Below are 54,784 nucleotides of genomic sequence, written 5' to 3' on the forward strand. Positions count from 1 at the left end.
CCCTGCACAGGTTCAGCGTCGGCGCGGTGGCGACCGAGTTCGGCGGACTGGCCGGGCCGGGCCTGCGACTCGACTCGGGTGTGCTGGCCGGCTCGGTGGTCGGGGTGCACTACGACTCGATGCTCGCGAAGGTGATCGCCTGGGGTCGTACCCGCGCGGAGGCGACCCGGCTGCTGGCCGGCGCGCTGGCCCGGGCCGAGCTGCACGGGGTGACCACCAACCGGGACCTGCTGGTCCGGGTGCTGCGCAGTCCCGCGTTCGCCGCCGTGGAGATCGACACGGGTTTCCTGGACCGGCACACGGAGGTCTTCGCCCCGCTGCTCCCCGCCGACCGGCTGCCGATCACCGCCCTCGCCGCGGCGCTGGCCGCTGCCGCCCAGCGCCGGGCGACAGCGCCGGTGCTCGCCGGGCTCCCCTCCGGCTGGCGCAACGTGCCCGCCGTTTCCCAGACCACACGCTTCGTCGGGCCGGACGGCGAGGAGATCGAGATCCGCTACCGGCTGGACCGGACCGGCCGGCTCGCCGACTGGTCCAGCACGCCGACGAAGGAAGCCGCTGAATCAGCGGGAGCCTCCGACGTGGCGCTGGTGGAGGCCACCCCGGATCGGGTGGTGCTCGACGTCGACGGGGTTCGCCGCCCGTACCGCGTACACCGGGCGGGGTCGGCTGTCTTCGTGGACGGCCCGGACGGGGCGGCGAGCCTGGTCGAGCTGCCACGTCTTCCGCTGCCCACCGCGGCGGTGGCAGCCGGGTCGCTGCTCGCGCCGTTGCCCGGCGTGGTGACCCGGGTGCACGTCGAGGTCGGCCAGCGGGTCGCGGCCGGCGATCCGCTGCTCACGCTGGAAGCGATGAAGCTGGAACATCCCGTGCTCGCCCCGATCGACGGCGTGGTCGCCGAGCTGCCGGTGCCGACCGGCGGTCAGGTGCAGACGGGCGCCGTGTTGGCCGTTGTCGACGAAAAGGACCCCCGATGACCTTCGACCTCACCCCCGAGCAGGACCAGCTGCGCGACGCCGTGCGGGCGTTGGGCCGCCGGTACGGCCACTCCTACTTCGTCGAGAAGGCGAGGGCCGGCGAACACACCACCGAACTGTGGGCGGAGGCCGGACGGCTCGGCTACCTGGGGGTCAACATCCCCACCGAGTACGGCGGCGGGGGCGGCGGCATCACCGAGCTGGCCATCGTCTGCGAGGAGTTGGCGGCGGCGGGTTGCCCGCTGCTGCTGCTGGTGGTCTCCCCCGCCATCGCGGCGACAGTGCTCAGTCGGCACGGCACCGAGGAGCAGCGCAAGCGGCACCTGCCGGGCCTCGCCGACGGCTCCCAGAAGATCGTTTTTGCGATCACCGAGCCGGAGGCCGGTTCCAACTTCCACCGGCTCGGCACCGTGGCTCGCCGCGACGGGAACGGCTGGCTGCTGAACGGCCGCAAGTGCTACATCTCCGGCGTCGACGAGGCCGGTCACGTGCTGGTGGTGGCCCGTGTCGCCGTCGATGACGGCCCAGCCGGTTCAGCGGATGCGTCTGCGCAGAAGCTCAAGCCGGCGCTGTTCCTGGTGCCGACCGACGCGGCCGGGCTGACCAGGTCCAAGCTGGACATGGAGATCGTGTCCCCGGAGAACCAGTTCCTGCTCTACCTGGACGACGTGCGGGTGCCCGCCGACGCGCTGCTCGGCGAGTCGCTGGACGCCGGGCTGCCGGCCCTCTTCGCCGGGCTCAACCCCGAGCGGATCACGGTGGCCGCCATGGGCGCCGGCACCGGCCGCTACGCCATCGAACGGGCCAGTGAGTACACCGCCACCCGCAAGGTCTGGGGTGGTCGGAGCATCGGCTCGCACCAGGGGGTGTCGCACCCGCTGGCACACGCGGCGGTGCAGGTGGAGCTGGCCCGCCTCATGATCCAGAAGGCGGCCACCCTGTACGACGCCGGCCGTGACCTGGAGGCCGGGGTCGCCGGCAACATGGCCAAGTACGCGGCCGGGGAGGCCGCCGCGCTCGCCGTGGACACCGCCGTGCAGGTGCTCGGCGGCGCCGGCATGACCACCGAGTACGGGGTGGCGACCCTGCTCGGCGCGGTCCGGGCCGGCCGGATCGCCCCGGTCAGCCGCGAGATGATCCTCAACTTCGTGGCCCAACACGTCCTCGGTCAGGACAAGTCGTACTAAGCCTGCAGACGGGCGGGCCGAGCCGGCCCGCCCGGCCGTTGATCGACTCGGCTTCCTGGGTTCCGGGGTGTCCGAGAGCCAGTGACACCCCGATTTCCAGGGAGCCGAGTCGATCAGCCGCTCGGCCGCGTGACGCGCGGCCTCCTCACGCGCCTTGTGTGCCCGAGCGCTCCCGCTGGTGCAGGATCGCCACTGCCACCGCGAAGAACAGCGTGGGCGCCAGCACCAACACCAGCCACTGCGCCGGGGTGAGCGCAGCGAGCACACCGTCGTGGGTGGGACGCTTCAGGATCGTCCCCGTGCTGCTGAACCCCACCCGGGTGAGCAGCAGCGTGACGCCCACCGGAACCACAAGCGCGAGCAGGCGTCGCCGCAACACCGCCGGCGTCGACAGGATGACAAGGGCGAAGAGCAGGTATCCCGCAGTCAGCAGGATCGCCTCGATCCGGCCGACGCCGACGGTGAAGATCCACGTGCCGTAAACGGGAGTCGTCGAGTCATCAGCACCAGTCACCTGGGCGATGCTCGGAGCACCCACGCTGACCAGCGTCGCCGCCGCCAGCGTGCCGAGCCGCCAGCGCGCGAGCGAAGCCGTGGCGGAACGGGGAGCATGGACGGCGAGCACCAGCGGGACCATCGCGGCGAGCACGGCGGGCCAGAGATTGCGCACCGTGGAATATTGCCCGTAATCCTCGGCGACCCGCACCACCTCGAACGCCGCGCAACAGACGGCGATCGCGGCTGCTGCCCGGCCCCACCCGAACACGGCCGACACCGCCACGGTGAGCCACAGCAGCGCCACGAAACCGACCGGCCAGAGGACGAACGGTTCTCCCAACCCCTCGGGATAGCCGTCCGCGAACATGGCGAGGTGCAGCACCGGAACGCGCGCATCCCGCACGAACAACATCAACGCGGCGATCAGGCCGAGCGCCTGTGCCGCCTCCCGCCACGCATTGCCCGAGAATCGCGCACCAGCCTGGCGGACATGCGCGTGCAACGCCCCGCCGAGCAGGGCGAGCACGTCCCGCGCCGCCGGCCTGCGCTGGCCCGGTGACGCGTCGTCCAGCAGCACCCCGATCAGCTCGTCCTCGTACTGCCGACGGTAGGCGCGGGGATAACAGGCCATCAGCCACCGGTAACCGTGTTCCAACGTCATGCCGCACCCCCGTCGACGATGAGACCGGCGCGGCGCAGTCGCACGCTCGCCGCGTCGGCGTTGCTCCGCAGACGCGCCGACTCTTCGGCCAGGCGTTGCGCCCCCGACGCCGTGAGTCGGTAGTAGCGGCGCAACCTGGACTGCACCTGCTCCTCGCGTTCGATGTCGATGAGGCCCTCGGTCCGCAGCCGGTCGAGGGCCGCGTAGAGGGTGCCGGCGCGCAGGTCGACCCGCCCATCGGAGATCTGGCGGACCTCCTCGAGGACGGCGTAACCGTGCCGTGGAGCCTCGACGAGTGCGGTGAGGATCAGATAGGTGGACTCATGCATGGAAGCCTTCGCCATCGTCGCAGCATATACCGTCCGACTGCATATACGGCCACGCCTCTCACCGCGATTCGTATCGTGTTTACCGGCCCGCCCAGCCGGACAAGGGAGGCGGCATGGATCTGCTGCGAACCCGTCGCCCGCCGGCACTGTTCGCCGGGCTCGGCCTCGTCGTCGTCATCGGCTTCGCCATCGCCGCCTGGACGGTGTGGAGCAACGACAAGGCGCTTCAGGATCGGGGGGTGGAGGCCACCGCCCAGGTCGTCAAGGTCAACAAGGGCCGCATCCACGTCGAGTTCGAGACCCCGGACGGGCGGCGGGCGCAGACGCTCGTCGGTCAGGGCGACGAGCCACCGGGTGCCGCTCCGGCGGTGGGCGACGAGATCCCGATCGTCTACGACCCGCAGGACCCGGAGGCGGAGGTGGCCGACCGCCGCGCTCCGCAGAACCACCGCATCGCCTACCTGCTCGCCGGGGTCGCGGCCTTCGCGGCGGTCAGCGTGCCGCTGGCCACCGTCGCGCTCGTGCGGGCCAACCGTCGGGCACGGTAGCCGCTGCTCTCCTCGGACAGGCGTCAGGCAGGGGTACGGCAGGCGGCGTCGATGCGGTGGACCGGGCGCACCCGACGCCCCATGCCCTCCAGCAGCGAATCCTCGACGTGGAAGTCGTGAATGCGCAGTTGGTGGCGGGGCAACTCCTCCTCGCTCGGGCAGAGCACCTGGGCGCGGACCAGACCGACCGGAACGTACCGGACGCCGCCCTGCTCCTGAAGGATCACCATGTTGACGTCGTCGGTGGTGACCACGTGCCCGCGTACGTCCTCAGTGGGACCACTCTCCGGGCCCACTGTGGTGACTGTCAGCGGCAACACCGGTGTGGTGATCACCGGCACCGCAGCCCAGATCAGGGTGGCCAGCACCGCCACCTCGGTCACCGACGCCAGCGGTCGGATCACCATGCCCGGCAGCGGCCCCGCGATGAACAGGGCCAGCAGCGGAGGCACCACGATGAGCACCAGCACCAGCCACTCGTCGCCCTGCCGCATCGCATCGCGCAACGTGGGCAGCATCAGCCAGCCGTACCCGGCCAGCAGCGCGCCGATCAGCAGCAGCCGAGGCACCACCCGGTCGTGCAGCCGCCCCGGGCGCAGTTGGAACGCGGCCACGAACGCCGTCAACAGCAGCGGAAGGTAGAGCAACGGCCAGGTGATCAGGGCTAGCAGGAAGCTCGCCAGCACCACCCAGGCCGGGGTGATGTCGGCCCAGCGGGCGAAGAGCGGGCGGCGACGGGTGCCCGGCGGAAGTCGATCCGCGCTGACCGCCAGCACCGCGCCGAGCGCGAAGACCGCGACCAGCCCGGTGGAGAGCAGCCGGGCCGCCGTGGTCAGGAACCCGGCGAGCAGATTGACCGGCCCGACGTTGGCCACCAGCAGCAGCGTGGTCTGGAGCTCCCCGCCGGCCTCCACACCGAGGCGGAGCACCGAGAAGATCGCCGGCACGCCCACCACTGCCGTCCAGAACGACTGACTGGCGCGGGCGCGCCGCTCGGCCGGATCCCAACGGACCCGCCCGGGCTCGACCTCGGCGACGACCGGCTCGGCCGGTTCGGCGACCGGCACGGCGGCCGGCCAGGCACCATCACCTTCAGCGCCGGCCGCTGGACGATCGACGGCCGTCGACGCTGCGGCCGTACCGTCGATTGTCGACGCGGCGCCGCCGGGCACTGACGTGCGGGGCGGCGGGACCGGCCCGTCGCCGCCGGTGGCGGTCGGCGCCGCGCTCACTTCGCGGGCGCCTTGTCGTCGAAGTCGACGAGCTTCGGCACCTCCAGCGGCTGCGGCTGGCGCTTCTCGGCCTTCAGCCAGGGGCCCAGGGTCCGGTTGTACGCGGTCTGCCAGGGGGTCGCCTGATCGTCGCGCCCCTGCTGGTAGCTCTTCTGCAGGAAGAACGCGACCAGGTCGCGCAGTGCGGGATCACCGATCGGCACGCCGATGCCCAGCAACTCGCTGGTGCCGAAGGGCATGTCGACGATCTCGAACTCCTTCGGGTGCCGTGCCAGGAAACCGGCGAGGATCGTCTCGTCGGAGCTGACCGCGTCGTAGCGGCCCGTCCGGATGCCGGCGACGCAGTCCCCAACGGTCTTCACGACCAGCGCCTTGACCTGGTGGCTCCCCAGCTCGGCCTCGGAGGTGGAGCCGCCGCTCGTGCAGATCTTGTAGTCCGGGTTACGGAGGTCCTCAATCGTGCTGATCTTGCCTTTCAGCCGGGCCGGCACCATCACCTCCTGGGTGGTGACGAAGTACGGCCCGGCGAAGCTCACCACCTTCTTGCGCTCCTCGGTGATGGAGAAGCTGGACACCACGAGGTCGACAGTCCCGCCCTGTAGTGCGGGGATCCGTTCCTCGGTGGCCACCGGTACGAACTCCAACCGCTGATCCCCCTCGTAGCCAAGGGAGGCAGCGATGTACCGGGCGATCTCGACGTCGAAGCCGACCGGCTTGCCATTGCGCAGCTCGCTCATCAACGGCTCGTTGGTGGCGACACCGACCCGCAGTTTCGACTGACCGTAGATGTGCGTCTCGCGCATCTTCTCCTGCACGGAAGGCAGGTCCGGTTCCTTCCGGCTGTCGCACCCGGCCGCGGCGGCGAGCACGAGAGTGAGAGCGACCGCCAGCGTCGACGCGATCGACCGGAGCCGGGACTGCGAACTGCCTGAGTTCATGGGCGACCTCGCTGCCGGAAGAGCCTGCGGAACACCGAGAGTAGCCGTTCTTGTCGAATCCGTGTGGGTGCGGTGATCCATGTCGAGGGGCCGCTCGGATCGACGTCCATCGGCGCGGCGGTCGGCTCTGCGGTTGACAGCCGGCCTCGTCACGACATGCTGGACGGGTGAGCCGATTGTCCAGACCCGATGCGCGCACTGTCGCTGTGCTCGCGGCGCTGGGAGCCCTCGCGCCGCTGGTCATGCTGATCGTGTGGCGCCGACAGGACCTCCTCGGCGTGGTTCTCGCGCTACTCTGCGTGCTCATGACCATGATTGCCGGGGTGGCGGTCTCCGCCGCGCGTCAGGTCGACGATCCCGAGCCGGCGGACCGGTCGGCAGCCGTCGGGCCGCCCGAGCTGATGCCGTACGGGATCGACGCGGACACCCTCGACGCCCTGGACCCCCGGGACGCGTTGCGTGCGGTGCGTGACCGCCGACGCGGGTCGAACGGGCTCAGCGGCCGGTGAGCGTGGGTGCGGAGAGCGCGTCCACACCGCGCCCTGCCAGACACCGGTAGGCCCGGTCGATGCTCCCGTCGACCGGCGGCAGCACCTCCAGGTGCCAGCCGGTCGCCTCGGCGATCCCGGTGGTCAATGTGAACGTCGTGGCGCTGCACACCTGACGCACCGGCTCAGCGGCGGCCACCTCGTCGTAGTCGGCGCCGACCAGCGACACCGGCAGGATGCCCTCGGCGTACGTCTCCCAGGTGTGTCGGCCAGCGCAGGACAGCCGAGCCGCCTCGGCGCGGCTGCCGCGGATCCGCATCGGGCCGAAGCACTCCAGCTCGGGCAGGCACCGGGCACCCTCGGGCAGGGCGGTGGGCGCACCGGTGCCGGTCGCGCAGCCGGGCAACGGCCCGGTCGCCGGTGCGGCGATCTGGGTGGCCGACGGGTACGGGGCGGGTGGTGGCGCCCGGTCGGCGACCCAGGCCCCGGCGGTCGCGGAGGCGGCGAGCGCGAGCACCCCGGCGCCGCCAAAGAGCCAGCGCCGCCAACGCCGACCGGCGGGGACCGCTCGCTGAGTGTCCTCGATGGGCGATCGGGGCACCGGCTGGCTGGCCGCGTACGGGCCGGAGAGCGTCGCGGCACCGCCGATCGGAGCGCCGCTGACCGGTGTCGCCGGCGAGCCGAGGGGCAGGCTGGTGAGCATGTCGTGCAACTCCAGGGCGGAGGGGCGCTCGCCCGGATCGTTGGCCATGCCCACGCGCAGCACGTCGATCAGCTCATCGGGCACCCCGGGCAGGGCGGGAAGCGGCTGGTTGAACATCTCCAGCACGGTGACCAGGCTGGGATTGCGCTCGGACTGCCAGCGCGGCGGCCGGCCGTGCATCACCGCGTAGAGGGTGGCGCAGAGCGCGTACACGTCGACGGCCGGCGACGGCGGGCTGTGGCTGAACATCTCCGGCGGCGCGTACGCCGGGGTGAGCACCTCAAGGGTGACCGAGGCGTCCCGGTGCTCGGCGAGGACGGCGAGCCCGAAGTCGGCGAGCACCGCCGAGTTGAAGGGCGAGTAGAGGATGTTTGCCGGTTTCACGTCCCGGTGCAGCACCCCGGCCGCGTGCGAGTGGGCCAGCGCGTCCGCGATCTTGATGCCGAGGTCGCGGGCCTCCACCGGGCCGAGCGGCGAGGTGCGCATCCGTTCGGCGTACGAGCCGTCGCAGAGCTCCATGATCAGGTAGGGGTGCTGATCGACTGTGACCCCCACGTCGAAGAGGTCCACCACGTGCGGGTGGGACGACATCCGGCCGGCCGCGCGCGCCTCGCGCAGGAACCGCGCCTGATCCCGCTCGCTGTCCAGCGTCCGGTTCTCCACCTTGACGGCGACCTCACGACCCACGGAGATCTGGGTGGCCTGGTAGACGGTCGCGTACCCGCCCCGGGCAAAGACCCGCAAATCAGTCAGGCCGGGCACGATCGGCACTGGCAGGCCGCCGGTCGGGGTGTCGGTCACCGCTCGAAAATACCCAACCCGACCGATGGCTCAGCGCGCCGCGTCCGCCGGAGCCGCACCGGTGGGACCGGTACCCTCCTCGGCGACCGCAGTCGTCCCGGCACCCTCGGACGATCCGACCCCGCCGGCCGGGATGCCCCGGCGGGCGTCCAGACGCAGACCGATGGCGGTGGCCACGGCGCCCAGCCCTTCCCACGCCGCCACCCCGAAGAACCGGTCGGGAGCGATGTCGGCCAGCACCGCGATGGTGAACACTGTGAACGTGACCAGTCGGAAGACCACTGTGAACCGGTAGAACGCCCGCCACTCGGTCACAGTGGCGAGCAGGTAGTAGACGCCCATGTTGAAGGCCGCCATCGAGGACGCCAGCAGGAACGTCCCGGTGTGGTCACCGACGGCTCGCGTCGCCGGCACCTCGAACCCGAGCATGCGGAGCTGCGCCTCCGGCCAGAGCAGCCCAACCGCGCCCATCACCAGCGCCAACACGCCGAAGACCGCGATGGTCCAGCCCGCGATGGATCGCGGCAGCTTCATGAAGGGCCTCCCCAGGCACGGCGACGGTCACCACTGTGGACCCGTACGCGGTGGTGACACGCTAGCCGCTCACCCCGACCACCACATCCCCAGAACCGGCAAACTGCCCGCCCTGCTTCACGTTGATCAAGAGATTTCGGTCATCGACATCCCGATTCCTGACGCAAACCTCTTGATCAACAGCGGAGGGTGAGGGGTGGGGCAGGGGTGGGGGGTTAGACCAGGGCGGTCAGGCGGGTGTGGAGGGCGTCGGCCGCGGCGCGTTCGCTGCGCTGCTCGGTGGCGTACGCCAGGCGGACCGCCTCCTGCGCACAGGACAGCGCCTCCGCCGGGCGACCGCAGGCGGCCAACGCCTCGGCCAGCACACTCGCCGCGATCACCTGGCTGCGCACGTCCTCGGCCGGTGCGGTGACCGCCCGGCGGGCCCAGTCCAACGCCTGCTCCCGCTGACCGTGCGCGAGCAGCGCCGCAGCGTACTGGGCCATCGTCTGGCGGCGGGAGAAGAGCAGCGAGGGTGCGTTCGCGGCGGCCGTGGCCACCGGGGCGAGCAGCCCGACCGCCGTCGCCGAGTCGCCAGCGGCGAGACGGGCCGTCGCCAGCAACACCCGCGGTGCCACCTGCGCCGGGGCCTGCGGGTTGTGCGGCTCCACTGCGGTCAACACCGAGCGGGCCACCCGCTCCGCCGTCTCGCAGTCGCCCATGTCCAACGCGACGAAGCCGCGCAGTGTGCCCGCCATCCCGGTGAGCAGCGGATGCGAGGTGCGCTCCGCGTACGCCAGAGCGTCGGTGAGCAGGTCGGCCGCGTGCTCCGGCTCGCCCAACCCGCGCGCCACCACAGCCCTGACCACCAGGGCGAACCCACGCCCCCAGTCGTCGGAAGCGGCGGCGAACTCCCGGTACGCCCGCCGGGCCTCCCGGTCCGCCTCGGCCAGGTCACCCAGCTCGGCCGTGGCGAACGCCGCGACCGCGCGCAACGTGCCCACCGCCCACGCCTCACCGACCCGCTCGCCGAACGGCAGGAACACCTGCGCCATCCGACACGCCTCGCGCAGCCGGCCGGCGAGCAGCCGGGCGAACGCCGTGGTGCCGCGCAGCCAGGCCCGCCCGTACGGGTCCTTCAACTCGGCGAAGAGCCGGGCGGCCCGGCCGAGCACCGCGTCGGTGCCGGCGAAGTCACCCCGGGTGGTGGTCACCCAGGCCAGATTCTGTAGGGACCACGCCTGCCCGCGTCGGTCCTGTGCGCCGAGGCTGACCTGGTACGCGGCCGCCAACCGGCTGCTCGCCTGACTCAGCCGCCCCGCCACGAAGTCGGCCATGCCGAGCCGGCGCATCGCCGTGGCGCGCTGCGTGGGCAGCCGGCCCTCGGTGGCCACCTGCAACGCCTCCTGCCAGGCGGTCACCGCCCGGCCCTGGTCGCCGAGGGTCTCCTGGGCCTGCCCCGCCAACAGCAGGGCGCTGACCCGGGTGACCTCGTCCCCCGCGTTCGCGGCGATCTTCTCGGCGTACGCCAACGCGTCGGAGACCCGGCCGACCTGGAGCAACGCCCGCGCGTGCACCACCCGATCGGCCGCCGGCACCCCGTCGCGGGCCAGTTCGGTGGCGCGCTCGGCGTACTCGACGGCCATTGCCGGCTCACCGGCGGAGAGCGACCGGCGGGCGGCCCGACCGAGCGCGGCGACGCCGAGCGGAACCACCGCCCGGGCCGGAGCGTCCGGGCGCAGCTTCACCGCGTCGGCGAGCGTGGCGGCCCGCTCGACGTGCGTCGCCACGAAGTCGTCCCGGGCCTCGTCGGTGAACCCGCCCACAGTGCTGGGCGTGGTCTCGTCCGCCGGCGCCGCCCAGCGGGCCAGCGCGGCGTGCCGCTCGGCCAACTCGGCCTTGCTCACCCCGGCGTACGCGGCCTCGCGCATGAGCGGTGTGGCGAACGAGTAGCCGGCACGCGAGCGGTGCAGCATGCGGCGTTGCAGCAACTCCTCGACCGCCCGGTCGAGCTCGACAGCGACCACTGCCGACGGCCGGCCGTCGCGACCGCCGCGCTGCTCCCGCATCGCCTCCAACGCGCCGGTCGGCACCGTGTCACCGGTGACCGCGGCGTCGCGCAGCACCGACCGGGCGTCCGGCGGCAACGCGTCGATCCGGGCCGCCAGCACGGCGGCGAGGTCCCGGGAGAGCAGGCGGCTGCCCAGCGAACCGGGCACCAACCGCCAGCCGGTCGACCCGCTCTGCTCCCGTTCGCCGGGGCCAGGCCGCTCCGCGGCGGCACCCCGCGCCGAGGCCGGGCCGCGCACCGATTCGGTGGTGAGCGCGCCCCGCTCGATCAGCAGGGTGACCAGCTCGGCCAGGTAGAACGGATTGCCCTGCGCGGTGGCGAGCAACCGGTCGGTGTCGGCCTGCGGCAGCTTGCCGCCGCCGAGGTACGTCGTGAGCAGCCGGGCCGCGTCGGCACCGCGCAGCGGCGGCAACGAGTGCACCTCGGCGTCCGCGACCCGGGTCAGCGCGCCAGCGGTACGCACCAGCTCGGGGCGGCCGAGCAGCAGCACCAGCACCGGGCCGGTGAGCCTGGACAGGGCCAACCCGAGGGCTTTGATCGTCTCGGCGGTGGCGTCGTGCAGGTCGTCCACCACGATCACCAGCGGCGCCTCCGAGGCGAGACCGCTGAGCAGGTCGGCGACCGCGTTCGGCACCACCTCGGCGTCCGCGGCCGGGATGCCCGATCCGCCCCACTCGCCGCTGTCGGTGCCGCCGTGCGCCGGGAGTTCGGCGTAGCCGAGCAGGGCGAGCAGCTGCTCCGTGGCGATCGGCGGTGTATCCGCACCGGAGCGGGCCAGCCGCTGCCCGAGCCGGCGCAGCCGCTCCTCGACCGCCGGGCGGGTCAGCGCTGTGGACGCGTCGCTGGGCAGACCGACGGCGGCGCGCACCAGGTCGGCCAGGGGTGCCAGCCGTCGCCGCTCCCCGAAGGCGGCACAGCGCACCGAGAGCACGCGGGCCCCGGTGTGCGCCGCGTACCGGCCGGCACCGACGTCGTACCCGGCGGCGAGGCGCTCCACCTCGGCGGCGAACCGGGACTTGCCGATCCCCGCCTCGGCGGTCATCAGCAGCACCCGTGGGTCGCCCTGGTCGATCACCTCGGCGAGCCGACCGGCGACCCGACCGATCTCCGTCTCCCGGCCGACGTACGGCGCTTCGTCGCCGAGCCCCGAGCGGGTGCCCGGCGCGTCCAGGAGACCCAGCAGCTCGTACGCCTCGACCGGCTCACGCTTGCCCTTGAGCCGCAGCGGACGCAGCGCCCGCCAGGAGGCGACGTGTCTGGTGGCCGCGGCGGTGCGTCCACCGGCGTAGACGGCTCCCACAGCGGCGGCGTCGGCGAGCCGGGCCGCGGTGTTCACAGTGTCGCCGATCACCGTGTACTCGATGGCGGCCTGGATGCCCGCGATCACGTCGCCGGTGTTCAGCCCAACCCGCAGCCCGAGCGGCGCGCCGCCGCCCCGCTCGTCGTCGAGCACCCGGCGGACGGCCCGTTGCATGGACAGGGCGGCCCGGACGGCGCGTTCGGCGTCGTCCTCGTGCGCCACCGGGGCGCCGAAGACCGCCATGATGCCGTCGCCGGTCAGCTTGTCGACGTGCCCGCCGAACGTCTTCACCGCACCGGCGAGGGCGGCGAGCACCCGGTCGGTGACAGCGCCGACCCGTTCCGGGTCGAGGTCCTCCGACCAGGAGGTGAACTCGGAGAGGTCACCGAAGAGCACTGTGACCACCCGGCGCTCGGCCGCCGGCAACGTGGCGGCGGCCGGCAGGGCGGCGCCACAGTTGTGGCAGAACCGCGCACCGGGAACGGCAACGGTTCCACACACGGGGCAGGTCACATGTGCTCCAACCCACTGACCCCCGGCGCGGATTCCCCGGTGTCGACGCCCAGATACTCCAACTGGGCCCGGACCGACCATTCGGCCGCCCACCAGAGCGAGCGGTCCACGTCCGCGTAGACCGCCGCCACCACGTCGGCGGGGGTGTGGGCACCGGCGGCGACCGCCGCCCGGACCTGGTCGAGCCGGGCCCGACGGTGGGCGAGGTAGAAGTCGGCAGCGGCGGCGCAGTCGGCCAGCGCCGGGCCGTGTCCGGGCAGCGCCGGGATCCCCCGGTACGCGGACAGCAACTCCAGGCTGCTCAGGTAGTCACCGAGGTGCCCGTCGGGGTGGGCGACCACTGTGGTGCCCCGGCCGAGGATGGTGTCACCGGTGAGCACCACCCGCTGGTCGTCGTGTTCGACCAGGAAGCAGACCGAGTCGGCGGTGTGCCCCGGGGTCTCCAGCAGACGCACCGTCAGGCCGAAGCCGCCGAAATGCTCGCCCGGCGCGGTCAGCGGCTCGCCGCCGATGGTGTGCGCCGGGTCGACGGCGAGCACGTGCACGCCGCCGAGCAGCTCACTCAGCCGGGCCGCGCCCTCGGTGTGGTCGGCGTGGCCGTGGGTGATCAGGATCAGCCCGACCGGGCCGTGCTCGGCGATGCGGGTCAGGTGCCCCTCGTCGGCCGGCCCCGGGTCGACCACGATGCCGGACTCGGCCGCCGGGGCGCGCAGCACCCAGGTGTTGGTGCCGTCGAGGGTCATTGGCCCCGGGTTCGGCGCACGCAGCAGTGAAACCCAGCGGGGCAGCTCGTCGGCAAGCGCCGCCACCGCCCCCGTCACGTGCCCGCTCATGGCTGCGATCGTACGACCCCGCCCGCCACACCCCACGATCTTGCACTTGCGGCCCCTGATTCATCCCCGTTCAGGGCTTTCGTCCGAGCAGAAAGTGCAAGATCGCGGAGCGGAGGGGACGCGTCAGGCGACCTCGACGATCAGCTCGATCTCCACCGGGGCATCCAGGGGCAGCTCGGCCACGCCTACCGCGCTGCGTGCGTGGCGGCCGGCCTCCCCGAAGACGGTGCCGAAGAGGTCGGAGGCACCGTTGATCACGGCGGGCTGACCGGTGAAGCCGGGCGCGGAGGCCACGAACCCGGTCACCTTGACCACCTTGACCACGTTCTCCAGGCCGACCAGCGAGTCGACAGCGGCCAGCGCGTTCAGCGCGCACCGCTGGGCCAGATCCTTCGCCTGCTCGGCGGAGATCCCGGCGCCGACCTTGCCGGTCGCCAGCAACTTGCCCTCGGCCATCGGCAACTGGCCGGAAACGTACACGTGCTGCCCGGACTGCACGGCCGGGACGTAGCTGGCCACCGGTGGCACGACCTCGGGCAGTTCGAGGCCCAGCTCGGCGAGCTTCGCGTGCGGACCGTTGCTCACGCCTTGGGCCGCTTCAGGTAGGCGACCAGCTGGTCCGGATTCGGGCCGGGGACCACGGCGACGAGCTCCCACCCGTCCTCGCCCCAGTTGTCGAGGATCTGCTTGGTCGCGTGGACCAGCAGCGGGACCGTGGAGTATTCCCACTTCTGCATCGCTGAAGGGCTCCCTCTTGGTGCGGAATTGTTCGAGGGACAGCCTACGGTCCGCTGGCCGGACGAGGTACGGGACGCTGCTCCGGCGCGGCCGGCAGCTCCCCGCAGCGCCCTTCGTGCTCGTACCCCTGAGGGCAGCGGGACCGGTCGGGCAGCAGCAGGTCACAGAAGACCCGGTGCCGGTTGTTCTGGTCGTCGGCGTTGGAGACGGTGGTCTCGCCGGCGTCCAACTCGGGCAGGAAGCCCAGGGACACCGCGACCCGACCGGCCAGAACTGTCGCCGCCGCCAGATTCGGCACCCGGATCGGCAGGTGGATGACGAAGCCCGGCTCGTCGTCCTCGCGGGTCCGCTCGGCGGGCTGGCTCGGCACCCGGGACGTCTCCGCCTGCTCCGGCATCCGGCGGTACGACCGTTCGTTGATCGGCTGGTTGGTGACCTGCCCGCCGGCCTCGACCACGGACCCGACCCGGCGGGGCCGGTCGTTCGTCGGGAACTGGGTGCGAGGGATGTTGTCCGCGTCGCGCATGTACTGCCTCCGGTCGTACCTCTCGGACCATGCTTCCGGCCCGGACCCATTCGTCCGTTCCGGCCCCCGCACCGGGACGAAGGTAGGTCTGTGGCTGCGGTCCCGCCAACAGGACGCGCACAAGAGGCCACCAACAGTCACATATGCGACACACCGCAGGTCGGGGGCCTGACACCGAAACCGGCGCGGGTACCGCTCACCGGATCGCCGGGTCGCCCGACAGGCAGGGGCGACACCGATACGGTCATCGACCGCTACCCTTCCGGTCGGACGGTCGCGCTGCGCCCGGCCGCCCGCTCGATCACGCTCGGCGCCAGGGGTGGCGGCGGGCGCCGCACCCCTGGGGGAACGACATGACCCACCCGCCCAGCGGCGACCAGGCCGGCACACCCGCTCACCCGCCGGCCCACCCGGATCCCGCCGGTCAACGCGGCGCGCCGGCCATCCCCAGCCAGCCAACCCCCGCTCCACCGCCCGGGCAGCTCGCCCTCCCCGCCTCTCCCGCCCCGCCGGCGCTCGCCGCCGCCCCCACCTCACCGGCCTTCCCCGGGCAGCAGACCGGTCCCGGCCAGCCGACCTTCCCCGGTCAGCCCGCCGGCGCCGGGCAGCCGGAAGGGCCCGGCGGCCCCACCTCGGCCGCCGCACCGACCCAGCCGGGCGCCCCGAACCCCTCGTCGATCCCCCCGGCCCCGCCGGCCTACCCGCCGTATCAGGGCACGGCCGAGCCGAAGAAGAAGCGCGGTCTGCTGATCGCGGCGATCGCCCTGGTCGTGATCATGGTGCTCTGCGTGGGCGGCGGGGTGGTGGCCTTCCTGACCCTGCGCGACACCGAGACCGGCGAGGGTGCCAAGGAGCCGGCGGTCGCCGTCGACGAGTTCCTCACGGCGGTCTACAAGGATCGCGACGCGACCAAGGCGGCCAGTCGCGTCTGTGCCGCCTCCCGCGACGACGACAAGATCGCCGCGAAGGTGGCCGAGGTGGAGAAGTACGCCTCCACCTACCAGAACCCGCGCTTCCGGTGGACCACCCCGAAGGTGGACAACCAGACCGGGGAACGAGCCACCGTCTCCACCCGGCTCACCATGACCACCGCCGACGAGAAGGTCGCCGACCAGGAGTTGCGCTTCACTGTGGTGCAGAAGACGGGTTGGTGGGTCTGCGAGGTCGCCTGACCGCCCAGCCTGGATAGGCTCGACGGGTGTGTGCAGCTGAGCGTCCGATCGACCCGGCCGGTACCGGATGGCCCGCCCGCCTCCACGTGGTGACCGGCAAGGGCGGCACCGGTAAGACCAGCGTGGCCGCGGCGCTGGCCCTTGCGCTCGCCGCTGGTGGCCGGCGCACCCTGCTGGTCGAGGTCGAGGGGCGACAGGGCATCGCCCAGCTGTTCGGCATCGAACCGCTGCCCTACGAGGAGCGGCACCTCGCCGACGCGCCGGACGGTGGTGAGGTGCGCGCCCTCGCTGTGGACGCCGAGGAGGCGCTGCTCGAGTACCTGGACATGTTCTACAAACTGGGCGCGGCGGGCCGGGCACTACGCAAGCTCGGCGCCATCGACTTCGCCACCACCATCGCCCCCGGCCTGCGGGACGTCCTCCTCACCGGCAAGGTGAAGGAGGCCACCACCCGCACCACCGGGCAGCGGCGCGCGTACGACGCGGTGGTGCTGGACGCCCCGCCGACCGGGCGGATCGGCCGGTTCCTCAACGTGACGGCGGAGACCGCCCGGCTGGCCAAGGTGGGCCCGATCAAGACCCAGAGCGAGGGGGTCGCCGCGTTGTTGCGGTCCCCGATGACGGCGGTACACGTGGTCACGCTGCTGGAGGAGATGCCGATCCAGGAGACGGTCGACGCGATCGCCGACCTGACCTCCCTCGGCTTCGGCGTCGGGAAGGTGCTCGTCAACGGAGTCCGACCCCCGCTGCCGGCAGGACCCGCTGTCACCGCCGCGGAGTTGAAGCGCGGGCTGGTCGCCGCCGGGCTGCCAGCCGATCGGAACATCGTGTCCGGACTGCACGATGAGGCGCGTGACCAGCTCATCCGGCGCGAACTGGAGGATTCGCTCCGCGCCGACCTGGTGGAGTTGGGGCTGCCGATGATCGAGCTGCCGTTGCTGCCCGACGGGGTGGATCGGGCGGGGCTCGCGACGCTGGCCCAGGCCCTCGTCCGCGCCGAATGACTCACACCTGAGCGCAGCACGGGCGCGCGGACCCACCGGCCCGATACGCTCGATTGGTGCCTTCCGAAGACGCGGCGCCGCAGCTGGACGTCGACCAGATCCTCGCCGACCCCGGCGTGCGGATCGTCGTGTGCTGCGGTGCCGGCGGAGTGGGAAAGACGACCACGGCCGCGGCGCTGGCGCTGCGGGCTGCCGAGCACCACGGCCGGCGGACTGTGGTGCTCACCATCGACCCGGCCCGCCGGCTGGCCCAGTCGCTGGGCCTGACCGAGCTGGACAACACCCCTCGTCAGGTCAAGGGGATCGACGTCGAGAGCAGCGGCGGCGAGTTGCACGCCATGATGCTGGACATGAAGCGCACCTTCGACGACGTGGTGTTGCAGCACACCGACCCGACGAAGGCCGCGGAGATCTTCGCGAACCCGTTCTACCAGGCGATGAGCTCGACCTTCGCCGGCACGCAGGAATACATGGCGATGGAGAAGCTGGGTCAGCTGCACGCCCGGGGCGAGTGGGACCTGATCGTGGTGGACACTCCACCGTCCCGCTCGGCACTGGACTTCCTGGACGCGCCGGCTCGGCTCTCCCGTTTCCTCGACGGCCGGATGCTGCGACTGTTGCTGGCCCCGGCGCGCAGCGGCGGCCGGAGCATGTTCAGCCTGGTCACGGCCTCGTTCGGAATGTTCTCGAAGGTGGTGCAGAAGGTGCTCGGCGCGCAGCTGCTCACCGACCTGTCCGGCTTCGTGGCCGCACTGGACTCGATGTTCGGTGGTTTCCGGCAGCGCGCCGAGCAGACGTACCGCATCCTTCAGGCTCGGGAGACGGCCTTCCTGCTGGTCGCGACGCCGGAGCCGGACGCGGTCCGGGAGGCCGCCTACTTCGCGGGCCGGCTGCGGGACGAGCAGATGCCACTGGCCGGTCTGGTGCTCAACCGGGTGCACCGCCCGGCGGTCCCGGAGTTGGACGCCGAGCAGAGCCGGGTCGCCGCGGAGCGGCTGACCGAGCTGGGTGAGCATGAGGCCACCGCCGACGTGCTGCGGGCGCACGCGACGCTGGCTCGTCAGGCGGTACGCGAGCAGCAGGTCGCCGCGCGCTTCACCGAGGCGTTCCCGGCCGTGCCGGCGGTTTCGGTCACGGCGCAGCCCGCCGACGTACACGACGTCGACGGGCTACGGACGATCGGCGCGGCGATCAGCCGGCCGTGACCGGCGTCAGTTGGCCGCGCTGACGAGAATCTTGTCCTTGCCGGCCTTGTCCTTGCTGTTCTTCTTCATCGCGGCCTCGAACATCTTGCGCCAGCTCGTCACCTGCGGGTGACGACGCAGGAGCGCCCGCCGTTCGCGTTCGGTCATGCCGCCCCACACACCGAACTCGATCCGGTTGTCCAGCGCGTCGGCCAGGCACTCGTACCGAACTGGGCAGCTCCGGCAGATCCGCTTCGCCACGTTCTGTTCGGCGCCCTGTACGAACAACGCGTCCGGGTCCCCGTTCTGACATGCCGCCAGTGACGGCCAGTCAGTGATCATGCCCATGTGTACACGTCCCCCCTTGCAGTACCTACCGACCTCGTCGATGCACGTCAGCCGGCAATTCCCCCCGATCGTCCGGCCTGCCTTCCCCAAGGCGGCGCGAACGACATGTGGCGCTGTCGCCGCCCCCATCATGCTCTGTAGTCGACTGATTACGCAACGTTGTCGACGAAATCCATCATTCCGGACACTCCCGGCTTCCCGGGCCTTCGACCGCCGGTTACCCCGCCGAGGTCGGCGATAACGCTGCGCCGCCTCTCCGAATCGGAGGAGACTCACGCCGGGTCACACGCAACCAAGTACCGGGGGTCGTGCGTTTAGCACAACGAGGGCAGCGCGCGCAGGAAATGGGGAAAGAACGCCCCAGCGCCCCTCGTCCCCTACTCGCGTACCATGCCGAGGTGACCTGGATGCGGAAACGTGACCACAATGTGCTGACCAACGCCGCATCGCTACTCGTGTGCGGCCTGCTGGCCGGCGTGGTGGTCGCTGCGGCGGCCTTCCCCGCGGTAGCGATGTCCGGCCTGGCCGCGAAGGCCGGTGCCGAGACATTCGGTGCCCTGCCCACGGAGCTGACGGTGGCCCGCGCGCCACAGATCAGCTACCTGTTGGCCTCGGACGGCAAGACACCGCTCGCGACGATGTACGACGAGAACCGGCGGGACGTGAAACTCGCCGACATCTCACCGTTCATGCAGAAGGCCATCATCGCGGCCGAGGACCATGACTTCTACAAGCACAACGGCGTCGACATCAACGGTGTCGCCCGCGCGTTCGTCAACAACCAGAGCGAGGGCTCCGGCCGGCAGGGCGCCTCGACGCTGACGATGCAGTACGTCCGGCTGGCCATCGCCTACTCGGCCACCCACCCGGCGGACGTCGTCGCGGCGACCGAGGACACCAGCGCCCGCAAGCTGCGCGAGATGCGGCTGGCCCTCCAGGTCGACAAGGAATTCTCCAAGGACGAGATTCTCACCCGCTACCTCAACCTCGCCTCGTTCGGCAACGGCGCGTACGGCGTCTACGCCGCCAGCCAGGTCTACTTCGGTAAGCCGCCGAGCAAGCTGAAGATCGAGGAAGCGGCGTTGCTGGCCGGCATGGTCAAGGCGCCGACGACGAACGACCCGACCACCGAGGCCGGTTACCCGCTCGCCAAGGACCGTCGCGACTACGTCATCCAGAACATGGTCGACATCAAGGCCATCACCCAGCAGGAGGCCGACGCCGCCAAGGCTGTCGAGCTGAAGGTGAAGGACAAGCGCACCCCGAACGGCTGCGTCGCCGCCAACGTCAACGAGTGGGGCTTCTTCTGCGACTACTTCTACCGCTGGTGGATGGATCAGGAGACGTTCGGCTCGACCAGGTACGACCGGGAACGCCGATTGAAGAGCGGCGGCTACAACGTCGTGACCTCGATCGACATCCAGGCGCAGCGCGCCGCGGACAAGGCGGTCCGTAAGGCCAAGAGCGTGAACAGCAAGGAAGCGGCAATGGTCGCGGTGATCGAGCCGGGCACCGGCCGGGTGCGGGCGCTCGCGGTCAACCGGCAGTTCAAGCTCGACGACCCGAAGAACCCGAAGAACAAGATCTCCAGCGATCCCGCGAAGAGCAAGAAGAAGATCCGGGGCAACTACCCGGCGACGGTCAACCCGCTGCTCACCGGCGGTGACGGCATCACCGGCTACCAGGCCGGGTCGACGTTCAAGATGTTCACCATCGTCGCGGCCCTGGAGAAGGGCATCCCGCTCGGCCACACGATCAACGCGCAGAAGCAGTTCCGGTCGGAATACATCATCCGGCCCGGCCCGGCGGCCTGCCCGGGGACCAACCTGTACTGCCCCACCAACTCGACCGAGAGCATGGCCGGCGTACACAACATGTGGAGCGCGTTCGGCCGGTCGGTGAACACCTACTTCGTGCCGCTCCAGCAGCAGGTCGGCGCCGAGAACGTGGTCAAGGCCGCCAAGCGGCTGGGCATCAACTTCCGGTCCGAGGAAGATCTGACCCTGGAAAAGGGCGCGCACCAGTGGGGCGCGTTCACCCTGGGCGTCTCGCAGACCACCCCGCTGGACCTGGCCAACGCCTACGCCACACTGGCCGCGGACGGCAAGTACTGCGAACCGATCCCGGTGCAGGAGATCCGCGACCCGGAGGGCAACAAGCTGGACATCGCCAACCCGCGCTGCGAGAAGCGGTTCAGCACCGAGGTGGCCCGCGCCGCCGTGGACGCGGCCCGCTGCCCGGTCGGCGACAGGTCGTCGTCCACCCGGTGCACGGGGGCGACCGCCGGAAACGTGCGCGGCGACGTCGGTTACCCGGTGGCCGGCAAGTCCGGCACCACCGACTCGGAGAAGACCGCCGCGCTGGTCGCGATGACCAAGCAGTACGCGGTCGCGGGCATCATGGCCGACCCGGACTGGCCGCAGACCAACGTGAAGATGAAGCACGCGGAGAAGGACGGCATCAACCCGCCGGTCTGGGAGACGCTGCGGGACGCCATGAAGGGCAAGCCGAAGATCCAGTTCGAGCCGCCGGGCCAGAAGATCTCCGAGGGTGATCAGCGCAGCATCCCCGACGTGAAGTGCATCTCGGTGGAGCAGGCGAAGACGCGGCTCAAGGGCGCCGGCTTCGAGCCGACCGTCTCCAGCGCGAAGGTGCCGTCCTCCTGCAAGGCCGGCGAGGCGGCCGGCACCAGCCCGGACGGACGCACGATCAAGAATGGCGTGGTCACCATCGAGGTCAGCAGTGGTGGCGGCACGCCGGGCAACACCAACGGCACTCCGGGCGGCCAACCCGCCAGACCCGGCGGGCGTCCGAACGGCTGAGCCGACGAGTAGGACACAACGGGCGGGCACCCTCCTCGGGTGCCCGCCCGTTGTGTCTGTCCGGATCAGTGAGCGGCGGCAAGACGTCCTGCCGCGCCGCTGACCCGCCGGGTCAGAGACCGAGCTGTCGGCGTACCTCGGCGGCCACCCGGCCACCCTCGGCCTGGCCCGCCACCGCAGCCTGGGCCGCCTTCATCGCCGGGCCCATCTGGGCCTTGCCGGTGAAGCCGCCCGCGGCGAGCGCCCCCGACACCAGTTGGGTCAGCTCGGCGTCCGAGAGTTGCGTGGGCAGGTAGCGGTCCAGCACCTCACCCTCGGCGCTCTCCTTCGCGGCCTGCTCGGCGCGGCCGGCGTCGGCGAAGGCGGTGGCCGCCTCCCGACGCTTCTTGGCTTCCTTGGTCAGCACCGCGAGCACCTCGTCATCGGTGAGCTCGCGCTTGGCCTTGCCGGCGACCTCGGCGGTGCCGACGGCGGCCAGGGCCATCCGCAGCGTGGAGGTGGTCAGCTCGTCGCGCGCCTTGAGCGCGGAACGCATGTCGGCAGTGAGGCGGTCCTTCAGCGTGCTCATGGACGGTCAAACTACCCTGAACGCCATGCGAAAGCGCACACTATTCCGGCTCGCCGCCGGAACCGCCACGATCGGCGCGGCCACCCTCGCGTACGCGTCGCTCGTCGAGCGCAACATGTTCACCCTGCGGCGGTACGACGTGCCGGTGCTCCCGGCCGACGCGGAACCGCTGCGTGTGCTGCACCTGTCGGACCTGCACATGATGCCCGACCAGGCGCGCAAACAGCGCTGGGTGGCATCGCTGGCCGCCCTCGACCCCGATCTGGTGGTCGTGACCGGCGACAACATGGCGCACCCGGGCGCGGTGCCCGGGGTGCTGCGGGCCCTGCAACCACTGCTGGACTACCCGGGCGCGTTCGTGTTCGGCTCCAACGACTACACCGGGCCGGTGTTGAAGAACCCGTTCACCTACTTCCTGCCCGACCGGGAGTACACCGAAGGCGTCGAACTGCCCTACGAGGAGCTGCGTCAGGTCTTCACCGGCGCCGGTTGGGCCGACCTCAACAACGCCCGGACGATGCTGAAGGCTGGCGGCCGACAGCTCGACCTGGTCGGCGTCGACGACCCGCACATCGACCTTGACGACTACCCCTCGGTGGCCGGCGCGGTGTCGTCCTCGGCGGACCTCTCCATCGCGCTGACGCACTCACCCGAGCCACGGGTGCTCGACCAGATGGCGGCGGACGGCTTCGGGCTGCTGCTGGCCGGGCACACCCACGGTGGTCAGGTCTGCGTACCGGGCTACGGGGCGCTGGTGACCAACTGCGGTCTGCCCCGCTCGATGGCGCGCGGTCTGCACCGGTGGCCGGGCTCGGACTCCTGGCTGCACGTCTCCGCCGGCCTCGGCACCCACCCGACCGCCCCGATCCGCTTCGCCTGCCCCCCGGAGGCCAGCATCCTCACCCTCATCCCACGCTGACCGTCCCGCCGCCCGCTGGGCTGGGCGGCGGGGTACCGAGTTTGACCATCGGGGCGGGTGGGCTACTATTTGTCGGCACGCCTCGGGGTGTGGCGCAGCTTGGTAGCGCGCTTCGTTCGGGACGAAGAGGTCGTCGGTTCGAATCCGGCCACCCCGACCAGAGGTAAGAGGGCACATCCGATTCCTGGATGTGCCCTCCGGCATATCTGCGGTCCGCAGCGGCTCCAGGCCCCAGCGGCGACCGCATCCCGTTGGGCGACCTGGCAGCGCCTCGATGATGCCCCTCGGCCCAGTTTCACAGTCTGCTGCCGGCCTTCAACCTTTTGACCCTCGACGGAGTCGTGAGAGGTAACCAATCGAGGCGGGGGCGTATGGCAGTTGACGACGAGCATTTTCGAGAGTTCGTCGAGACGCGCTACATCGATCTCCTGCGCGTGGCGTACCACCTCACCGGCTCGACCCAGGATGCCGAGGATCTGGTGCAGGCCGCGCTGGTGAAGGTGATGCGTCGGTGGCGGCGGGTCGACGACCCGATGGCCTACCTGCGGCGAGTCATGATCAACCAGCACATCAGCGTCTGGCGTCGCCACCGGATGCACGAGGTGGTGACCGCGTTCTTCCCCGAGCGGCCCACCCGGGACATGACCGAGACGGTTACCGAACGGCGTGCTCTCTACGACGCGATGCGGGCGCTGACACCTCGTACCCGTGCCGTGATCGTGCTTCGGTACGTGGTCGATCTGCCGGAGGCGGAGGTCGCGGCCGCTCTCGGCTGCTCCGTCGGGTCGGTCAAGAGTCGCGCATCACGAGGATTGGCCCGCCTGCGCCTGGCGCTGGCGCCTGACGCAGCACCGACCGGGACGACGAAGATGACGGGGGTAACACCATGACGGTCGACGATGAGCTGAGCCAGGCCCTCGCCGAGTTGAGCAGGACACTGACCCCGCAGCCAGACCCGTACGGCCGAGCGAGGGCGCGATACCGACGGAGCCGGCAGCGACGCTTCGGGGGGCTGGTTCTGGCCCTCGTGGTCTCCGTGGGAAGCACGGCCTTCGCCATCGCCAGCCCGGGCCGGACCACGCAGCCACTACCGGCCGACCCGTCGAAGTCCATCGCACCCGTGCTGGTGTGGTCGGACCGACTCCTCCAGTCGCCGCCGCGCGGTGCCGTCGCTCGGGACAGCAGTTACGTTCGTCAGCTCTCCGAGCAGTTGATGGCCGCCCAACGCCGGGGAGAACTCTCCCGCTTGACGGTGCCGGTGAGCGGGGTCAAGGTCCTCTTCGCCGACGACGTGGACGGCCACCGGGTCGCCCTGGCCGCCTTCGTCCGTAACCAGCCCGATCCGGTCACCGGCTGGCCGAGCGCCGCGGCGTGGCTGGTCGCCGACGAGGGTGCCAGCGCCCAGGAACTGGCCAGCACCGCCTCCGTCCGGGGGGTCAGCGACGCTCTGGAACCCTACGAGAGCCTGGCCGTGGACGGCCCGGACGATGCACACGTGGCGATCGCTCCGGCCGGCTGCGTCTTCCTCAGCTCACCGTTGCCCGACGGAGACACCTTCCGGTGGGCCCCGGAGCCGACCGGGTCCTATCTGGTCCGTACGGCGCGGACCCAGCGGCCCGAGTGGTGGCGGGTCGACTGCGGCGAGGTGACTCGCCAGATAACACCCGGGCCGGGTTCGCTGGCCTCCAAGCCGATCACCGACGCTCAGCTCGCGACGGCGATGTCCCGCGTACGCGGCAGTGTCGAGCAGCAACGTGCCCGGGAGTTGGTGTACCAGTGGGCCCAGTCGGAGGGTTACCGCCTGACCGCCCTTCCGAGTGTCGTTTGGGGCGGGCACCTCGCTGGTCTCCCTACCGGCCTGGCCGACACGTCGCCGGCCGCTGGAGAGCCGTCGGTGGAGGACGGCCAGGTGACGGTCCTGGCCGCTCCCACTGTGGGCGGCGACTGGATCGGTGAGGTGTCGATCGCCCCCGACGAGCCACGGTCCGACGGCCTGCTCAGCACCGGTACCTCCTTCACCACGACGGCAGACCCGACCGATCCCGCCGGCGTGCTGGCCGTGTCCATCGACGACGACACCGGCGGCAGCGAGGGCCAGCAGTCCCTGCTCGTGGTGACGCCGGCAGCCGCCACCACTGTGCGCGTCCTGCGCGATGGGCAGGAGGTGGCGAGGAGCGCCGTCAGCGGCTCCGGGACGGCCATGCAGGTGCCCCGCCCCACCGCGGGCCTTGTCGTGGAGGCGCTCGACGCGTCCGGCGGGACAATTGCCAGCGGTCAGGTGTCCACGCAGGGCTCCCGGCGGACGATCGAGACCAACACCTGGAACCAGGAGTGAGACGGCCGCCGGCACTGTGACGCCTATCGGACACCGCACCGGCAGCCTTCAGCTGCCGGTATAGGTGTTTCTACCGATCCCCCGAGAGGCTGCCGCCCCTAGCGTCAGTGACACACCACACTGTCCGAGGGAGACCACCGATGACCATCGCACCCGATCTCATCGCCGTGAAGGCACGCCAGCAGGTGACATGGGCCAGCGGTGACTACGGCGCGGTCGCCGCTCTCATCCATCCGATCTCCGAGCTTCTGGTGACCGCCGCCGACCTGTCGGCCGGCGCCCGCGTACTCGACGTGGCGACCGGGTCCGGCAACGCCGCCATCGCCGCCGCCCGCTGCGGCTGCGTCGTGACCGGCGTCGACTACGTACCGGAACTGTTGGAACGCGGCCAGGCCCGCGCCGCTGCGGAACGACTTCCGGTCACGTTCGTGACCGGCGACGCGGAGCGTCTGGCGTACGCCGACGGATCCTTCGACGCGGTCCTCTCCGTCGTCGGGGTGATGTTCGCGCCGGACCAGGAGCGGGCGGCGGCCGAGTTGGTCCGGGTCTGTCGACCCGGCGGCACTGTGGCGCTGGCGTCGTGGACGCCGCAGGGCTTCATCGGCGACCTGTTCCGTACTGTGGGGCGGCACGTGCCTCCACCGGCGGGGCTGCGCCCGCCGGTGGAGTGGGGCGACGAGGGCCGGGTCCGCGAACTGCTCGGCGCGGCAGTGGGTGAACTGCGGGCGGTACGCCGGGAGTTCGTCTTCCGCTTCGGCACACCGGAGGAGTTCGCCGACTTCTTCCGGGTCAACTACGGGCCGACGTTGAAGGCGTTCGAGGCACTGCCCGAGGAGCGACGCCCGGACCTGCACGCCGATCTGGTGGAACTGGCCCGCACCCACAACCGCGCCACCGACGCCACGGTCCGCATCCCGGCGGAGTACCTGGAGGTCGTGGCGCAGCTGATCCCCGACCCGGCCTGACCCCCGTCCGCGCCACCGCGTTCGAGGTGGCGCGGGTGGTCAGTCCTGCCGTCAGGTGCGGTCAGTCCTGCCGTTCGGTGCGCTCGATCTCCGCGAACGCCGCGGCCAGGTAGTCGTCCAACGGCACCTTGGTCGCCGCCAACAGGTCGGCCACCAGCAGCGGGGCGTGTCGGGCCAGCGCCGACGCATCCGGCGGTGACTCGTCGCCGTCGGGGTCGTACACCCCCAACGCACCGGCCAGCAGGACGAGCACCACGTGCGGGTCGACCTCCGTTCGCCACCGCGTCGACTCCTGCACGCAGTGGGTCAACACCTGGCGGATGTCGTCGCCGGTCAACCCGTCCGGATGGGTCTCCTCCAGCAGCAACCGGACCACCGCGCCGAGCACCAGGCCGGAACGCTCGTCCGCGGCGAGACCGCCGACCGCCTCGTCGTACGCCTGGCCGTCGCGTGCCTGGGCGGCGGCGACGGCCGTCGTTGCGGACAACGCGATGGCGCGGGCGGTAGCGGGCAGATGTCGCCAGGTGCCGGTCATCGAGCCAGCATCGCAGACCCGGCGGACACCGACCGGCCGCGATCACGGCCAGTGGATCAACGTGGGATTGGTCACCCGCCGGTCCCGGCGACCGCGAGGCGCGGCCAAAACGGTTCGCGCGGCGTCAGACCCACCGAAGAGAATGCCGGCATGCTGCGTCGCGCCCTGCCCCGCCGTTCGGAAGCTCGCCGGATCCTCCTCGGCACTCTGCTGTCGGCGATCGGGCGGGGTCTGACCCTGCCGTTCCTGTTCATCTACCTGACCGACGTACGCGGGCTCACCGACACCCGTGCCGGGCTCGTCATCGGCTGGTACGGCGTGGTCACCCTGGCCCTGTCCCCGCTGGGCGGGACGCTGATCGACCGGATCGGCGCCCGCCGCGTGGTGGTGCCCTGCCTGCTGATCGAGGCCATCGGCACCGGCTCGCTGGCGCTGGTCCACTCGACCGGCTCGGCCCTGCTGGTGATGACGGTGATCGCCATCGGCAGCTCGGCGATCTGGTCCGGACAGAACACCATCCTCGCGTCGTTGACCGACGACGATGAGCGGCAACGCGTCTTCGGGTTGAACTTCGCCCTGCTCAACCTCGGCATCGGCATCGGTGGCATGACCTCCGGCGCGATCGTGGACACCGCCCGGCCCGGCACCTTCCAGGCGATCTACCTGCTGGACGCGGTGACCTACCTGATGCCGGCGCTGATCCTGCTCACCCTGCCCGGCGTGGGCCACCGACTCGGCAAACGTCGAGGCGTCGACGAACCGTCGCCCGGCGGCTACCTGACGGTGCTCCGTGACCGCCCGTTCCGGCGGCTGGTGATTTTCGGTCTGATCCTCACCACCTGCGGCTACGCGCAGGTGGAGGTGGGCTTCGCCGCGTACGCGGTGCGGGTGGCCGAGGTGAACCCTCGGGTAGTGGCCTGGGCGCTCGCGGCCAACACCGTCATGATCGTGCTCGCGCAGCTGCTGGTGATCCGCCGGATCGAGGGACGCAGCCGTACCCGGGCGTTGGCAGTGGTCGGCGCGGTGTTCGCCGCCGCCTGGCTGGTCCTCGGTGCGGCCGGCCTGGTCAGTGGTGAGAACGCCGTACTGGCCGCCCTGTGCGTGGTGCTCTGCTCGGCGATCTTCGGCTTCGGCGAGACGATGCTGTCCCCGGTGATGCCCGCACTGACCAACGCGCTGGCCACCGACGAGCTGCGCGGCCGGTACAACGCGATGAGTTCGATGATCTTCGGGATCAGCGGCGTGATCGGCCCCGTGACCGCCGGCCCGCTCCTCGGCGCCGCCAACGGCATGGTCTGGGTGGCAACTGTGGTCGGCGGCTGCCTGGTCGCCTCGCTGGTCGCGCTCTCCCTGCGCCGGCTGCTCACCACCGAGCAGGACGGCCTGGCGACGACCACCCCGTCATCCCCCACCCCCACGCCCGCCCCCGCCTGACCTCGATCGCCGACCTCCGCGCGCCCGCGCGACGTACTCCCCTGCCCCGCGCCTCACCGAGCACGCCGCGCCGCCCCACCGTGCGTCAAGCACCCCGCACCCCGCACCCCGCACCCCGCACCCCGCACCCCGCACCCCGCACCCCGCACCCCGCACCCCGCACCAAGATCTGAGCAACTTCCCGGAAGTTGGTGCCTCGGGCGCGCCGGAGACAGCAACATCCGGGAAGTTGCGCGGATCTCCTCATTGGCCTCGCCAAATGATCTTGTCGGAGATCAAGATCGTGCTCAATCCTGGATGTAGTGGCATCCCCGCGCGCCGACGCCACTACATCCATGTTCGAGCGCGATCTTGCCCGGGGCGTGCGAGGGCGTGCGGGGGCGGGCAGGCGCGGGCAGGCACGGGCACGGGCAGGCGCGGGCAGGCACGGGCACGGGCAGACGCGGGCAGGGACGGACGCGGGCAGGGACGGGCACGCGCGGGCAGGCGGGCGCGGGCAGGAACGGGCAGGCGCGGGCAGGCGGGCGCGGGCAGGGACGGGCAGGCGCGGGCAGGCGGGCGCGGGCAGGGACGGGTCGGGCCCCGGAGCTGGTGCTCCGGGGCCCGATGTTCGCGGGGTCGGCCGTCAGGCGGCGGGGACCTCGGCGGTGGTGCGGATCCGGTCCAGCGTCGGCGCGGAGACCGGCGACTGAGCGGTCAGGTAGTCGACGAAGGCGTCCAGGTCGATCTGGCCGGTGACCAGGTTCGTGCCGCCGGTGAGGGCGCTGAACCCGTCGCCGCCGCCGGCCAGGAAGTTGTTCACCGTCACCCGGTAGGTGGCGGCGGTGTCGACGGCGGTGCCGCCGAGGGTGAGGCTGCCCCGGACCACGCGGGTGCCGGCGCACGGGTCGGCGACCGTACCGGTGGTGCCGTTCGGGTCGACCACGTAGCCCACGGTGGCCGACGGGTACAGGGTGCGACCGGTGACGAACTGCTGCTCCAGGACGCAGTAGAGCTGCGCGCCGGTGAGGTCCAGTGTCACCAGGTTGTTGGCGAACGGCTGCACAGTGAACGCCTCCTCGTAGGTGACCGGGCCGGCGTCGAGGTCGGCCCGGACCCCGCCCGGGTTCATGAAGGCGGCGACGGCGTTCTGTTCGTCGTCGGTGGCGGCGAGCTGCGCGTCGGCGATCAGGTTGCCCAGTGGCGATTCGCCCAGGCTCGTACCGAAGAGGGTTTCCTGGCTCCGGGTGATCGCCTCGTTGGTCACGCCGACCTGGCGTCCGGCGACCGGGCCGAGCACTGTCTTGTACCGGTTGATCAGCGCGGTCTGCCGCGGGTCCTTGGCGACGTCGCGGGTGACCACGACGTTGTTCGCGGCGGCGGAGACGACATCGCCGGACCGACGGTCGATCTTGAGGTCGATGTCGGTGACCAGGCGACCGAACGAGCTGGCGGAGGTGACCAGCTTGCCGTTGATGTCGCAGTTGTACGCCTGGTGGGTGTGCCCGCTGACCACCACGTCGATCGACGGGTCCATCCGGTTGGTGATGTCCACGATGGGGCCGGTCATGCCGACGCAGTCGTTGATCCCGCCGGTGGCGGCCTGGGTGCCACCCTCGTGCAGCAGGACGACGATCGCCTGTACGCCCTTGCGGCGCAGCTCGCGAGCGTACCGGTTGGCGGTGTCCGCCTCGTCGGCGAAGCTGAGGCCGGCGACGCCCTGCTGGCTGACGATCTGCGGGGTGCCTTCCAGGGTCATGCCGATGAAGCCGACCTTGACGCCCTGCACCTTGTGGATCGCGTACGGCGCCATCAGCGGCTTGCCGGTCGCGGTCTTGAAGGCGTTCGCGGACAGGTACTGGAAGCCGGCCCCCCGGTACGGGGTGCCGTCGATGCAGCCGTCCACCGGGTGGCAGCCGCCGTTCTGGATGCGCAGCAGCTCGGCGGCGCCTTCGTCGAACTCGTGGTTGCCGACGCTGGCGTAGTCCAGCCCGGCCATGCTCAGCGCCTCGATGGTCGGCTCGTCGTGGAACGCGGCCGAGAGCAGCGGGGACGCGCCGATCAGGTCACCGGCGGCGACGGTGATCGTGTTCTTCTTCTTGGCCGCGGCGCGCAGCTCGGCAAGGTGGGTGGCCAGGAACTCGACGCCACCCGCGGTCTGCCCGGCGATGGTGCCGCTGGACCCGCTCGGCGGTTCGAGGTTGCCGTGGAAGTCGTTGAGGGCGAGCAGTGTGACGTCGACCGGCTTCGGCCGCGCGTCGGCTTGCTCGGGGCTGGTGGCGACCGCGCCGAAAGCGGCCACCGCGAGCGCGGTCAGGCCGACAGCGGCCCGACGCATCCCGGGTATGAACATGGATCTCCTTGTGAGAATCGGCGCGTACGGTGCCCGGCCTCTGGGTCGACCGGGGCCGCCGACGGACGCCGTCGAAAGGGTCGCGGATGACTGTGGTTGAGCGTGGCCCCCGCCCCGACAGCCTCTCATCCGGACGCCCACCGGTCGACCCGGGCAGCGCATCGGAGCAGCACGTACGCCAAGGCCGCTATCGATCACCGTTTAGCGCGGTCTGCCGGACATCGTCGGACCCAGGGTCTAGAAAGGACGAGACGACAAACGAGGACTGGGGGCGGCATCGTGAGCGGAACGACACCCGTGGCGGAGCAGGTGCGATCGGTCGACGGCACACCCATCGCGTTCGAGCGGTCCGGTGCCGGGCCGGCTGTCATCCTGGTCGGCGGCGCCTTCAGCGATCGCAACGCGACCCGCGACCTGGGTGCGGCTCTGGCACCGGATTTCACCGCCTTCAGCTATGACCGTCGGGGTCGGGGCTTCAGCGGTGACACCGCGCCGTACGAGGTCGGTCGCGAGATCGACGACCTGGCCGCCCTGATCGCGGCGGCGGGCGGTTCCGCCGCCGTCTACGGCATCTCCTCCGGGGCCGTCCTGGCCGCTCTCGCCACCGCGCAGGGCCTGCCGGTGAGCAAACTGGTCATGTTCGAGCCACCGTTCCAGGTCGGCCCGCACGTGGGCGTCCGCAAGGACATCACCCCGCAGCTCATCGAGCTGATCGCCGCCGACGACCGGGACGGCGCGGTGGAGACCTTCCTCAGCGCCTCGGTCGGGTTGCCGGCCGAGCAGATCACCGGGATGCGGTCGCAACCGATGTGGGGTGGGCTGACGGCTGTCGCGCACACCCTGGTGTACGACGCGATCGTCACCGCCGGAGGCCGCCTCCCCGTCGAGCGGCTGGCGACCATCACCGCGCCCACCCTCGCCGTGGACAGCACCGGCAGTCCACAGTGGTTACGGGACGCGAGCCGCGCGGCGGCCGAGGCAGTGCCGGGCGGCCGTTCCGTGAGCCTCGACGGCGGTTACCACGATGTGCCGCCGACGACGCTGGCCCCCGCGCTGCGCGAGTTCCTGCTCGGTTGACCGCACCAGCGGCCGACGAGGCCCGAGCCGGTGGGTCAGCCGTCGGCCAGCGCCTCGTCGACCAGGGCCGCTACAGCCTCCGGTGGCCAGGCGTCTGCCACGCCGGGCCGGGCCGCCAGGTAGGTGGCGATCCGTTCGGCGGGCCAGCCATGCGACTCGCGCAGCCCTCGGGCGATCATGGCGAGGTAGATCGGCGCGGGAGGTCGGCACGGCACGGCTGATGCCCCCTCTGGTGCGGTGAAGGTGAGCATCGGGACACCGTCGCGGCTGCCCGGGCAGATCAGCGTCTCGTATCGTCCCGGGCCGAGCGTGGCCCGCCCGTTGGCGACGGCGGCGTCGATGGCCGCGCCGGTCGCCGGGATCAGCTCGGTCGTGTCGCCCGGCGGGCGGTACATCTCCTGGGCCGCGATGTCGGTGAACTGTTCCAGGGTGACCAGGTAGGCGCGGGCCGCCGCTTCGCCCGGCAGGTGCGGGTCGTAGAAGGCCATGCCGCCGGTCCAGGCACCGGACTCGCCGGCGAAGTAGATGCCGCCGGGCAGCGACACGGGCGTCGACCGGCTGGGTGGGCGCCGGTCGCGGCAGCCCGGGTACGTCCGCTTTCCGCCGGGTGGGCAGCCGCCACCGATGTACCAGCCCAGCCGGGCGGCGTGCATGTTCGAGCCGTACGAGACGTACCAGGCCAGCATGACGACCCCTCAGAAGCCGCAGGTCTGCCCGGCGGAGTGGCTGACCTGCACGGTGTGGGTCACGCAGCCGCCGGGCTCGACCGAGTGCAGCAGGAAGGCGGTGGGCTCGTTGACCCAGCCGATCTGCTCGTCGGTGCTCATGGTGAGCGTGCTCTGCTTCCACGTGCTGGGTGCCACGGTGAGGACCGTGCCCGCGTACGCCGTGGTGACCGGGCGGTGCAGGTGACCGGCGCCGACCCGTACGACGTGCCGGTGCCGGCCGATCACCTCGGCGAGCGCGTCACCGTCGGCGAGCCGGATGGCGTCCGCCGCGGGGATGCCGACAGCGACCGGCGGGTGGTGCAGGAAGATCGCGGCGGGCACCTCGGGCCGCCCGGCCAGCACCCCGTCGAGCCAACCGAGTTGTTCTTCGCCGAGTTGGCCGCCGTCGCTGCCGGGGACGAGCGAGTCGAGCACCACGACTGACGCCGCCTCGTGGTCGACGTGGTAGTAGGCGGAGAAGCCGCCGCCCAGCCACGGCGTGCCGCCGAACGCGTCGAGCAGGGACTCCCGGTCGTCATGGTTGCCGGTGGTCAGGTGCACCGGCAGCGGGAACCGGCCGATCACCTCGCGCAGCGCCGCGTACTCCTCGGGCTGGCCGTGGTCGGCCAGATCGCCGCTGATCACCACGCAGTCCGGTCGGGGCCGCAACGCCAGCACCCGACCGAGCGCTCGGTGCAACCCGGCGGCCGGTTCGGCTGCGAGCAGGCCGGTGGTCAGGTGTGGGTCACTGAGCTGGGCGATGAGCATGGGCTCGCCTCCTCGGCGCCGGGGTGCTCCACGCTATCGCCGGTCGCGGCACCCCGGGGGGCCGCGCGTCCACAGGCTGCGTCCACAGCCTGTGGATAGCACGTGTGTACGAAGCCCGGCCGGTCCCAGCCACCGTGAGTACGCTTGATCGAGCGGTTCGGCGTCGGCCGGGCCCCTCCCCTACCTGGAACGACGTGCGAGTGGATCATCAGCGAGTCATCCGTGACGTCATCGTCCGCCTGCCGATGGCGTCGAGCACGCCGGAGGCCTGTCGATGGACGGTCACCGCGCTGTCCCGCCACACCCCGGCGACCATCTCCGTGCTGCTCGCGGTCCACGACCGCCTGCGCTGCGTCGCGGCGACCGGAGCCTGGCAGGTCTTCGCCACGGTGCCGGCGCGGACCGGAATCGTCGGCCGGGTGTACGCGACCGGCGCTCCCGCCGTCGTCCCGGACGTCGCCGTCGACCCGGACTACCTACCGGTACGCCCGGATGTGACCGCTGAGCTGTGCGTACCGGTGCTGGACCCGACCGGCCGGGCGATCGGCGTACTCGACCTCCAGTGGAGTGAGCCGACCGACCTGGAGCCGTGGCGGGAGACCGCGCAGCGGCTGGCCGACGGGCTAGGTGCGCGGATCGCTGCCCTCGGTGGCCCACCGGCGGAGAGCCGCAGCGAGAAGCTGCTCCGGCACGCCGCCGCGCTCTCCTCCGCTCCGACCGAGGGGGAGGTGATGGGGGCGGCGGCCCGCGCCGCCCGGGAGGTTTCCACGCTCTCCACCGCACTGCTGCTGATCGGCGGCCAGCTCGGCCCGTCCCCGGCGACGCCGAGCGACCTGGAGACCCGGATCCGCGCCGAGCTGGCCGGGGCGGGTCCAGCCGCCCTGGACCGGATGGTCGAGCGGGCACACCGGTACGGCGCCGGGTACACGCTGGGCGAGGCCGGGCATCCCCCGACCGAGGACTACCGTCCGCTGACCGAGGCGGGGGTACGCACGCTGGTCGCCGTGCCGGTCGGGCCGACCGACGCCGGTGGGGTGCTGCTGGTCGCCGACGAACGCGCGCTGCGTCCGGACCCGACCACTGTCAGCCTGATGGAGTTGCTCGCCGGGCAGGCCTGGACGAGCGTGGACCGGCTGCGCACACTGGCCCGGCTGCGGGAGCAGGCCAGCTCCGATCCGCTGACCGGGTTGCGGCACACCGGCCCGTTCGGGCAGCGGATCGCGGCGGCCACCCCCGGCCGTACGGCCCTGCTGGCGATCGACGTGGACGGCTTCAAGACCGTGAACGACACGTACGGCCACCAGGCCGGCGACCGGGTGCTGGTCGGGCTGGCCCGGGCGCTGGAGGGTGCGCTGCGGCACGGCGACGAGTTGTACCGGATCGGTGGCGATGAGTTCGTCGCTGTGATCGAGGTGAGCCGCCCGGAGGAGGCGGTCCGGATCGCCGAACGGCTCACCGAGGCGGCCCGACGCATCGGCCGCACGATCAGCGTGGGCGTCGCGCTGCCCCGCCCCGGCGAAACCCCCGACCGCACCCTGAAAAGGGCCGACCAGGCCCTCTACGCGGTTAAGCGCCAAGGCCGAGACGGCGTCCTACTCTCCGCCGCGTAACCGCCCCACCCCCACGCCCCGCCGATCTTGCGCTTTCGGCTGTCGTTTTGTCGCCCTGGTCCCTTATGTCGGCACAGAAACTGCAAGATCGCCGCAGCGGGAGGCGGGGCGGAGCTGCGGGCGGGGCGGGGGTGGGGGTGGGGAGCCGGGGGGGGTTAGGGGGTGCGGAGTTCTTTGGCTAGGAGTTCGGCGATCTGGGCGGTGTTGAGGGCCGCGCCCTTGCGGAGGTTGTCGCCGGTGACGAAGAAGTCGAGGGCGCGGGGGTCGTCCAGGGCGCGGCGGATCCGGCCGACCCAGGACGGGTCGGTGCCGACGGCGTCGATCGGCATCGGGAACTCCCCGGCCGCGGGGTCGTCGACCAGGATCACCCCGGGTGCGTTGCGCAGCGCCTCGCGGGCGCCCTCGGCGTCGACCTCGGTGGCGAAGACCGCGTGCACGGCGACCGAGTGGGCGGTGACCACCGGCACCCGGACGCAGGTGGCGGAGACCTTGAGGTCGGGGAGGCCGAGGATCTTCCGCGACTCGTTGCGGATCTTCATCTCTTCCGACGACCAGCCGCTGTCCGCCGGGGAGCCTGCCCACGGGACCACGTTGAGCGCCATGGGTGCCGGGAACGGGCCCAGGTCGTCGCCGACCGCCTGGCGTACGTCGCCGGTGCGCGAACCGAGCGCCCGATCGCCGGCGACCTTGGTGAGCTGGTCGTGCAGGATGTCGACGCCGGACTGGCCGGCTCCGGAGACCGCCTGGTAGGAGGCGAGTACCAGCTCTCGTAGGCCGTACTCGCGGTGTAGCGGCGCGACCGCGACGATCATCGCGAGGGTTGTGCAGTTGGCGTTGGCGATGATGCCCCGCGGCCGGTTGCGGACCTGCTCGGGGTTGATCTCCGGGACGACCAGCGGGACGTCGCGGTCCATCCGGAACGCGCCGGAGTTGTCGACAGCGATCGCCCCCCGGGCGACGGCGATCGGCGCCCACTCGGCGGAGACCTCGTCGGGCACGTCGAACATGGCCACCTGGACCCCGTCGAACGCCTCGGGGGTCAGCGCCTGGACGACGAGTTCCTCGCCCCGGCAGCGCACCCGGCGCCCGACGGAACGCTCGGAGGCGAGCAGCCGGATCTCACCCCAGACGTTGCGTCGCCCGGTGAGCAGCTCACACATCACGGTGCCGACGGCACCTGTCGCTCCGACCACGGCGAGGGTGGGCAGCGCCGTCATCGGCGCTACCTACCCGTCCCCGCGTAGACCACGGCTTCGGTGTCGCCGCCCAGCTCGAACGCGTCGTGGATGGCGCGGACGGCGGCGTCGAGGTCGGTGTCCCGGCAGACCACGGAGACCCGGATCTCGGAGGTGGAGATCATCTCGATGTTGACCCCGGCGGCGCCGAGCGCGGCGAAGAAGCCGGCCGCCACCCCGGGGTGCGAGCGCATGCCCGCGCCGATCAGCGAGACCTTGCCGACGTGGTCGTCGTAGAGCAGGCCCTTGAACTTGACCGGCTCCTGGATCTTGCTGAGCGCCGCCATCGCGGTGGGACCGTCGGCCTTGGGCAGGGTGAACGAGATGTCCGTCCGGCCGGTGCCCTCGGTGGAGACGTTCTGCACGATCATGTCGATGTTGATCTCGGCGCCGGCGACGGTGTCGAAGATCCGCGCGGCGGCACCCGGCTCGTCGGGCACCCCGACGATCGTGATCTTGGCCTCGCTGCGGTCGTGCGCGACCCCGGTGATCAGTGCCTGCTCCACGGAAAGGTCCTCCATCGATCCGGTGACCATCGTGCCGGTGTTGGTCGAGTATGACGAACGGACGTGGATCGGCAACCCCGCCCGCCGGGCGTACTCCACGCTACGCAGGTGCAGCACCTTCGCGCCGCACGCCGCCAGCTCCAGCATCTCCTCGTAGGTGATGTGCTGGATGTGCCGGGCGTTGGGCACGATCCGCGGGTCGGCGGTGAAGATGCCGTCCACGTCGGTGTAGATCTCGCAGACGTCGGCGTGCAGGGCGGCGGCGAGCGCCACGGCGGTGGTGTCCGAACCACCGCGGCCCAGCGTGGTGACGTCCTTGGTGTCCTGCGAGACGCCCTGGAAGCCGGCAACGATGACCACCGAGCCCTCGTCGAGCGCGCCCTTGAGTCGCCCGGGGGTGACGTCGATGATCCGGGCGCGGCCGTGCACCGAGGTGGTGATCACGCCGGCCTGCGAACCGGTGAACGAGCGGGCTTCGTACCCCAGGTTGTGGATGGCCATGGCCAGCAGGGCCATGGAGATCCGCTCCCCGGCGGTGAGCAGCATGTCCAGTTCGCGGCCCGGCGGCAGCGGGCTGACCTGGTTGGCCAGGTCGAGCAGCTCGTCGGTGGTGTCGCCCATCGCGGAGACCACCACCACCACGTCGTCGCCGGCCTTGCGGGCGGCGACGATGCGCTCGGCCACCCGCTTGATCCGCTCGGCGTTGGCGACGGAGGACCCGCCGTACTTCTGCACCACGAGTGCCACGACGGTGCACTCCCTCCCAGCGACCCTGAGCGTGCCGACGCCGCCGGAACCGGGGCCGGCGGCGCGTGTCAGACCTCATGAGGGTATCCGGCGGGTAACGAAGCCGGGTCAGGTGATCCCACCATCCGGCCCGCCCGGGCGCGGCCAAGCCGGTCCCACCAGGTCGGATGGGTACGCCGGGACGCCCCGCCCGACACGCCGGAACGGGCCCGGTACGCGCCGGCACCCGCCAACCGCCAGTACCCACCAGAATGGGCCGGTGCCCGTCCTCATCCGCTCGGCCGGCCGTGTGCTCGGGCCGCTCGTCCTCGCCCTGCCGGCCCTCCTGGTCGCCTGCACCAGTGAGCAGCCTCCGACTCCGCCACCCGCCGATCCGGGGCCGGTCGAGGTGGAGGCCGCACGGGATGAGCTGGCCGCGCTGGCCGCGGCGGCTCAGGACCGTCACCTGGTGGCCCAGTACGTCTACGGCCGGGCGGGTCAACCGGATCGCACCATCGTCTTCACCAGCGCGAACGACGGCAGCTGGCGGGTGGACGTGCCGGGAGGCGCCCTGGGTGGCACCGCCGATGTCTCGATGGCCAGCACTGCCGACGGGCTGTTCCAGTGCGCCCTGCCGTCGGCTGGTCATACCGAGTCGGCGAGCTGCGTACGCCTGGGTGATCGCGACGACGCGATCCCCCGCCGGTCGGACCCCCGGGTCCAGCACCTGCTCACCGACTGGCTGTACGTGCTCACCGACCGCCGGGCGCCGTTGGCGGTCGCCCCGGCCAACGCCCCCGAGGGCGTCACCGGCACCTGCTACTCGGTGGATTCCACCTCGGCGTCGCTCAACGCCCCGTTGGATGTGGGCATCTACTGCTACGACCAGGACGGCACGCCGACCGGCGTCCGGACCGCGGCCGGGTCGCTGCGGCTGGCTGCCGCACCCGGCCCGGCACCGGCCACCGTGCAGTTGGCCGGCCCGGTGGTGGTCGACCGGGAGCCGCTCGACACCGCGGCGCCGCCGACCCCGGACCCGTCGGAGAGCCCGGGCGCGGGAACGTCCTGATCTTCGTCCCGTTACGGGTGCTCTTGCCCACATTCAGCCACCCCGTCCTGATGGGCGAATCACCCATACAGGACGATCCGGTGTATGGCCGACCTCACCCCGCTGCTCGCCTACCGCTGGAGTCCACGAGCCTTCGACCCGAGCGCCAAGCTGACCCCGGAGGAGTCCGCCTCGCTGCTTGAGGCCGCTCGCTGGGCCCCCTCGGCGGAGAACGGGCAGCCCTGGCGGTTCGCCCTCGGCCATCGCGACGACGAGACCTGGAAACGGATCCTGGTCAGCCTCCCGGTCGACGACCAGAGCTGGATCCGGCACGCCGCGACCCTGGTGGTCGGCGCCCACGCCGGCCCCGACACCGAGCAGGCGGCGTACGACCTGGGACAGGCGATCGCGCACCTGACCGTGCAGGCCACCGCGCTCGGCCTGCACGTGCACCAGCTCACCCGGTTCGACCGGGCCGACCTCTCCACCGAACTCGACCTGCCAGGCGGCGTCCGCCCGCTGGTGGTCGCCGCCGTCGGCCGGCTCGGGGACCCGTTCGCCCTCCCGGCCGACCTGCGCGCCCGCGAGACCGGCCTGCGGCACCGTCGCCCGGTCGCCGAGCTGCTGCTGCGCTGATCGCGCGCCGGGTTCACCCGCCCCGGCTGGCCCTGAGCAGGACCGCTGCGGCGTCGGTGTTCGATAGCGCACGTGCCGACCCTCGCGGGACCGGGACACCAGGCCGGCGCCGTGCAGCGCGGCCAGGTGCTGGGAGACGTTCCCGGCGGACATCCCGGTGAGTCGGGCCAGGTCGGTGGTGGTCAGCGCCGTCTCGAGCAGGTGCAGCAGCGCGGCCCGGCCCGGCCCGATCACCCGTGCGAGTGGGTCACCGGGCGGCGGCGCGGTCGCCTCCCAGAGCGTCCCGACGGCACGGACCGGGTACGCACCGGCCGGCAGCGAATCCTCCAGCAGGTTCCACAGCACGTGCCGCTCGGTGAACACCGTCGGGTTCAGCGCCAGCCCACGATCGCGGAGGTCGAAGTCCCGCTCGAACGTGTCGTCGCTGATCACCCGGTCGCCGTGCCAGCGCAGACTCGGGTGGAGCTGCTCGAAGAACCGACCGGCGCCGCTCTCGGCGAGCTGCGCGGCCCGGTACGCCACGTCGGCGTCGAGGAGCGCCCGCATCCGCGACCAGTCCGGGGCGATCGCCTCGTCGTACCAGACCCGCACGGCGTCGACGACCTGCGGCAGCAGCCCACCGGGGTCGGCGAGCAGCGCCCGCCCGAACGGGCTCAGCGGCTTTCGCCAGGTGGTCGACAGCAGGTCCTGGACCACCACTTCCGGCGGCGTCGCGGCGATCTGGTCGAGTTGCTCGGCCATCTCCACGTTCGGGCGGGCCGCCGGGGTGAGGAAGTCGGGCAGCCAGCGACCCGGCACTACCAACCCCACCAGAGGCCGGACCCGGTCGGCCACCTCGGGACGACGCAACGTCACCCGGGCCCGGTCGATCCAGGGCAGGTGCACCGCGTAGCGGACCGGGTTGGCCAGCGCCCACATGCTCATGACCGTCTCGTTGGCCGGTGACACGGCGAGCCGCACTCCCGCCACGTCGGCCAGGCTGAACCGCAACTCGGACACACGCACCCCCGGGAGCAGGATTCGGTCCAGCCTAAAAGAATCGACCGGGGCCATGGGGAGCCCGTTCACTCACCCGACATGGGGACCCGAGAGACCATCCGCACCGCCGTCCGAGATGTCGTACCGCCGGCCGGGCTGACGCGCGCCCTGGCCGTGCAGGCCATGGTCTACGCGGTCGGCAGCGGCCTGTTCCACGCCGGCAGCGCCGTCTTCTTCACCCGGGCGCTCGGGCTCAGCGCCGCCCAGGTCGGGTTGGGGCTGTCCATCGCGGCGGGGGTGTCGCTGCTGGGCACCGTGCCGCTGGGCGGGCTCACCGACCGGTACGGACCGCAGCGGGTCTGGGTGGTGGGGCTGGTGCTGAACGCGGCACTGTTCGCTACCTACCCGTTCGTGGGCGGCTTCGCGGGTTTCCTCGCCGTGGTGGTGGCGCTGGCCGCCGTGGACGCCGCTGTCGGCGTGGCCCGGCAGGTCTACTCGATCAACGCGCTCCCGCCGGCCGAACGGGTCACGGCGATGGCGTACCAGCGCTCGTCGCTGAACGTCGGCTTCGGGCTCGGCGCGGTGATCAGCGGCCTGGTGCTGGCGGTGGACACGATCACGGCGTACCGGGGGATGGTCTGGTTCATCTCGACGGTCTTCCTCGTGACGGCCCTCTTCGTGCGGCGACTACCCCGGTTGCCGCAGGTTGCCCGACCGGCGGAGCCGATGAGTCGGCTCGCCGTGCTCCGGGACCGGCCGTTCATGGCGGTGTCAGTGCTGTCCGGGCTGCTCACCGCGCACGGGGTGCTCTACCTGACGGTGCTGCCGCTGTGGATCCTCACCCACACCGACGCCCCGAAGACGGTGATCGCCGGGCTGGTGCTGCTCAACACGGTGCTGATCGTGCTGCTCCAGGTGCGCGTCAGCCGGGGCGCTGACACCGCGGCGGGCGCGGCCCGGGCCTCCCGTCGGGGCGGGCTGCTGATCGCCCTGTTCTGCCTGGTCCTGCCGATTTCCGGAGTCACTCGGGGCGCGCTCACAGTCGTGGTGCTGGTGGCCGCCGCGTTGCTGCTGATCCTGGCCGAGCTGATCGAGTCGGCGGGCACCTGGGGGCTCACCGCCACCCTGCCGCCGACCGACCAGCGCGGTGCGTACGTGGGGGCGCTCGGACTCGGCGTGCAGGTCCAGTACCTGATCGCGCCGGCGGGGCTGACCGCGCTCGGGGTCACCACCGGCGGGTGGGGCTGGTTACCGATAGCAGCGATCTTCGTGCTGGTCGGGCTGGCGATCGTGCCCGCGGTGGCCTGGGCCGGACGCACGCCGCGGCTCGGTGCCGAGGCCGCGGCACCGGCCATGAGCCCGGTCCCATAGTCCGGACCTGTCTTTCCACCCCCCGTTCCATCACGTAGGGTGACCTGGTCATGTGGCAGGCGCTGCTCCTCCTTAGCCGCCGCGACGAGGCCTGACCGGCCGGCACCTCGTCGCGGAGTCGCATCGCGCCGTCCAGCACATCCGAGTTTCTTCTCGGCACCGCCGCGCACCGTCGCCCGGCATCTCGCCGACACCTTCCGATCTGCTGACGCCACATGTTCCAGGGAGCACTCTGAGATGGCTCAACCTGTCACCGACACCGAGACCGATCCGATCGCCCGGCAACGCCCCAGCCGGATGCCGTTCCACCGCTACGAGCCGTACCGGGAGCAGTTCCGGGTCGAGCTGCCGGACCGCACCTGGCCCACCCGCACCGTCGAGGCCGCCCCCCGCTGGTGCGCCGTGGATCTCCGCGACGGCAACCAGGCCCTGATCGACCCGATGTCGCCCGAGCGCAAGCGCCGGATGTTCCAGCTGCTGGTCCAGATGGGCTACAAGGAGATCGAGGTCGGTTTCCCGTCGGCGAGCCAGACCGACTTCGACTTCGTCCGGCAGCTCATCGAAGACGACATGATCCCGGACGACGTCACCATCCAGGTGCTCACGCAGTGCCGGGAGCACCTGATCGACCGGACGTTCGAGTCGCTGCGCGGCGCGAGGCGGGCCATCGTGCACTTCTACAACTCGACCTCCACCCTCCAGCGGCGGGTGGTCTTCGGCCTGGACCGGGACGGCATCGCCGACATCGCCACCACCGGGGCGCGGCTCTGCCAGAAGTACGCCGAGATCCACACCCCGGACACGGAGATCTTCTACGAGTACTCGCCGGAGTCCTACACGGGCACCGAGCTGGAGTACGCGCTGGAGGTCTGCTCCCGGGTGATCGACGTGATCGACCCGACCCCGGACCGGCCGCTGATCATCAACCTGCCGGCCACCGTCGAGATGGCCACCCCCAACGTGTACGCCGACTCGATCGAGTGGATGCACAGGCACCTGCCACGCCGGGACAGCGTGGTGCTGAGCCTGCACCCGCACAACGACCGGGGCACCGGCGTGGCCGCCGCCGAGCTGGGCCTGCTCGCCGGAGCGGACCGCATCGAGGGCTGCCTGTTCGGCAACGGTGAGCGCACCGGCAACGTCGACTTGGTGACCCTGGGGCTGAACATCTTCTCCCAGGGCATCGACCCGATGATCGACTTCTCGAACATCGACGAGATCCGACGTGCCGTCGAGTACTGCAACCAGCTGCCGGTGCACGAGCGCCACCCGTACGCGGGCGACCTGGTCTACACCGCCTTCTCCGGCTCCCACCAGGACGCGATCAAGAAGGGCTTCGACGCCCTCGCCGCCGACGCGAAGGCGGCCGGCGTACCGGTGGACGAGCACACCTGGGCGGTGCCGTACCTGCCGATCGACCCGAAGGACCTGGGCCGCACCTACGAGGCGGTCATCCGGGTCAACTCGCAGTCCGGCAAGGGCGGCGTCGCGTACATCATGAAGAGCGAGCACCAGCTGGACCTGCCGCGCCGGCTCCAGATCGAGTTCTCCGGTGTGGTGCAGCAGGTCACCGATCACGACGGCGGCGAGGTCGACCCGGCCGCCATGTGGGAGATCTTCGCGACGCACTACCTGCTCGACCACCAGCCCGACCCGACGGTCCGGCTGGCCGGCTACACGATCGGCACGGTGGACGGCAAGGTCGAGATCGAGGCCCAGGTCGGTGTGGGCGGCGAGCAGCGCTCGCTCGCCGCTGTCGGCAACGGCCCGATCGACGCGTACGTCAACGCGCTCCAGTCGGTAGGGGTGGGCGTACGGGTGCTCGACTATCACGAGCACGCGCTGTCCTCCGGTGGTGACGCTCAGGCCGCCGCGTACGTGGAGTGTGAGGTGGACGGGAAGACGGTCTGGGGTGTCGGCACCGACGCCAACATCGTCACCGCGTCGATCAAGGCGGTCACCAGCGCCGTCAACCGCGCCCGCCGCTGACCTGGGCGCGACACCCCCGAGGTGGCTTCCTACTTCGGGGGTGTCGCGGCGGGCAGTGAGTGGCAGGGCTGGGACGGCGGGGCTTCCCGGGGCGGTCGGTGGACCAGCACGAGGGCCAGCAGCGCGCCGGCCACGAGCAGCCCCGCACACCACTCCATCGCGCCCCGGAACGCGTCGGTCAGCTCGGCCTTCTGCTCGTACCCGCCGCCCGAGAGCCCGACCAGCAGCGGCAGCGCCGCCACCGCGAGCAGGCCGCCGGCCCGGGACGCGGCGTTGTTGAACCCGCTGGCCACCCCGGAGAACCGGTCCTGCACAGCGGCCAGCACCGACGCGGTCAGCGGTGCCACCACCAGTGTCAACCCGATGCCGAAGAGCAGCACCCCGGGCAGCACGTCCCGCCAGTACGACGCGCCCGGTCCGACGCCGCGCAGCAGCAGCAGACCGATCGCGGCGACCACCGGTCCGATGGCGAGCGGCAGCCGTGGGCCGATCCGCGCCGACAGCGCACCGGCGCGCGCGGAGCCGACCAGCAGCAGCAGTGTCATCGGCAGCAACGCGATGCCGGTGCGGAAGGCCGACCACCCGACCACGTTCTGGAGGTAGACGGCGAAGAAGAAGGTGAAGCCGCCGAGCGCCGCGTAGACGACAACTGTGAACAGGTTCAGCACCGAGAAGAGTCGGCTGCTGAACAGCCCGGTGGGCAGCATCGCGGCGTCGCCACGCCGCCGTTCCAGCAGGACGAAGGCCACTGCGGAGAGCACCCCGACCACTGCTGCGATCAGCACCTCGGCGGAGTCGAACCCGCGGGCCGGCGCGTCGATCAGCGCGTAGGTGACGCCGGCGAGCGCGAGCGCTCCGAGCAGGGCGCCGGCGACATCGAACCGCCGCCGGGTCCGACCCCGCCCCTCGGTGCGGGAGGCACTCTCGTCCCGGCTCTCCGGCACCCAGCGCAGAGCGGCCAGCAGCACCAGCACGGCGATCGGCAGGTTGAGGAAGAAGATCCAGCGCCAGGAGAGCGCGTCGATCAGCCAGCCCCCGATGAACGGTCCCAGCGCGGTGGACACCCCGGACAGCCCGGCCCAGGCGCCGATCGCCCGGCCCCGGTCGTCGGGATGGAAGCTCGCCTGGAGCACCGACAGCGACCCGGGCGTGAGCAGCGCGCCACCGGCGCCCTGGAGGAACCGGGCGGCGATCAGCATTCCGGTGTCCTGGGCCAGCCCGCAGAGCACGGAGGCGGCGGTGAACCAGACCACGCCGATGAGGAAGATGCGTCGCCGGCCGAAGCGGTCGCCGAGCGCGCCGCCGAGCAGCACGAACGCCGCCAGCATCAGCAGATAGCCGTTGATGGTCCACTGGAGATCGGCCACGTTGGCGCCGAGGTCCTGCCCGAGCTTCGGCAGCGCCACGTTGACGACGGTGCTGTCGAGGAAGACCATGCCAGAGGCGAGTACGGCGGCGAGCAGCGTGCCCCGGCCGGCGGTGGTGCCCATCCGGAGGGCGGTCGCCGGTATGGGTGCGGTCATCCCACCAATCTGCCTTGCATCATGTGGGAGACGCCACGAAACGCCGAAACCGTGCCCGGGTACTGTGCGCAATCGCCGGGAGCCCCCAAGCTGGAGAGGTGTCGTCTGTGCGTACCAGATCAGGACCGCGAGCGGCGGTGGCCGCGCTTGCCGCGGCGCTGGCGCTCGGCGTGGCCGGTTGCGTCCCGCAGGATGAGCCGACCACACCGCCGTCGAGCGACGGCGGCAACGCCGCTGAGCAGCTGAGCCAGCTCACCGTCGCCACCGCCGGCTCGATGAAGGGCTACAGCCGGGAGCGTTTCCCGCACTGGCGGGACACCGGCAAGAACTGCGATATCCGGGACAGCATCCTCCAGCGCGACGGCAAGGACGTGAAGCTGTCCGGCTGCAACGTGGTCGGTGGGCGCTGGGAGAGCGTGTACGACGGTCGCAGCTTCTCCGATCCCTCCGACGTGGACATCGACCACATGGTGCCGTTGGCCAACGCGTGGCGCTCGGGTGCCGACGAGTGGGACAACGCGAAGCGCGGCGATTTCGCCAACGACACCACCCGTCCGCAGCTTTTCGCGGTTTCCGCCTCGTCGAACCGGGCAAAGGGTGACCAGGACCCGTCCCAGTGGAAGCCGGCAAACCGGTCTTACTGGTGCAAATACGCTCAGGACTGGGTGACGGTCAAGCACTACTGGAAGCTGACGGTGACCAGCGCCGAGAAGGCCGCCCTGACCGACATGTTGGAGGGCTGTTCAGTGGGAAGCGACTCGTGACCGCCGCCGGGGAGAGCGGCCCGTCCGCCGCCGGCATGACCGCGGACGGCACCGCCGAGACTCCCGCCGCAGTGCCGGGTGCCGGCATGGTCGCGGATTCGGGTGGGGCGGCCGGCCCGCAGGCCCGCACCACCGACATCGTGCCCGGCCCCGGCGGTGTGATGACCGACGAGGTTGGCGTCGTCACCGGCGACCTGACGCTGCGCACCGAGTACGCCGACGGCACTGTCACCCTGCGGGTGCAGTACAAGGACGCTGACGAGTGGTACGCGGTGACCGGCACGTCGGTCACGCTGGCCGACCCGGCTGGGCTGGACGCGGTGCACGGCGTCGCGGTGGGGCTGCTGAACCGCCCCGAGGGCTGACGAGCGCCGGCACCGCGTCCAGTCTCAGACGTACGAGCCGGGTTCGGTGGGCGCGGAGACCACGCCCGGCGCGTCCCCCTCGCCCTCGGGTCGGACGATCTGCGCGCTGACCCCGTGCGGGCGTAGCTCGCCGCTGGCGATCTGCTCCGCGAAGTGGCAGGCCACCCGGCTGGCGCCGATGTCCCGCAGTACCGGTCGCTCGTCGGCGCAGCGGGTGGGCTGCGCCCACGGGCAGCGGGTGTGGAAGCGGCAACCGGACGGCGGGTTGGCCGGCGACGGCAGGTCACCGGCGAGCAGGATCCGCTCCCGGCGGTCCTCCACGTCCGGGTCCGGCACCGGCACCGCCGACATCAGCGCCCGGGTGTACGGGTGCAGCGGCTCGGTGTAGAGCCTGTCGCTCGGCGCCTCTTCGACCAGCGCGCCCAGGTACATGACGCCGACAGTGTCGGAGATGTGCCGGACCACAGCGAGGTCGTGCGCGATCACCAGGTAGGTCAGCCCCAGACTGTCCTGGAGTTCGTCCAGCAGGTTGACCACCTGGGCCTGGATCGACACGTCGAGCGCCGAGACCGGCTCGTCGGCGACGATCAGCTCCGGCCCGAGCACCAGCGCCCGGGCGATGCCGATGCGCTGCCGCTGCCCGCCGGAGAACTCGTGCGGGTAACGCGACAACGCCCAGCGCGGCAACCCGACCGCGTCCAGGGTCTCGCCGATGATCCGCCGACGGTCGGTGCGGTCGGTGCCGATCCCGTGGGTCTGGAGGCCCTCGGTCAGGATCGACTCGACGTTCTGCCGAGGATCGAGGCTGGACATCGGGTCCTGGAAGATCATCTGCATCCGGCGACGCATGCTGCGCAGCTTGCCCGACGGCAGCGTCGTCAGCTCGACGCCGTCGAAGCTGACCTCGCCAGCTGTCGGCGGGGTGAGCTGGAGCAGCGCCCGACCCAAGGTGGACTTGCCGCAGCCGGACTCACCCACCAGGCCGTACGTCTTGCCCCGCGCGATGCTCAGGTCGACCCCGTCGACGGCCTTCACCTGCCCGACCACCCGGTCGAAGAGCACCCCCCGCTTGATCGGGAAGTGCACCTTCAGATCGCGCACCTCGACGAGGATGTCGTTCTCGCTACGCTCGCTCACGCTGTTTCCTCCTCGCGCGGGGCGGGCACCATGCCCGGCAGCGGCTCCGGGTTGACGCACCGGTAGCTCCGTCCGTCGTGCGCGTGCACCAACTCCGGCGGCTCACCCACGCACTCGTCGATCCGGCGGGCGCAGCGCGGGGCGAAGGCGCAACCGTCCGGCCAGGGCAGCAGGTCGCGGACCGAACCGGGGATCGGGTTGAGCTTCTCGCCCCGCCCGGCGTCCAGGCGCGGCACCGAGCCGAGCAGACCCACCGTGTACGGGTGACGCGGCTGGCGGAACAGCGGACGACGTCGGGCCGTCTCCACCACCCGGCCGCCGTAGAGCACGTTGACGGTGTCGACCATGCCGGCCACCACGCCCAGATCGTGCGTGATCATCAACAGTGCGGTGCCGGAGTCCCGGACCAGCTCCTTGAGCAGCTCCAGGATCTGGGCCTGAATGGTGACGTCCAGCGCTGTGGTCGGCTCGTCGGCGATCAGCAGCCGAGGCTGACAGGCCACCGCCATCGCGATGAGCGCACGCTGGCGCATCCCACCGGAGAGCTGGTGCGGGTACTCCTTGAGCCGCCGCTTCGGGTCGGGAATGCCGACCCGGTCCAGCAGCGCCGCGGCCTCCTTCGCAGCGGCCTCGCCCTTCATCCCCCGGTGCCTGGTGAGCACCTCGGTCACCTGCAACCCGATCGGGATCACCGGGTTCAACGAGGAGAGCGGGTCCTGGAAGATCATCGCGATGTCCCGGCCCCGGATGTCCCGCCGCGACCGGTCGTCGAGCTGGAGCAGGTCGGTGCCGTCGAAGACGGCCTTCCCGCCGACGCGCAGACCGGGCTGCTTGGGCAACAGGCCCATGATCGCGAGCGAGGTGACGCTCTTGCCGCAGCCGGACTCGCCGACCAGGCCGACCACCTCACCGGCGTCGACCGAGAAGGACACCCCGTCGACCGCGTGCACGGCCCGCTGACCGCGGCGGGCGAACGTGACGGAGAGATCTTCAACTTCGAGCAGTGCCATTACGGGCCTACTTCCGCAGCTTCGGGTCGAGGGCCTCACGCATCGCCTCACCCAGCAGGGTGAAGCCGAGCGCGGTGATGATGATCGCGACCGCCGGGTAGATCGCCAGTGACGGCCGGATGCCGAGGTACTGCTGCGCGTCGGCGAGCATGACCCCCCACTCCGGCACCGCGGTGTCCGGGTTGCCGAGGCCGAGGAAGGAGAGCGCCGCAGCCTCGATGATCGCGGTGGCCAGGGTCAGCGTGGCCTGCACGATCACCGGGGCGAGCGAGTTCGGCACCACGTGGGTCAGCGCGATCTTCGACTTCTTCACGCCGAGCGAGGTCGCCGCCAGCACGTAGTCACTGTTGGCCTGGGAGATCATCGAGCCGCGCAGCAGCCGGGCGAACACCGGCACCGAGACCACGCCGACCGCGATCATCACAGTGGTCAGGCTGGCCCCGAGCAGGGCGGCGATGCTCACCGCCAGCAGCAGGCTCGGCATCGCCAGCAGCATGTCGATGAAGCGCATCAGGGTGGTGTCGATCCACCGCCCCCACCGTCCACCGAGACCGGCTGCGGCGCCGGAGACGCCACCGATCAGCGCGCCGATCGCCAGACCGATCAGGGTGGAGACCACGCCGACCAGCAGGGTCTGGCGGGCACCCACGATCATCCGGCTGAACTCGTCCCGACCCTGGTGGTCGTAACCGAACCAGTGGTCGCCGTTCGGGCCGGGAATGGTACCCGGCTTGATCAGCCCCTCCCGGATGCCGATCGTGTCCGTCGCCGCGTACGGCACGAGGAACGGGCCGACCACAGCGACCAGCACGAAGAGCGCCAGGATGACGGCGCCGACGATCGCAGCAGGGTTACCGCGCAGTCGGCGGAACGCCTCCTGCCAGAGGCTGACGCCCCGCTCGTCGTCACGGGCGGCCAGCTCGGAGAGCCGGTCGATCTTTTCGCGCTTCTTGCCTGGGCTGAGTGTCATCGCACCCTCACCCTCGGGTCGATGAAGCTGTAGGAGAGATCGACCAGGAGGTTCACCAGCACGTACACCACCGCGATGATCAGGATGAAGCCCATCAGCACCGGATAGTCGCGTTGGCCGATGGCCTCGGCGACGAACGCTCCGATGCCGCTGAAGGCGAAGACGGTCTCGGTCAGCACCGCGCCGGAGAGCAGCCCGCCCGCGAGCAGACCGATCGAGGTGGCGACCGGCAGCATGGCGTTGCGCAGGACGTGCCGGCGACGAACCGTCTGCTCGGTCAGGCCCTTCGCCTCGGCGGTCCGCACGAAGTCCTCGTTCAGCACCTCCAGCACGCTCGCCCGGGTGATCCGGACGATGATCGCCAGCGGGATGCTGGCCAGCGCGATGCTGGGCAACACCAGATGCCAGAGGGCGTCTGCGGCGGCGTCCCACTCACGGGTCATCAACCCGTCGAGGACGAAGAAGTTGGTGACCCGGGTCGCCCCGAGGGTCGGGTCCTGCCGGCCGCTGGACGGGAACCAGTGCAGGTTCTCCGAGAAGATCGCTTTGAGCACGTAGCCCAGGAAGAAGACCGGGATGCAGATGCCGATCAGCGAGCCGCCCACTGACGCGTGGTCCAGGAAACGGCCGCGACGACGGGCGGCCAGGTAGCCCAGCGGGATGCCGACGCCGATGGCGATGATCATCGCGGTGATGGTCAGCTCGACGGTGCCGGGGAAACGCTCGATGAACTCCGTGGTGACCGCCCGCTTGGTGGAGGTCGAGGTGCCCAGGTCGAGCTTGATCATCCGCCGTACGAAGCGGCCGTACTGCACGAGGATGGGCTCGTCGAGCCCCATGTTGCGGCGGATCGCGGCCCGCATCTCGGGTGTGCCGCGCTCGCCGAGAATGGCGGTCTCGGGGCCGCCGGGAAGTCGGCGGAGCCAGATGAAGAGCAGGAGGGAGAGCCCGAACAGCGTGGGTATCAGCTGAAGCAGGCGCCTGACGATGAACCGGAACACGGCGGCCTCGAAGGGGTGCGGAGGGTTGCGGGCGGGCGCTGTGCGACAGCGCCCGCCCGCGTTCCTTGCTGCGTCAGATCAGGACTTACTTGAACTCGGCGGTCGCGTACCGCTCGTCGGTGAGCGGGCTCGCCTTGACGCCGGTCACGTCCTTGCCGAACACGATCGCCGGCGGCGAGTGCGAGATCGGCACACCGGGCAGGAAGTCCATCACGGACTTGTTCAGGGCCTTGTACTTCTCGGTCCGGGCCGCGATGTCGGCGGTGCCGTCCGCGTCCTTGAACTGGTCGAACAGGGCCTTGTTGTTGAAGCCCCACTCGTCCTTCGGCCGGTCGAAGAAGGTGCCGATGAAGTTGTAGGCGTCACCGTAGTCACCGGTCCAGCCCAGGAAGTGGATGTCGTGCTTGCTACCCGAGGTGGTGGCGTTCAGGTAGTCCGGGCTCCACTTCAGCGGGATGGCCTCGACGGTGATGCCAACGGCCTTCAGGTCAGCCGAGAGCAACTCGAAGATGTCCTTCGGGTTCGGCATGTACGGCCGGGTGACCTCGGTCGGGTAGTGGAACTTCAGCGTCAGGTTCGACGCGCCGGCCTCGGCCAGTAGCGCCTTCGCCTTGGCCGGGTCGTAGGTGTACTTCGTGACGTCACCGTTCCAGCCCTCGACGGTGTCCGGCATGAAGTTGTCGGCGACCTTGGCACCCGGCGGCAGCTTGGAGGTGACCAGCTGCTGACGGTTCAGGGCGTACGCGATGGCCTGCCGGACACGAATGTCGGCGAGCTTCGGGTTGCCCTTCTGGTTCATCGCCAGGTAGAGCACGTTGAACGCCGGGCGCGTGAGCATGTTGAAGCCCTCGCTCTTCAGCGGCTCGACGTCCGCCGGGCCAACCAGGTCGTAGCCCTGGATGTCACCGGAGCGCAGCGCCTGCTTACGGGCGTTCTCATCCGAGATCGTCTTGAAGATGAGGGTCTTCAGCTTGGCCTTGGCGCCCGAGTAGTCCTCGTTGCGCTCCAGGGTCAGCGTCTTGTTGGCGACGTCCCAGGTCTTGAACTTGAACGGGCCGGTGCCGGTCGGGTGCTCCGTCGCGTACGCCGGGTACTTGATGTCCTCGGCGGTACCCGCGACGTTGCTCGCGTCGAACTCCTGCAGCGCCTTCGGGCTGTGGATGGAGAACGAGGGGAGCATCAGCGCGGCCGGGATCTTGCTGGAGACCCGGGTGAAGGACAGGTCCACAGTGGTGGCGTCCTTGGCGGCGCAGGACTTGAAGAGACTCGGCGGGAGATCCGCGTTCTCGTTCTTGGCGAAGCCGCCCATGACGTCCTGCCAGTACGCGGTCACGTCCGGGCTCTGCATGAGGCCCTTGGCGTTGTACCAGCGGTTGAAGTTGACGCAGACGGCCTCGGCGTTGAAGTCGGTGCCGTCATGGAACTTCACGCCCGAGCGGAGCTTGAAGGTCCAGGTGGTGCCGGCGGCGTCCGGGGTCCAGGACTCGGCCAGGCCGGGGGTGACCTTCGTGCCACCCTCCTCCGGTCGGACCAGGGTCTCGAAGACCTGACGCGCCACGCGCAGCGACTCACCGTCGCTGGCGAAGCTGGGGTCGAGCACCTTCGGGTCTCCGGCGACGCCGAAGACGAGGGTGTCCTTCTTGCTACCGCCGGATTTGTCGTCGCGGTTGCTCTCGGCGCAGCCTGCTACCGCGAGGGCCGCGACCGCGATGGCCGCGATCGCGACCTTCGGCCTGGGTGCACGCATGTGTGCTTCACCTCGTCCTTGGGGGTACGGACAACGTGGTGACAGGGGTCACCGATGGCGGTGACCATAGCTCCCGAGGCGACCACCCGGAAACCGCTGAGTGGACGGTTGGTATCGGATCGTGCCTCAACCGCCGCTTGACATTCGATTCGTAGGTAAACAGCGGCAAAAACCGATCAATCAGCACCCGCGATGCCAAACTGTTACGTCGAACAGCCCCGATGAGGGCACAGGTGTCAGATCATTTCCGGGCAGACACGCAGCGGTGGCCGGCACCCGACCCGGGTGCCGGCCACCGGCCGTATACGTCAGGGGATCAGACCGCGCGGCGCCCCTCGAAGGCCCGACCAAGGGTGATCTCGTCGGCGTACTCCAGGTCGCCGCCGACCGGTAGCCCGCTGGCCAGCCGGGTCACCGAGATGCCCATCGGCTTCACCATCAACGCCAGGTAGGTGGCCGTCGCCTCGCCCTCGGTGTTCGGATCCGTGGCCAGGATCAGCTCCCGCACTCCGCCGCCGCCGAGCCGGATCATCAGCTCCCGGATGCGCAGATTGTCCGGGCCGATGCCCTCCAGCGGATTGATCGCGCCACCCAGCACGTGGTAGCGACCGCGGAACTCACCCGTCCGCTCGATGGCCACCACGTCCTTGGGCTCCTCCACCACGCACAGCACGTCCTCGGTGCGGCGCGGGTCGCGGCAGATCCGGCACTGCTCGGACTCGGCCACGTTGTAGCAGGTCGTGCAGAACCGCACCAGCTCCTTGACCTTGCGCAGCGCGCCGGCCAGCCGGTTGACGTCAGCCGGATCCGCCGAGAGGACGTGGAACGCGATCCGCTGAGCGCTCTTCGGACCCACGCCCGGCAGCCGACCCAGCTCGTCGATCAGATCCTGGATGGCACCTTCGTACATCTGCCGGCTCAGAAACCGGGCAGGCCGAGGCCGCCCATGCCGCCGGCGACCGGGCCCATCTTGCGCTCGGTCAACTCCCGGGCCGCCTCGGCGGCGTTGTGCACGGCCGCGACGACCAGATCCTCCAGCGTCTCCACGTCGTCCGGGTCGACGGCCTTCGGGTCGATCTTGATGGCCTTGAGCTCACCGGAGCCGGAGACGGTCGCGGTGACCAACCCGCCGCCGGCGGTGCCGGTCAGCTCGGCCTCGGCCAGCTCGGCCTGGGCGGCGGCGATCTGCTGCTGCATCTTCTGCGCCTGCTTCAGCATCTGCTGCATGTTCGGCTGTCCACCTGGGCGCACGGGATGGCTCCTTCTCGCACTCGTCTGCTCGACCGCCGCTCAGCCTATCCGCTGGGACCGACCTCGCCCCGCCCGGTGCGTCCGCCCACGCCGAGCCTCCGGGTACGGCTAGCCCTACCCCGAACCGGCCATCTGCTGGTAGTGCGCCCACAGCCGTCGCACTGGTCTGCTCGTGGCATGAATCTCAACCGCACCGGCCGGGTCGGCGCACTGTGCTGGCTCGCGGCCGCGCCCATCTTCCTCGTCGCCAGCCTGATCAGCGGGCTGCGGTGGCGCGAGCCCACCTACAGCTGGGCCACCCACAACATCAGCGACCTCGGCAACGCCCACTGCGGCATCTGGGACACCACCCGCCCCCGCCACGTCTGCTCGCCGTGGCACCCACTGATGAACACCGCGACACTGGCCACCGCCGTACTGCTCGCCGTCGGGCTCCTGCTGACCTGGCGCATCCTCGGCCGCGGCCCGGTGGTGCGGACGGCCCAGACACTCCTGCTGCTGGCCACCGGCGGATACGCCCTCGTGGCCCTCTACCCGGCCGACATCGACGAGAACCTGCACGTCCTCGGCGCATTCCTGATCATGGGATTGGGCAACATCGGCCTGCTCCTGGCCGGCTTCGCACCACGCACCACGACGCTGGGCCGGTGGCGACGGCTCACCCTCACCGCCGGGCTGATAGCGCTGACCGGAACAACACTCTTCGCCGCCCAACAGGGCCTGGGCATCGGGGTAGGCGGCATGGAACGAGTGGCGGTACTCCCGTTCCCCCTCTGGGCCTGCGCCCTGGGCGTCCTGCTGGCCGAACCCCCTCCCCTGCGCGATCTTGCACTTCCTGCCTCGACATAAAGGGGCATTCTCCGCAAGACGGCGACCACAACTGCAAGATCGCCGAGCCGAGCCGAGCCGAGCCGGGCGGGGCTGGGGTGGGGTGGGGTTAGCGGGCGTCGACTTCGTTGATCTTTTCGGCGCCGAAGGTTTCCCGGAGCAGCCGTACCGCCTGCTCTTCGCTGGACTCCCGCGCGGTCTTCTCGTCGATGATCTCGTCCAACGGCTCGTCGCCCGGGTCGAACCCCTCAAAGGCCGGGGTCGCCGCCGCTGCCGCGCCGCCGGGCCGACCGGCCCGCGCCGGGCCGTCGAAGTCCGGGTCGTAGGGCGGCTCGCCGGCCCATTCGGCGTCCGCGACGGGCCGGGCTGCCGCTCCGGTACGCACACCGCGCCCCGCCGCCGCCGCGCGAGCCGCGGCGATGGCGCTGCTCACCGGCGCGCCACCGGCTGTCGCCGGCTGCCGGGCCGCCGGTGTCGCGTTACCCCGCCCGCCCGGCTTACCGCCGCCGGCCGCTGACCCGGGATCGCCCGAACCGCCCGGTCCGGTGCCGTTCGCGCCGCTGCCGTTGGTGCCGCTGCCGTTGGTGCTGCTGCCGTTGCCGGCGCTGCCGTTCGCGCCGGTCGACGCCGGTGCGGAGTGGGCGCTCGACTCGTTTCCGGCCGACGCGCCGCCGGGGCGGGCCGCCTCCGGCCAGTCCTCGTCATCCGTAGCCTCGGCGGCGAGGGCGCCGCCGCCGGGGCGGGCCGCCTCCGGCCAGTCACCGTCGTCCGCCGCCGGAGCGGACGGCGCTGAGCCCTGCCGACCAGCACCGTGACCAGCGGAACCCGCACCGGCACCGCCACGCGAAGCCGAGCTGGCAGCGCCGGTCGGGTTCGCGGCGGCGGGCGAGGCGTTCGTCGGACCGGCGGCGGTCGGGGCGTTGGATCCCGCAGTCCCCGGCCCGGCGGCGGTCGCACTTGGCGCAGCGTTCGCGCCGGGCGCAGCGTTCGCGCCAGGCGCGGCGTTCGCGCCAGGCGCGGCGTTCGCGCCAGGCGCGGCGTTCGCGCCAGGCGCAGCGTTCGAGCC

General features: G+C 71.3%; 48 protein-coding genes, 1 tRNA gene and 3 pseudogenes (1 of these 52 running past the window's edge). 23 read left to right on the top strand and 29 right to left on the bottom strand.

What is annotated here, in order from left to right; genetic code table 11:
• Together NIE79_RS33255 and NIE79_RS33260 are read left to right on the top strand one after the other, a co-directional pair.
• Window positions 1-974, top strand: the final stretch of a protein-coding gene (locus NIE79_RS33255; protein WP_238682332.1) for an ATP-binding protein. It extends 1,021 nt beyond the left edge of the window; only the last 974 of its 1,995 coding nucleotides appear in the window; its start codon lies beyond the left edge, outside the window; its stop codon occupies window positions 972-974.
• Window positions 971-2,161, top strand: coding sequence for an acyl-CoA dehydrogenase family protein (locus tag NIE79_RS33260; RefSeq protein WP_238682333.1), 1,191 nt, complete (start codon window positions 971-973; stop codon window positions 2,159-2,161). Before NIE79_RS33255 ends, NIE79_RS33260 begins: the two co-directional genes overlap by 4 nt.
• A 145-nt stretch (window positions 2,162-2,306) precedes the next feature.
• Here NIE79_RS33260 and NIE79_RS33265 read toward each other — a convergent pair whose 3' ends face one another.
• Entirely contained in the window at window positions 2,307-3,320 is a 1,014-nt protein-coding gene (locus tag NIE79_RS33265; protein WP_238682334.1) for a hypothetical protein, read from the bottom strand.
• Window positions 3,317-3,664 carry a PadR family transcriptional regulator gene (locus NIE79_RS33270; RefSeq protein ID WP_238682335.1) on the bottom strand — a complete coding sequence of 116 codons (348 nt, stop codon included), beginning with the start codon at window positions 3,662-3,664 and terminating at the stop codon, window positions 3,317-3,319. The genes NIE79_RS33265 and NIE79_RS33270 overlap by 4 nt, the downstream gene beginning before the upstream one ends.
• 98 nt (window positions 3,665-3,762) lie before the next feature.
• On the opposite strand from NIE79_RS33270, the gene NIE79_RS33275 reads away from it, so the two are divergent.
• On the top strand, window positions 3,763-4,197 hold the full coding sequence (locus NIE79_RS33275) for a DUF3592 domain-containing protein (RefSeq protein ID WP_238682336.1): 435 nt from the start codon (window positions 3,763-3,765) through the stop codon (window positions 4,195-4,197).
• 23 nt (window positions 4,198-4,220) lie between these two features.
• Here the strand turns inward: NIE79_RS33275 and NIE79_RS33280 are convergent, their stop codons facing one another.
• Both NIE79_RS33280 and NIE79_RS33285 read right to left on the bottom strand, forming a co-directional pair.
• Entirely contained in the window at window positions 4,221-5,429 is a 1,209-nt protein-coding gene (locus NIE79_RS33280; RefSeq protein ID WP_238682337.1) for a hypothetical protein, read from the bottom strand.
• Window positions 5,426-6,367 (bottom strand): transporter substrate-binding domain-containing protein, encoded by a 942-nt coding sequence (locus tag NIE79_RS33285; protein ID WP_238682338.1) that lies wholly within the window; start codon window positions 6,365-6,367, stop codon window positions 5,426-5,428. The genes NIE79_RS33280 and NIE79_RS33285 overlap by 4 nt, the downstream gene beginning before the upstream one ends.
• 167 nt (window positions 6,368-6,534) lie before the next feature.
• Between NIE79_RS33285 and NIE79_RS33290 the strand changes: the two genes are divergently transcribed.
• Window positions 6,535-6,876, top strand: coding sequence for a hypothetical protein (locus NIE79_RS33290; protein ID WP_238682339.1), 342 nt, complete (start codon window positions 6,535-6,537; stop codon window positions 6,874-6,876).
• Here NIE79_RS33290 and NIE79_RS33295 read toward each other — a convergent pair.
• The 7 genes from NIE79_RS33295 to NIE79_RS33325 form a co-directional block, all read right to left on the bottom strand.
• Window positions 6,863-8,359 carry a serine/threonine-protein kinase gene (locus NIE79_RS33295; protein ID WP_238682340.1) on the bottom strand — a complete coding sequence of 499 codons (1,497 nt, stop codon included), beginning with the start codon at window positions 8,357-8,359 and terminating at the stop codon, window positions 6,863-6,865. The genes NIE79_RS33290 and NIE79_RS33295 overlap by 14 nt on opposite strands.
• Before the next feature lie 30 nt (window positions 8,360-8,389).
• The gene (locus NIE79_RS33300; protein ID WP_238682341.1) at window positions 8,390-8,893 is read right to left on the bottom strand and encodes a hypothetical protein; all 504 of its coding nucleotides are present in this window, start codon (window positions 8,891-8,893) and stop codon (window positions 8,390-8,392) included.
• 215 nt (window positions 8,894-9,108) lie between these two features.
• Window positions 9,109-12,756 (bottom strand): adenylate/guanylate cyclase domain-containing protein, encoded by a 3,648-nt coding sequence (locus NIE79_RS33305; protein WP_238682342.1) that lies wholly within the window; start codon window positions 12,754-12,756, stop codon window positions 9,109-9,111.
• On the bottom strand, window positions 12,753-13,589 hold the full coding sequence (locus NIE79_RS33310) for an MBL fold metallo-hydrolase (RefSeq protein ID WP_238682343.1): 837 nt from the start codon (window positions 13,587-13,589) through the stop codon (window positions 12,753-12,755). The genes NIE79_RS33305 and NIE79_RS33310 overlap by 4 nt, the downstream gene beginning before the upstream one ends.
• A gap of 123 nt (window positions 13,590-13,712) precedes the next feature.
• Window positions 13,713-14,174, bottom strand: coding sequence for a RidA family protein (locus tag NIE79_RS33315; protein WP_145789716.1), 462 nt, complete (start codon window positions 14,172-14,174; stop codon window positions 13,713-13,715).
• Window positions 14,171-14,326, bottom strand: coding sequence for a Sp36 family protein (gene sp36 / locus NIE79_RS33320; protein WP_007466198.1), 156 nt, complete (start codon window positions 14,324-14,326; stop codon window positions 14,171-14,173). Before sp36 ends, NIE79_RS33315 begins: the two co-directional genes overlap by 4 nt.
• Window positions 14,327-14,370: 44 nt before the next feature.
• Window positions 14,371-14,853, bottom strand: a complete 483-nt coding sequence (locus tag NIE79_RS33325; RefSeq protein ID WP_238682344.1) for a hypothetical protein — start codon at window positions 14,851-14,853, stop codon at window positions 14,371-14,373.
• A gap of 587 nt (window positions 14,854-15,440) precedes the next feature.
• Between NIE79_RS33325 and NIE79_RS33330 the strand changes: the two are divergent.
• From NIE79_RS33330 to bagB, 3 genes and pseudogenes are all read left to right on the top strand, one after another.
• Window positions 15,441-16,025 (top strand): annotated as a pseudogene (locus NIE79_RS33330) (Rv0361 family membrane protein); the annotation flags it as partial.
• A 26-nt stretch (window positions 16,026-16,051) separates the two neighbouring features.
• Window positions 16,052-17,029 carry an ATPase BagA gene (gene bagA / locus NIE79_RS33335; RefSeq protein WP_238682345.1) on the top strand — a complete coding sequence of 326 codons (978 nt, stop codon included), beginning with the start codon at window positions 16,052-16,054 and terminating at the stop codon, window positions 17,027-17,029.
• A 53-nt stretch (window positions 17,030-17,082) separates the two neighbouring features.
• The gene (bagB, locus tag NIE79_RS33340) at window positions 17,083-18,234 is read left to right on the top strand and encodes an ArsA family ATPase (protein ID WP_238682346.1); all 1,152 of its coding nucleotides are present in this window, start codon (window positions 17,083-17,085) and stop codon (window positions 18,232-18,234) included.
• A gap of 6 nt (window positions 18,235-18,240) precedes the next feature.
• On the opposite strand, the gene NIE79_RS33345 is transcribed toward bagB, so the two are convergent.
• Window positions 18,241-18,561 (bottom strand): WhiB family transcriptional regulator, encoded by a 321-nt coding sequence (locus tag NIE79_RS33345; protein ID WP_030328078.1) that lies wholly within the window; start codon window positions 18,559-18,561, stop codon window positions 18,241-18,243.
• A 407-nt stretch (window positions 18,562-18,968) separates the two neighbouring features.
• Here NIE79_RS33345 and NIE79_RS33350 point away from each other — a divergent pair, with 407 nt between their 5' ends.
• Complete coding sequence (locus NIE79_RS33350; RefSeq protein ID WP_238682347.1) at window positions 18,969-21,383, top strand: penicillin-binding protein; 2,415 nt, start codon at window positions 18,969-18,971, stop codon at window positions 21,381-21,383.
• Window positions 21,384-21,495: 112 nt separating this feature from the next.
• On the opposite strand, the gene NIE79_RS33355 is transcribed toward NIE79_RS33350, so the two are convergent.
• Window positions 21,496-21,951: a GatB/YqeY domain-containing protein gene (locus NIE79_RS33355; RefSeq protein ID WP_238682348.1), complete on the bottom strand. Its 456-nt coding sequence runs from the start codon at window positions 21,949-21,951 to the stop codon at window positions 21,496-21,498.
• 25 nt (window positions 21,952-21,976) lie between these two features.
• Between NIE79_RS33355 and NIE79_RS33360 the strand changes: the two genes are divergently transcribed.
• From NIE79_RS33360 to NIE79_RS33380, 5 genes are all read left to right on the top strand, one after another.
• Window positions 21,977-22,870, top strand: coding sequence for a metallophosphoesterase (locus tag NIE79_RS33360; protein WP_238682349.1), 894 nt, complete (start codon window positions 21,977-21,979; stop codon window positions 22,868-22,870).
• 83 nt (window positions 22,871-22,953) lie between these two features.
• Window positions 22,954-23,030, top strand: a tRNA-Pro gene (locus NIE79_RS33365).
• Between the two features lie 211 nt (window positions 23,031-23,241).
• Window positions 23,242-23,760, top strand: a complete 519-nt coding sequence (locus NIE79_RS33370; protein ID WP_238682350.1) for a SigE family RNA polymerase sigma factor — start codon at window positions 23,242-23,244, stop codon at window positions 23,758-23,760.
• Window positions 23,757-25,205, top strand: a complete 1,449-nt coding sequence (locus tag NIE79_RS33375) for a hypothetical protein (RefSeq protein WP_238682351.1) — start codon at window positions 23,757-23,759, stop codon at window positions 25,203-25,205. The genes NIE79_RS33370 and NIE79_RS33375 overlap by 4 nt, the downstream gene beginning before the upstream one ends.
• A 140-nt stretch (window positions 25,206-25,345) precedes the next feature.
• On the top strand, window positions 25,346-26,170 hold the full coding sequence (locus NIE79_RS33380) for a class I SAM-dependent methyltransferase (protein WP_238682352.1): 825 nt from the start codon (window positions 25,346-25,348) through the stop codon (window positions 26,168-26,170).
• A 61-nt stretch (window positions 26,171-26,231) separates the two neighbouring features.
• On the opposite strand, the gene NIE79_RS33385 is transcribed toward NIE79_RS33380, so the two are convergent.
• On the bottom strand, window positions 26,232-26,705 hold the full coding sequence (locus NIE79_RS33385) for a hypothetical protein (protein WP_238682353.1): 474 nt from the start codon (window positions 26,703-26,705) through the stop codon (window positions 26,232-26,234).
• 150 nt (window positions 26,706-26,855) lie between these two features.
• On the opposite strand from NIE79_RS33385, the gene NIE79_RS33390 reads away from it, so the two are divergent.
• A complete protein-coding gene (locus NIE79_RS33390) occupies window positions 26,856-28,139 on the top strand; it encodes an MFS transporter (RefSeq protein ID WP_238682354.1) in 1,284 nt (427 codons plus the stop codon).
• 625 nt (window positions 28,140-28,764) lie between these two features.
• Here the strand turns inward: NIE79_RS33390 and NIE79_RS33395 are convergent.
• The gene (locus tag NIE79_RS33395) at window positions 28,765-30,471 is read right to left on the bottom strand and encodes a bifunctional metallophosphatase/5'-nucleotidase (RefSeq protein ID WP_238682355.1); all 1,707 of its coding nucleotides are present in this window, start codon (window positions 30,469-30,471) and stop codon (window positions 28,765-28,767) included.
• A gap of 279 nt (window positions 30,472-30,750) precedes the next feature.
• On the opposite strand from NIE79_RS33395, the gene NIE79_RS33400 reads away from it, so the two are divergent.
• Window positions 30,751-31,548, top strand: coding sequence for an alpha/beta fold hydrolase (locus NIE79_RS33400; RefSeq protein ID WP_238682356.1), 798 nt, complete (start codon window positions 30,751-30,753; stop codon window positions 31,546-31,548).
• Between the two features lie 35 nt (window positions 31,549-31,583).
• Here NIE79_RS33400 and NIE79_RS33405 read toward each other — a convergent pair whose 3' ends face one another.
• The gene (locus NIE79_RS33405; protein WP_238682357.1) at window positions 31,584-32,234 is read right to left on the bottom strand and encodes a histone deacetylase; all 651 of its coding nucleotides are present in this window, start codon (window positions 32,232-32,234) and stop codon (window positions 31,584-31,586) included.
• 9 nt (window positions 32,235-32,243) lie between these two features.
• Window positions 32,244-33,023: a phosphodiesterase gene (locus tag NIE79_RS33410; RefSeq protein WP_238682358.1), complete on the bottom strand. Its 780-nt coding sequence runs from the start codon at window positions 33,021-33,023 to the stop codon at window positions 32,244-32,246.
• Between the two features lie 200 nt (window positions 33,024-33,223).
• Here NIE79_RS33410 and NIE79_RS33415 point away from each other — a divergent pair, with 200 nt between their 5' ends.
• A complete protein-coding gene (locus NIE79_RS33415; RefSeq protein WP_238682359.1) occupies window positions 33,224-34,633 on the top strand; it encodes a GGDEF domain-containing protein in 1,410 nt (469 codons plus the stop codon).
• A gap of 155 nt (window positions 34,634-34,788) precedes the next feature.
• Here NIE79_RS33415 and NIE79_RS33420 read toward each other — a convergent pair whose 3' ends face one another.
• Together NIE79_RS33420 and NIE79_RS33425 are read right to left on the bottom strand one after the other, a co-directional pair.
• The gene (locus NIE79_RS33420; RefSeq protein WP_091403390.1) at window positions 34,789-35,850 is read right to left on the bottom strand and encodes an aspartate-semialdehyde dehydrogenase; all 1,062 of its coding nucleotides are present in this window, start codon (window positions 35,848-35,850) and stop codon (window positions 34,789-34,791) included.
• 5 nt (window positions 35,851-35,855) lie between these two features.
• A complete protein-coding gene (locus NIE79_RS33425) occupies window positions 35,856-37,121 on the bottom strand; it encodes an aspartate kinase (RefSeq protein WP_030489892.1) in 1,266 nt (421 codons plus the stop codon).
• Window positions 37,122-37,380: 259 nt separating this feature from the next.
• Between NIE79_RS33425 and NIE79_RS33430 the strand changes: the two genes are divergently transcribed.
• Together NIE79_RS33430 and NIE79_RS33435 are read left to right on the top strand one after the other, a co-directional pair.
• Window positions 37,381-38,169: a hypothetical protein gene (locus NIE79_RS33430; RefSeq protein WP_238682360.1), complete on the top strand. Its 789-nt coding sequence runs from the start codon at window positions 37,381-37,383 to the stop codon at window positions 38,167-38,169.
• An 84-nt stretch (window positions 38,170-38,253) separates the two neighbouring features.
• Window positions 38,254-38,784 carry a nitroreductase family protein gene (locus NIE79_RS33435; RefSeq protein WP_238682373.1) on the top strand — a complete coding sequence of 177 codons (531 nt, stop codon included), beginning with the start codon at window positions 38,254-38,256 and terminating at the stop codon, window positions 38,782-38,784.
• Window positions 38,785-38,868: 84 nt separating this feature from the next.
• Here NIE79_RS33435 and NIE79_RS34145 read toward each other — a convergent pair.
• Window positions 38,869-39,837 (bottom strand): annotated as a pseudogene (locus NIE79_RS34145) (ArsR family transcriptional regulator); the annotation flags it as partial.
• Window positions 39,838-39,861: 24 nt separating this feature from the next.
• Between NIE79_RS34145 and NIE79_RS33445 the strand changes: the two are divergent.
• Entirely contained in the window at window positions 39,862-41,133 is a 1,272-nt protein-coding gene (locus NIE79_RS33445; protein ID WP_238682361.1) for an MFS transporter, read from the top strand.
• Between the two features lie 237 nt (window positions 41,134-41,370).
• On the top strand, window positions 41,371-43,122 hold the full coding sequence (gene leuA / locus NIE79_RS33450; RefSeq protein ID WP_238682362.1) for a 2-isopropylmalate synthase: 1,752 nt from the start codon (window positions 41,371-41,373) through the stop codon (window positions 43,120-43,122).
• Between the two features lie 29 nt (window positions 43,123-43,151).
• Here leuA and NIE79_RS33455 read toward each other — a convergent pair whose 3' ends face one another.
• A complete protein-coding gene (locus NIE79_RS33455) occupies window positions 43,152-44,645 on the bottom strand; it encodes an MFS transporter (RefSeq protein ID WP_238682363.1) in 1,494 nt (497 codons plus the stop codon).
• 107 nt (window positions 44,646-44,752) lie between these two features.
• Between NIE79_RS33455 and NIE79_RS33460 the strand changes: the two genes are divergently transcribed.
• A complete protein-coding gene (locus NIE79_RS33460; protein WP_238682364.1) occupies window positions 44,753-45,409 on the top strand; it encodes an HNH endonuclease family protein in 657 nt (218 codons plus the stop codon).
• Window positions 45,385-45,774 carry a hypothetical protein gene (locus tag NIE79_RS33465; RefSeq protein WP_238682374.1) on the top strand — a complete coding sequence of 130 codons (390 nt, stop codon included), beginning with the start codon at window positions 45,385-45,387 and terminating at the stop codon, window positions 45,772-45,774. Before NIE79_RS33460 ends, NIE79_RS33465 begins: the two co-directional genes overlap by 25 nt.
• 24 nt (window positions 45,775-45,798) lie before the next feature.
• Here the strand turns inward: NIE79_RS33465 and NIE79_RS33470 are convergent, their stop codons facing one another.
• From NIE79_RS33470 to NIE79_RS33500, 7 genes are all read right to left on the bottom strand, one after another.
• Window positions 45,799-46,911 (bottom strand): ABC transporter ATP-binding protein, encoded by a 1,113-nt coding sequence (locus NIE79_RS33470; protein WP_238682365.1) that lies wholly within the window; start codon window positions 46,909-46,911, stop codon window positions 45,799-45,801.
• The gene (locus NIE79_RS33475; protein WP_238682366.1) at window positions 46,908-47,921 is read right to left on the bottom strand and encodes an ABC transporter ATP-binding protein; all 1,014 of its coding nucleotides are present in this window, start codon (window positions 47,919-47,921) and stop codon (window positions 46,908-46,910) included. Before NIE79_RS33475 ends, NIE79_RS33470 begins: the two co-directional genes overlap by 4 nt.
• A 7-nt stretch (window positions 47,922-47,928) precedes the next feature.
• A complete protein-coding gene (locus NIE79_RS33480) occupies window positions 47,929-48,891 on the bottom strand; it encodes an ABC transporter permease (RefSeq protein WP_238682367.1) in 963 nt (320 codons plus the stop codon).
• A complete protein-coding gene (locus NIE79_RS33485; RefSeq protein ID WP_124776655.1) occupies window positions 48,888-49,892 on the bottom strand; it encodes an ABC transporter permease in 1,005 nt (334 codons plus the stop codon). The genes NIE79_RS33480 and NIE79_RS33485 overlap by 4 nt, the downstream gene beginning before the upstream one ends.
• An 85-nt stretch (window positions 49,893-49,977) precedes the next feature.
• Entirely contained in the window at window positions 49,978-51,639 is a 1,662-nt protein-coding gene (locus tag NIE79_RS33490; RefSeq protein WP_238682368.1) for an ABC transporter substrate-binding protein, read from the bottom strand.
• A 316-nt stretch (window positions 51,640-51,955) separates the two neighbouring features.
• Window positions 51,956-52,549, bottom strand: a complete 594-nt coding sequence (gene recR / locus NIE79_RS33495) for a recombination mediator RecR (protein ID WP_238682369.1) — start codon at window positions 52,547-52,549, stop codon at window positions 51,956-51,958.
• A gap of 8 nt (window positions 52,550-52,557) precedes the next feature.
• Entirely contained in the window at window positions 52,558-52,866 is a 309-nt protein-coding gene (locus tag NIE79_RS33500; RefSeq protein WP_007466279.1) for a YbaB/EbfC family nucleoid-associated protein, read from the bottom strand.
• Between the two features lie 201 nt (window positions 52,867-53,067).
• On the opposite strand from NIE79_RS33500, the gene NIE79_RS33505 reads away from it, so the two are divergent.
• The gene (locus NIE79_RS33505; RefSeq protein ID WP_238682370.1) at window positions 53,068-53,739 is read left to right on the top strand and encodes a DUF998 domain-containing protein; all 672 of its coding nucleotides are present in this window, start codon (window positions 53,068-53,070) and stop codon (window positions 53,737-53,739) included.
• Window positions 53,740-53,827: 88 nt separating this feature from the next.
• Here NIE79_RS33505 and NIE79_RS33510 read toward each other — a convergent pair.
• A pseudogene (locus tag NIE79_RS33510) lies at window positions 53,828-54,784 on the bottom strand (DNA polymerase III subunit gamma and tau); the annotation flags it as partial.

The organism is Micromonospora trifolii, from assembly GCF_022229005.1.
Taxonomy (GTDB): domain Bacteria; phylum Actinomycetota; class Actinomycetes; order Mycobacteriales; family Micromonosporaceae; genus Micromonospora; species Micromonospora trifolii.

What these genes read in the sequence shown, in the direction of transcription:
- NIE79_RS33260 (WP_238682333.1), top strand. Translation starts at nt 971, where the DNA reads ATGACCTTCGACCTCACCCCCGAGCAGGACCAGCTGCGCGACGCCGTG.
- NIE79_RS33265 (WP_238682334.1), bottom strand. Translation starts at nt 3,320, where the DNA reads ATGACGTTGGAACACGGTTACCGGTGGCTGATGGCCTGTTATCCCCGC.
- NIE79_RS33270 (WP_238682335.1), bottom strand. Translation starts at nt 3,664, where the DNA reads ATGGCGAAGGCTTCCATGCATGAGTCCACCTATCTGATCCTCACCGCA.
- NIE79_RS33275 (WP_238682336.1), top strand. Translation starts at nt 3,763, where the DNA reads ATGGATCTGCTGCGAACCCGTCGCCCGCCGGCACTGTTCGCCGGGCTC.
- NIE79_RS33285 (WP_238682338.1), bottom strand. Translation starts at nt 6,367, where the DNA reads ATGAACTCAGGCAGTTCGCAGTCCCGGCTCCGGTCGATCGCGTCGACG.
- NIE79_RS33300 (WP_238682341.1), bottom strand. Translation starts at nt 8,893, where the DNA reads ATGAAGCTGCCGCGATCCATCGCGGGCTGGACCATCGCGGTCTTCGGC.
- NIE79_RS33310 (WP_238682343.1), bottom strand. Translation starts at nt 13,589, where the DNA reads ATGAGCGGGCACGTGACGGGGGCGGTGGCGGCGCTTGCCGACGAGCTG.
- sp36 (WP_007466198.1), bottom strand. Translation starts at nt 14,326, where the DNA reads ATGCAGAAGTGGGAATACTCCACGGTCCCGCTGCTGGTCCACGCGACC.
- NIE79_RS33325 (WP_238682344.1), bottom strand. Translation starts at nt 14,853, where the DNA reads ATGCGCGACGCGGACAACATCCCTCGCACCCAGTTCCCGACGAACGAC.
- NIE79_RS33345 (WP_030328078.1), bottom strand. Translation starts at nt 18,561, where the DNA reads ATGGGCATGATCACTGACTGGCCGTCACTGGCGGCATGTCAGAACGGG.
- NIE79_RS33350 (WP_238682347.1), top strand. Translation starts at nt 18,969, where the DNA reads ATGCGGAAACGTGACCACAATGTGCTGACCAACGCCGCATCGCTACTC.
- NIE79_RS33355 (WP_238682348.1), bottom strand. Translation starts at nt 21,951, where the DNA reads ATGAGCACGCTGAAGGACCGCCTCACTGCCGACATGCGTTCCGCGCTC.
- NIE79_RS33360 (WP_238682349.1), top strand. Translation starts at nt 21,977, where the DNA reads ATGCGAAAGCGCACACTATTCCGGCTCGCCGCCGGAACCGCCACGATC.
- NIE79_RS33370 (WP_238682350.1), top strand. Translation starts at nt 23,242, where the DNA reads ATGGCAGTTGACGACGAGCATTTTCGAGAGTTCGTCGAGACGCGCTAC.
- NIE79_RS33375 (WP_238682351.1), top strand. Translation starts at nt 23,757, where the DNA reads ATGACGGTCGACGATGAGCTGAGCCAGGCCCTCGCCGAGTTGAGCAGG.
- NIE79_RS33380 (WP_238682352.1), top strand. Translation starts at nt 25,346, where the DNA reads ATGACCATCGCACCCGATCTCATCGCCGTGAAGGCACGCCAGCAGGTG.
- NIE79_RS33385 (WP_238682353.1), bottom strand. Translation starts at nt 26,705, where the DNA reads ATGACCGGCACCTGGCGACATCTGCCCGCTACCGCCCGCGCCATCGCG.
- NIE79_RS33390 (WP_238682354.1), top strand. Translation starts at nt 26,856, where the DNA reads ATGCTGCGTCGCGCCCTGCCCCGCCGTTCGGAAGCTCGCCGGATCCTC.
- NIE79_RS33395 (WP_238682355.1), bottom strand. Translation starts at nt 30,471, where the DNA reads ATGTTCATACCCGGGATGCGTCGGGCCGCTGTCGGCCTGACCGCGCTC.
- NIE79_RS33405 (WP_238682357.1), bottom strand. Translation starts at nt 32,234, where the DNA reads ATGCTGGCCTGGTACGTCTCGTACGGCTCGAACATGCACGCCGCCCGG.
- NIE79_RS33410 (WP_238682358.1), bottom strand. Translation starts at nt 33,023, where the DNA reads ATGCTCATCGCCCAGCTCAGTGACCCACACCTGACCACCGGCCTGCTC.
- NIE79_RS33420 (WP_091403390.1), bottom strand. Translation starts at nt 35,850, where the DNA reads ATGACGGCGCTGCCCACCCTCGCCGTGGTCGGAGCGACAGGTGCCGTC.
- NIE79_RS33435 (WP_238682373.1), top strand. Translation starts at nt 38,254, where the DNA reads ATGGCCGACCTCACCCCGCTGCTCGCCTACCGCTGGAGTCCACGAGCC.
- NIE79_RS33445 (WP_238682361.1), top strand. Translation starts at nt 39,862, where the DNA reads ATGGGGACCCGAGAGACCATCCGCACCGCCGTCCGAGATGTCGTACCG.
- leuA (WP_238682362.1), top strand. Translation starts at nt 41,371, where the DNA reads ATGGCTCAACCTGTCACCGACACCGAGACCGATCCGATCGCCCGGCAA.
- NIE79_RS33455 (WP_238682363.1), bottom strand. Translation starts at nt 44,645, where the DNA reads ATGACCGCACCCATACCGGCGACCGCCCTCCGGATGGGCACCACCGCC.
- NIE79_RS33475 (WP_238682366.1), bottom strand. Translation starts at nt 47,921, where the DNA reads ATGGCACTGCTCGAAGTTGAAGATCTCTCCGTCACGTTCGCCCGCCGC.
- NIE79_RS33480 (WP_238682367.1), bottom strand. Translation starts at nt 48,891, where the DNA reads ATGACACTCAGCCCAGGCAAGAAGCGCGAAAAGATCGACCGGCTCTCC.
- NIE79_RS33490 (WP_238682368.1), bottom strand. Translation starts at nt 51,639, where the DNA reads ATGCGTGCACCCAGGCCGAAGGTCGCGATCGCGGCCATCGCGGTCGCG.
- recR (WP_238682369.1), bottom strand. Translation starts at nt 52,549, where the DNA reads ATGTACGAAGGTGCCATCCAGGATCTGATCGACGAGCTGGGTCGGCTG.
- NIE79_RS33500 (WP_007466279.1), bottom strand. Translation starts at nt 52,866, where the DNA reads ATGCAGCAGATGCTGAAGCAGGCGCAGAAGATGCAGCAGCAGATCGCC.
- NIE79_RS33505 (WP_238682370.1), top strand. Translation starts at nt 53,068, where the DNA reads ATGAATCTCAACCGCACCGGCCGGGTCGGCGCACTGTGCTGGCTCGCG.